We start from the raw sequence: 57,671 nt of genomic DNA on the forward strand, positions 1-57,671 counted from the left end.
ATGCTTCAACACGACTGGCAGGCCTGCCTCACCCACTTCTCCAGACTTCTTCCAGACCAGCAATACAAGACCTGGGTGGTGCCGCTGGTGCCGCTGTCCTTGGACACATCCGAACAGCCTGCACGTTTGTCTTTGGGTGCGCCAAACCGGTTTAAACAAGACTGGGCCCGTGAGAACCTGGTAGAACCCATGCGACTGTGGTGGCAGACCCACCTTGGTCACGGGGTTCAGATCGACATTTCCTTGGTCGAGGACGCAGCCAAAACCGGGGTGGTTGAAGCAAATGCACCGAGCGCGCCGCCACCGGACACTTCAAAGGCAGCGCAACCACCCGCGAAAGATCCAGCGCGGTTAAACCATGACTGGACCTTCGACAATTTTGTTCCAGGAAAAGCGAACCAGTTGGCTCGAGCTGCCGCCCTGCAAGTGTCTGAAAACCCTGGCTCTGGATACAACCCACTGTTTCTATACGGTGGGGTTGGCCTGGGGAAGAGTCACTTAATTCATGCAGTCGGCAACCAGATGTTCAAGCGCAACCCGCAGACACGCATCCGTTACATCCATGCGGAGGCCTACGTCAGCGATGTGGTCCGGGCGTATCAACGCAAATCATTCGATGACATCAAGCTTTACTACCATTCTCTGGATTTGCTTCTCATTGATGACATTCAGTTTTTTGCTGGCAAAACCCGAACCCAGGAAGAGTTTTTCTACACGTTTGAGGCCTTGGTCGCCGCAAAGAAGCAAATCATCATCACCAGCGACACCTATCCCTCTGAACTCAACGGCATCGACACCCGTTTGATCAGCCGATTTGGTTCTGGTCTGACGGTGGCCATCGAACCGCCAGAGCTCGAGATGCGTGTTGCAATTCTGCTCAAAAAAGCTGAGCAAGAAAATTTGGCGTTGTCGGAAGACGAGGCTTTTTTCATCGCTCGGCAGCTCAAATCCAATGTGCGAGAGCTCGAGGGTGCGCTACGGAAGGTCATTGCCTATTGCCACTTCCATCAGGTGTCGCCTTCGCTGGAAGTGGTCAAGGAGGCCCTGCGAGATCTCCTCTCCATTCAGAAGACCTCTGTTTCCATTGAAAACATTCAAAAGGTTGTGGCGGATTATTACAAGATCAAGGTGGCTGACATGTATTCAAAACGTCGGCCAGCCAACATTGCGCATCCCAGGCAAGTGGCGATGTATCTCGCCAAAGAACTCACACAGAAAAGTCTCCCAGACATTGGCGACTCTTTTGGTGGGCGCGACCACACCACCGTGCTGCATGCGGTTCGAAAAATCTCTGAACAACGACAACACAACACAGATTTAAATCGGGCCATCCACATTCTGGAACAACACATCCGTGGATAAGCTTGTTCACAACCCTGTTCAAATCTTGTGGACAACCCACACAAGAGGCTGTGTTCAATTTGTGAACAACATGAATAACTCAGCCTTTAGAAGAAGGTTGTCCCAGCACTTCTTTCGTCTCGCAACGGTTCTGCCAACGCTAGAAAAAACAACTTTCCTATAAACATCAAAGCTTTACAACACTTGTCCCCACACGCTCAAATCACCTACTACTACGACTACTCTTAACAATATGATCCTGATCAAAGCCCAGAGAGACGCACTGCTAAGACCCCTACAGATGGTCACAGGCATTGTTGAACGTCGACACACGCTTCCAATATTGTCCAACGTGTTAATCCGCAAAACCGGCGCGACCGTTGCCTTTGTCGCAACCGACATTGAAATGCAGATCACAACCTTTGGTGAAATTGGTCACGGGCCTGAAGACTTCGCCATCACAGTTTCTGCCAAGAAACTGCTCGATATTCTGAGAGCGCTCCACGCCGATCATGAAGTAACAATCTCTTTTGCAAACCAAAAGCTCTCGATTGCACAAGGCAAATCTAAATTCAGTCTACAAACCTTGGGCGCAGATGAATTCCCCACGGTCACGCCGGCACCGCAATACACCGCACAAACAGTGCTGTCGCAGCAAGACTTCAAGCGTTGTTTGCACTTGGTGCAATTTGCCATGGCCCAACAAGACATTCGGTATTACCTCAATGGCATGCTGCTCGTGCTTTCACCAGAGGCTCTGAAAACCGTTGCAACAGACGGGCATCGGCTGTCTTATCAGGCTGTAAAGATTGATCAAACAGGTTCCATCGAGGTCATCATCCCAAGAAAGGTCATCACTGAACTTCAGAAGATTCTTAATGACACAACGGATTCTGTCGAGATTTCTCTCACCAGCAATCAGGTGCTGTTTAAGTTTGGTCAGATTGAAATATTGTCCAAGCTCATCGAAGGAAAGTTTCCAGACTACGACCGTGTGATTCCCAAAGGGCACACGAAACACATCCCGCTTTCAAGAGAAACGTTTTTACAATCCTTGTCTCGCGTGGCCATCCTCACCACAGACAAATTCAAAGGGGTGCGTTTGTCTCTACAAGACCAGACGCTGCGTCTAACGGCCACCAACGCAGAGCAAGAAGAAGCCGTTGAGGAACTGGATGTTGAATATGAGGGAGAGCTCTTGGAGATTGGATTCAACGTTCAGTATTTGCTCGACGTCTTGTCCGTCCTTAAAGAGGAAAAAGTCATTCTCTCCTTGCAAGACACCAATGCCAGTGCATTGATCACCACGCCAACGGATGAATCCTTCCGTTATGTGGTCATGCCGATGCGAATCTAAGAAAGCAAAAACAGATGTCAGAAATTGATCAGATCAAGGAATACGGCGCATCGTCCATCAAGATGCTCAAAGGCTTGGAGGCCGTTCGCAAACGGCCTGGCATGTACATTGGCGACACCCATGACGGCACCGGTTTGCATCACATGGTCTTTGAGGTGGTGGATAACGCCATCGACGAAGCCTTGGCTGGCCATTGCGACGACATTGTTGTCACGATTCATACAGACAATTCCATCTCTGTCACAGACAACGGCCGAGGCATTCCAACCGATATCCACGAAGACGATGAATTAAAGCGCTCGGCAGCAGAAATCGTGATGACCGAGCTCCACGCAGGCGGCAAGTTCGACCAGAACAGCTATAAGGTTTCAGGCGGTCTGCACGGTGTTGGTGTGTCTGTGGTGAATGCACTTTCAGATTGGTTGCGATTGTCGATCCGTCGCAATGGGCAGTTGCACACCATGGAGTTTCGACGTGGAGAACGTGTTGCGCCCTTGTCGATTCAAGGCACCACCGATCGCCGGGGAACGGAGGTTCATTTTCTGGCCAGTGAAGAAACCTTTGGAAAGGTTGAATTTCATTTTGATATCTTGGCCAAACGTCTTCGTGAACTGAGTTTCCTTAACAATGGCATCAAGATCCGATTGCTGGATCAACGCGAAGGCAAGGAAGAGAACTTTGCGTTTTCGGGTGGCGTTTCAGGTTTTGTGAGCTATATCAATAAAACCAAAACCACATTGCACCCGCATGTCTTCCATGCCATAGGCGCCAAAGAAGGTGTGTCTGTTGAAGTGGCCATGCAATGGAACGACTCTTACAACGAGCAAGTCCTGTGCTTCACCAATAACATTCCCCAACGCGATGGCGGCACCCACCTGACGGGCCTTCGTGCCGCCATGACACGGGTGATCAACAAATACATTCAGGATGAAGACCTGGCTAAGAAGGCCAAGGTCGAAACCACCGGTGACGACATGCGCGAAGGGCTCACCTGTGTGTTGTCGGTGAAGGTTCCAGAGCCGAAATTCTCATCGCAGACCAAAGAGAAATTGGTGTCCAGCGAAGTTCGGCAGCCGGTGGAAGACCTGGTTGGCAAAATGTTGGAAACTTTTTTGTTGGAAAACCCAGTCGACGCGAAATCGATCTGCGGCAAGATTGTTGACGCAGCCCGTGCCCGCGAAGCAGCCCGCAAGGCCCGCGACATGACACGGCGCAAAGGGGTGCTGGATTCCTTTGGCTTGTCAGGAAAGCTGGCCGACTGCCAAGAACGCGACCCAGCGAAGGCAGAGCTTTATTTGGTCGAGGGCGATTCCGCGGGCGGTTCTGCCAAGCAGGGCCGCGACCGCAAATACCAAGCCATTTTGCCGCTAAAAGGCAAAATCTTGAACGTTGAAAAGGCGCGATTCGACAAGCTCATTGCCTCTCAAGAAATTGTCACGCTCATCCAAACCCTGGGCACGGGCATTGGAAAAGAAGAGTATGACCCGAACAAACTGCGCTATCACCGCATCATCATCATGACCGATGCCGACGTCGATGGCAGCCACATTCGCACCCTGTTGCTCACGTTCTTTTATCGGCAAATGCCGGAATTGGTCGAGCGTGGCCACATCTACATTGCACAACCGCCGTTGTACAAGATCAAGGTAGGCAAGGAAGAGCGATACATCAAAGACGACGACGCCATGCAGGCGACCATGATGACGCTTGCGCTGCGTGATGCGAGTCTACTTCTGCCAGAGGGCGCCGCACCCACCGAAGGAAGCCTGGCCGAGTTGGCAGCCCTTTACCTGAAGGCCCGAAGTGTTGTCGATCGCTTGTCCAGAATTTTGGATGAAACGGTGCTCACCGCGGTATTGCATGGTGTGGCGCTTGATTTGTCTTCGAACGAGGCGGCCATTTCAACCAGCCAGCAGCTCACCGATTGGCTTGCGAAGCATCTGCCCGCTGGCGCAGTGACGCCAAAGATTTTTGCTGAATTCAACAATGCGCAAGAGACCTGGTCGATTCGTGTGGAGCGGCATCATCATGGCAACCTGAAGCATTGTGTGATCGACCACGATTTCGTTCACGGCGAAGACCATCGCATCATTGCGTTGGCGAGCCAACGGTTGTCCTCTGCCACCCCGGCCGGCACCAAGGTGCAACGTGGCACGGGTGAACAGGCCAAGCAGCATGAGGTGGCGTCTTTCTCAGAGGCCATGGACTGGCTCATGAAAGAAGCGGAGCGAGGCCTCTCCAAGCAGCGATACAAAGGCCTTGGTGAGATGAATCCCGAGCAGTTGTGGGAGACCACCATGAACAGCGAGACACGCACCCTTCTTCAAGTGAAGATTGAAGACGCCATTACGGCCGACGCAATTTTCACCACGCTCATGGGCGAGGAAGTGGAGCCACGGCGACTGTTCATTGAATCCAATGCCTTGCGTGTGGCCAACCTAGACGTTTAAGACCCAATGACCGAGGCCGCATCCAATCAACTGGTGGTGGCCATTTCCTCTCGAGCCTTGTTTGATTTCGAGGAGGAGAACCGAGTCTTTGAAGAGGGCGACGACCGGGCCTACATGCAGCTGCAGTGGGATCGCCTCAACACCCCGGCGAACCCTGGGGTGGCTTTTGGTCTGGTGCAAAAGCTCATGGCATTTAACACGCCAGAGCAAGCGCGCGTGGAGGTTGTTGTGTTGTCTCGCAACGACCCGGTGTCTGGCCTGAGGGTCTATCACTCCGCCAAGGCTCATGGCCTGGCACTTCAGCGGGGGGTGTTCACGAGAGGAACGGCACCCTATCGGTATCTCAAGCCCTTGGCGGCCCATTTGTTTTTGTCTGCCAATGCACAAGATGTCGAGCAGGCCCTTCAGGCAGGCTTTCCTGCGGCGCATGTCTACCCGCATTCGGCGCGGGCGGGTACGGCACACCCTGATGAAGTGCGAATTGCCTTTGACGGAGATGCAGTGCTGTTTTCCGATGAGGCGGAGCGGGTGTATCAGTCAGAGGGGCTTCACGCATTTGTGGCCCATGAAACACAGCATGCCCAGGCACCGTTGCCGCCCGGGCCCTTCAAGCCATTGCTCGATGCATTGGTTCACCTTCGTAAAGCGTCGGGTGAGCGGCCCATGCGACTGCGCACAGCCTTGGTCACCGCACGATCAGCGCCAGCCCATGAGCGTGCCATTCGCACCCTCATGAACTGGCAGGTCGACATTGATGAGGCCTTCTTTTTGGGTGGCCTCGACAAAGGAAAGTTTTTAAGGGAATTCGAGCCAGACTTCTTCTTCGACGACCAGACCCGACACTGTGAGTCGGCCGCGCTTGCGGGCCCCACCGGCCATGTTCGCTCGGGTGTGACGAACCTTCCACCGGCCTGAATCCTTCAATGCCTAAGCGGTTTTCTTGGCGCGCTTGGGCTTTGCACCCGCCTTGGCTGGCGCACGAGCTTCAAATTCAAAGCCCACCTTGCCTTCAGGCGTCTTCACCAAATAGGCTTTGAAGCGCCGTTTGGTGCGAGATGAGACAAAGCCATCGAGCAGGTCTGTGCGCCCATCTCGAAGTAGCTTTTCCATTTGCTCGGCGGCCACGGTCTGCTGAAGGATCATGACTCCAGACTTAAAGTCACAGGTCTTGTCGGGCCCGGCCGCCTTGCTGCACACATAAGAACTGCCAAAGGCATGCACGGGGCTTGCGCACTTGGGGCATGGCCCCAGGCTAGGCTGGTCACTGAAGTCGACCACCTCTGCAAGTTCATCATCGAGCGACGGACCGAAGTCGAATTCCAACTTGTGCTCATCGGTGAGCTTGAGGCTGGCGGCAAAGGGGCGGCCGATTTTGCTGCGAAAACCATCCAGTGGCCCGAGGTGTTTCTCTTGAATTAATTGCTCCACCTCATGAAGTTCAAAAGTTCGGCCTCCGGGGATTTTGGTGATGGAAAATTCACATTGGCCACAGGCATACCGGCGGTAGTTCTCTTTGATCACGCCCCCACAGTTTGGGCAAGGTGTTTGGAGTGTGGCGTAGTCCCCCGGAATGGTGGTGCTGGTGTGGTTCTTGGCTTGTTCCACCATGTGGCCCGTGAGGGCAGCGATGTCCTGCATGAAGGCCTCACGAGACAACTGGCCTTCTTCAATTTGGCGCAGCTTGAACTCCCATTCCCCGGTCAAGGCCGGCTTGGAGAGGGCCTGAATGTCGAGCCCCCGCAGCAGGGTCATCAGTTGGAAGGCCTTGGCCGTGGGCAAGAGTTCACGCGCCTCTCGAATCAGGTACTTTTCTGACAAAAGGCCTTCGATGATGGCAGCCCGGGTGGCAGGTGTTCCGAGGCCCTTTCCTGCCAAGGCCTCGCGAAGATCGTCGTCATCCACAAGCTTTCCAGCCCCTTCCATGGCCGAGAGCAGGGTGGCCTCGGTGTAACGGGCGGGTGGCTTGGTTTGCAGGGCCTTGAGATCGATGGCCTGGGTCTTTGGGGTGTCCCCAGCCGCAATGGCCACCAGTCGGTCATCGTCCTCGCTGATCTCCTTGCCATAGACCGTGAGCCAACCGGGAGACACCAAGACCTTACCCTCCGTCTTAAAGGCATGACGGTCGATTTGCGTGATGCGGGTGGTGTTGAGGTACTCGGCCGACGGAAAAAAGATGGCCAGGAAGCGACGGCAGACGAGTTCGAAGAGCTTTTGCTCTGGCTCTGAGAGCGACTTTGGCAACTGACCCGTGGGAACAATGGCAAAGTGGTCTGAGACCTTGCTGTTGTCGAAAATGCGCTTGTTGGGGCGAACCCATTTCTGCTTGATGATGGTCTTGGCGGCCTGCGCGGTGGGGCTGTAGTTCGACAAGGCCTCCAAGGTCTGTTGCACCACACCGAGGTAATCCTCTGGAAGGGCCTTGGAATCGGTTCTCGGGTAGGTGAGCACCTTGTGCTTCTCGTAGAGCGCCTGGGCCAGACCCAGGGTGTTCTTGGCGGAAAAACCAAAACGAGCATTGGCCTCACGCTGAAGACTGGTGAGATCAAAGAGTGCGGGGGGGGCCTGGGTGCTGGGCTTGCTCTCTTCAGAGACGCTTCCAGATTTTCCCTTGCAGGCCGCCACAATGGCTGCTGCGTCCGCCTCGTTCCAAAGCCGGTCGGCCCGCGCATCGGGCTCTTGGTCTTGCTTCTGGAAGCTTGGGTTGAACCACTTGCCTGTATAGGAGCCCGCGGCCACAGCGAACTCGGCTTCGACCTCCCAGTAAGACTTCGCCTGAAAACGACGAATCAATTCCTCTCGTTCCACCACCACCGCAAGGGTTGGTGTCTGCACCCGGCCCACCGTGGTGAGAAAAAAGCCCCCTTCCTTGCTGTTGAAGGCCGTCATGGCGCGTGTGCCATTGATGCCCACGAGCCAATCGGCCTCAGACCTGCAGCGGGCAGCATCGGCCAAGGGCATGAGGTCGGTGTCGGCGCGCAAGGATTCAAAGGCCGTGCGGATGGACGCCGGTGTCATCGACTGCAGCCACAGTCGGGAGATGGGCTGCTTGGCCTTGGTGTGCTGAACGATGTAGCGAAAGATGAGCTCACCCTCTCGTCCCGCGTCACAGGCATTCACAAGCGCGGAGACATCCTTGCGCTTGATGAGCCTTGCCAGGGTTTTGAGCTTTTGCTCCGATTTGGGCAGGGGCTGCAGGTCGAAATGCGGCGGAATGACGGGCAGCTGAGCAAAGCTCCATTTCCCGCGCTTCACGTCGTACTGCTCTGGGGCCACAATCTCCAAGAGGTGTCCCACGGCCGACGCAATCACCATGTCATCGCGTTCAAACACATCATCATTTTTTTCGAAGCCTCCCAAGGCGCGGGCGAGGTCGGCGGCAACCGAGGGCTTTTCTGCAATGACAAGGGTCTTGGACAAGGTGTGGACTCACAAAGGTGACGGGCTCTTTTTTAGAATACGCCAGGTCCTGAGAATCGTTGCCATTGGCCCGAGGGGGTTCGAAAGGCCCGGCCTTGCAGCTCCAAGATGAGCAGGCCTGCCTGTGCATCGGCCGCTGAGCGGCCCGATGTCGCGCAGAGCTCGTCAATGCCCTGTGGAGATGCTTTCAAAGATTGCCACAGCGCCGTGGCCCGATCGTCCTCGGTGCCACTCCAGAGGGAGGCCGCTGCCGCAGGTGCTGCAGGGTTCGAACCTTTGGCTTGCCCCGAGGGGCAGACGATGCCCAGGTCGGCGAGCCACTCTTGCGGGCTTCGCACCAGGGCAGCGCCCTGGCGAATGAGCCCCAAGCCGCCGGCCACCAATGGGTCGTGAATGCTGCCAGGCACCACCGCCACATCCACACCCATCTGCAGCCCGTACAAGGCGGTGATCAATGAGCCGCTGCCCTGGGCGGCCTCGATGAGACAGATGCCTCGTGAGAGCCCCGCAATGATTCGGTTGCGCAAGGGGAATTGATAAGGCCGCGGGGGGGTGCCATCGGGATACTCACTGAGCAAAAGGCCGCCTTTGTCGAGGATTTCTTCGGCAAGCAAGCGGTGACGACTGGGGTAGGTCTGATCCAGGCCGTGGGCCAGCACGGCGATGGTGGTGCCACCCACGGAGAGCGCCCCACGATGTGCTGCAGCGTCGATGCCGGTGGCCAGGCCACTGATGACGGGCAGCCCCGTGGCGGCTGCGATGGCGCCAAAGTGATGGGCATCGGCAATGCCCTGTGGGCTGGCCCGACGACTGCCGACGATGGCCAGGCCGGACTGGGACAGGGCATTCAGTTGGCCCAGGTGGAAGAGGTCCTGAAGCGTCGGGCTGATGTCAGCAAGCCGGCGGATGGCATGTTCGTTGAGGAGGTGCTCGAGGGGGCTGTTGTCTGTCATGTCGCATCGACTCAGAAGGCAGGACGATCTAGACTATGGGGCGACCAACCCTTTTGATTCGACCATACGGATGGCTTTGCTCAACATTCTTCATTTCCCAGACCCGCGGCTTCGGACGGTGGCCAAGCCCGTGGCCCAGGTGGACGACCGCATCCGGCAGCTGGCCGCAGACATGGCCGAGACCATGTATGCCGCGCCCGGCATTGGTCTTGCTGCCACGCAGGTCAATGTTCATGAACGTGTGATCGTGGTGGACGTGACCGAAGACCGGTCCGACCTTCGCGTCTTGATCAATCCGGAGTTCGTGTCGCAGAGCGACGAGGCCAAGGTGTATCAGGAAGGCTGCTTGTCCGTGCCCGGCATTTACGACGAAGTGGAGCGGCCCGATCGCATCCGTGTTCGTTGCCTGAACCTGGCGGGCGAGGTTACCGAGTTTGATGCTGATGGCCTCCTGTCGGTCTGCATTCAGCACGAGATGGACCACCTCGAGGGCCGCGTATTTGTGGATTACCTGTCTCGACTCAAGCAGTCGCGTATCCAGACCAAGCTTTTGAAGGCGCAGCGCCACCAAGCAGACACCGTTGACCAGGCCGTTCGCCTCTGATGTGTTGAGGGTGGGCTTTGCAGGCTCGCCCGGCTTTGCCGCCGAGCAGCTCAAGGCATTGTTGGCGCAGCAGGCGGCCTTGGGCATTGAGCTGGTTTGCGTATTCACACAGCCGGACCGACCTGCGGGCCGTGGTTTGGCGATGCAGGCCTGTGCGGTCAAGCAGGTGGCCGAGTCTGCTGGGCTCCCAGTCCACGCGCCGCAGAGCCTTCGCGCGGGGCAGCCTGGGGCCGACGAAGCCTGTGCAGCCGTGGCTGCAGCCCGGCTCGATGTGCTCGTGGTGGTGGCCTACGGCCTGTTGCTGCCCCAGCCTGTGTTGGACCTCCCCAGGTGGGGTTGCATCAATCTGCATGCGTCATTGCTGCCCCGCTGGCGCGGCGCTGCTCCGATTCAACGGGCCCTGGCCGCAGGTGATGCAGAGACTGGAATTTGTGTCATGCAAATGGAGGCGGGGCTCGACACCGGGCCGATCTGGTCGACCCATCGGCTCTCGATTGCGCCGGACGACACGGTGGCCAGCCTTCATGACCGGCTGGCCAGCCTGGGCACCGAGGCCCTGTCTGAATGGTTTCGCATGCGCCTCTTCTTGGCCGGGCCGCCAAGCCCCCAGTCAAACGAGGGCAGCTGCTATGCACCCAAGATCACTGCCCAGGATCGGCCGGCCCAGCTGGCGGAACCTGCCGAGCGGGTGGCCTGTCAGATCCGTTCACTCGATCCGAGCCCAGGATCCACCGTGTCGTGGCAAGGGGTGACCTTAAAATGCGGCGCAGCCCTAGTCGTGGAACGCCATGGTCAGTGGGCCGCGCCAGGCACCATCTTGAAGTTGCCCACACCGACCCAACCTTTTTTGTCGGTGGCCTGTGGAACGGGTGTCGTGGGGCTGGGCTGGTTTCAGCGCCCAGGTGGCAAGCGCCTGTTGGCGCCCGAGTTTTCCAAGGGCGCGGGCTGGGCTGTGGGTGCGTTGTTGGCGGTGGTCTCTTGAAAGGAACGGGACATGTTTAACTGGATGAAGACAGCCATGCTCATGGCGGCGATTGTGGCGCTGTTTGGGGTGGTGGGTGGCGCCCTCGGAGGGCGCTCGGGCATGCTGATTGCGTTGGGTTTCGCGCTTCTCATGAATGTTGGTGCCTACTGGTTTTCCGACAAGCTGGTCTTGAAGATGTACGACGCCAAGGAGGTCGATGCCACCACGGCGCCTGAGTTCTACAACATGGTCGCTGAGCTGGTTCAAAAGGCTGGCATGCCCATGCCCAAGGTGTACATCATTCAAGAAGACGCGCCCAATGCCTTCGCGACGGGCCGTAACCCGGAGAATGCAGCCGTGGCGGCCACCACAGGTCTGCTGCGCCTGTTGAACGCACGAGAGGCGCGTGGGGTGATGGCCCATGAGTTGGTCCATGTGGCCCACCGAGATATTTTGATTTCCACCATTTCGGCCACCATGGCGGGTGCCATCTCCGCCCTGGCGAACTTTGCTGTTTTCTTCGGCGGCCGAGACAGCGAAGGCCGGCCTGTGAATCCGGTGGTGTCCATCCTGGTCATGATTTTGGCCCCGCTTGCCGCGAGCCTCATTCAAATGGCCATCTCACGTGCTCGAGAGTTTGAGGCCGATCGTGGTGGTGCCGAGCTCTCGGGCGATCCCATGGCCCTGGCCAGCGCCCTGTCCAAGATCGATCACATGGCCCGGGGCATTCCATTTGCCGCGGCCCAGGCCCATCCGGAGACGGCGCAAATGATGATCCTCAACCCACTGTCGGGTGGTGGGCTTGCAGGACTGTTTGCCACGCATCCGGCCACCGAGGAGCGCATCGCCCGCCTGCAGCAGATGGCGGGTGGGCTGCGTGCCTGAGGCAGCCGAGAAGCCTTCTCACCGATCGCCGCCCCTCTGGCGGCAGATGCTGCAGGCCGTCGAGGCCATGGTGTTGGGCCTATCGGACCAAGCCCGTCTGGGCGTGTTGGCCCCCCACCTCTCTCCCGCAGTTGAAGACCTTCGCTATGCCGCCTGGCGCGCCTGGGGCCTGACCCAGGTTCGTCTGGCGCGCCTGGTCAAACGCCCCCCCGATCGCAGGCTGGTGGCGCTGCTGGCCGTTGCCTTCTCATGCCTGCAGCGCCAGTATCGAGACCCAGCCGTCGTGGTGGACCAGTCCGTGCGCGCTGCCCGCGAGTTGGGCCGTGAGCCGGCGGCTCGCTTTGTCAATGGATTGCTGCGCCGGGTGCTGGCCGACCCCGAGGCGGCCCAGGCCGACCTCTCCGAGCCCATGGCGCAGTTCAATGTGCCGCCGTGGTGGCACGACCGGCTTGTGTCCGACTGGGGCCTGCCACAGGCCCATGCCATCTTGCGAGCAAGCCAAGCGCGACCGCCACTGTGCCTGCGGCTCATGGCCACCAAAGCGCAGCAGCAGGAGACCCAGGCGCGCATGCGGGCAGCAGGCCTGCAGTTGCATGTCCATCCAGAAGATGCGGCCTGTGTCTGGGTGCATCCGCCACGACCCGTTCAACAAATTCCCGGCTTCGAGCAGGGCCTGTTCCGGGTGCAGGATGCAGCCGCGCAGACGCTGGCCCGGCATCTCGGCCTGACTGACGAATCGAATTGCGCGAGCGAGGTCTGGCTGGATGCGTGTGCGGCCCCTGGGGGGAAGACCTTCCTCATGGCCGAGCAATCGCATCGCACGATCTGGGCCGTGGACCAGTCGGCGGCCCGAATGGCCAGGCTAGAGACCGAACGCATCCGCCTGGCCGACCACCTTCAGGGCGCCATTGAAACCCGCCTCTGGGATTGGACACAGCCCGGTTCTATCCCTGGGCTGCCGACGCAATTCGATGGTGTGGTGCTCGATGCCCCTTGCTCGGCTTCTGGCGTGGTGCGGCATCATCCAGAGATTCCTTGGCGACAGTCGGAGACGGCGCTTGCGGCCTTGGTGGCGCGGCAGGCGACGATTCTCGATAAGCTTTGGCAACTGCTCAAACCGGGGGGCCATTGTTGGCTGATCACATGTTCTGTTTTTCTCGCCGAGGGCGAGGACCAGGCAGCGGCCTTTCAAGCCCGATGGCCACAGGCCCGGCGATGTCCGTCGCCAGGTCATGTGTTTCCAAGTGCCGAGACAACACCGGCCGGGATGGTGGTGGGCCATGACGGTTTTTTCCATGCCTGTTTTGAGAAGCTGGCGTAGTCGGTTGAGGCTGCCCGTGGCCCTTATGGTCATGCATGGGTTGCTGGTTCTTCACGCTGTGCTGCCTGCGGCCTGGGCCACGGAGCCCCCAGGGGCTCCGCCGGGCGCGAACCTTTCGGTGGCCGATGTTCGGGCGCAGATGGACGAAGAGTCGAGCGCCATTGTGCTGAGCGGCCAGGTCAGCGTCTCGCTGAGCCCAGTCTTGGTTCAGGCCATCGAGCGAGGGGTCACACTCTCCTTCTTGTCGGAGTTCAGCCTGGTGCGACCCCGTTGGTGGTGGTGGGACGATGAGCAGCTTCGTGTCACCCGCCAGGCCAGCCTGACTTTTCATCCGGTGTCTCGGCAGTTTCGAGTGAGTGTGGATGGGGCCAAGCCACAGGCCTTCTCCGACCTTACCGAAGCCTTGAAGGCATGCCTGGCGGTGCGCGGGTGGCGGGTGCTTCAGGCGCATCAATGGCCAGAGGGCCTCGAGGGTCGGCTGCGGCTGCAGCTCGATCCCAGCGCCCTGCCCAAGGCCCTCCAAGTGACAGCCATTGCCAGCGAGGACTGGGTCTTGTCATCAGGGCGCGTGAAGGTGGCCCGTCCATGAGCTTGGCCCTTCGGTTGGGCTTGCTGGTGGTGGTCCTGTCGGCAGCGGTCTTCTTGGCCCTGCTGGCCATGGCCTCTGGCCAGGAGAGCCGGCTGGACGACTGGTATGCATGGCTTGTGGGCATGAACCTGGTGTTGTCAGCGGCGATGGCCACCCTGGTGGTCTTGGTGCTGGCCCGAACCTGGCGACGACATCGGCAGAAGGTTTTTGGCTCGAGGCTCATGATTCGGCTTGCGCTGGCCTTCGCGCTCATGGGCATTGTGCCGGTGGGCCTGGTGGCGGTGGTCTCGTCTCAGTTCCTGGCCAAGACCATCGACAGCTGGTTCTCACAGAGTGTGGATGGCGGCCTGGAGTCTGGGGCTGCGCTGGGGCGCGCCACGCTAGAGGCCATACAGGTGGAGGCCATGACACAGGCCAGGCGCCTGGCCTTGGCCTTGGAGGCCCAGCCCGACGATGCCTTGAGTGAGGCGGTCGAGACCCTCACGGATGGCCGCGATGGGCTTGAAGTGCTCGTGCTCAACGCGAAAGGTCGGGTGCTGGCCATTCGCAGTGCCTCGTTGTTTCGGCTGGTGCCGGACATGCCCTCGGCCGAGGCGCTCAACCGTGCCCGTGCAGCCCGCCAGTTCGTGATCATCGAGCCACGGCCGGAGGGCCCGCCCTGGGGCCTGCAGGTTCGTGCCCTGGCCATGTCGGTGCCGGCCAGCCTGGGGGCAGATCAGATTCGGTTTGTGCAATGGCTCGAGCCCGTGCCCGAGCCGCTGGCCCGCAACATTGACGCCCTGAACAAGGGCTACAGCGACTACCGACAGCTTGCACTCGGCAAGGAGGGCATCAGCCGCATCTATGGCGTGACCCTGACGCTCACCCTTCTGCTGGCCATTTTTGCAGCGCTGCTCGCGGCCGCGCTCTTGAGCGCCTGGCTCGCTGGCCCCCTGCGCGCCTTGGAGCGTGCCACCAAGGCGGTGGCCGAGGGCGACTATCCCAAGCTGCGAGATGACGCAGCCAAGCACGAGCTCGGCGACCTCATACGGTCATTCAATGAAATGACCCGGCAGCTGCAAGAGGCCAGAGACCTCGCCATGGCCAATCAGCGCGATCGTGAGGCGGCGGCCTTCTTCTTGGAGCAGGTCTTGTCGCATTTGTCTGCGGGCGTGCTGGTCTTCGATGGCCGCTGGCAGCTCGTTCGGTTCAACCCCGGGGCCGTTCGCATCCTGGGTGCGGGCCTGTCTGAACGCATGGGTGAACCGTTATCGGCCCTGCCCCTGCTCAAGTCCCAGGCCGACACCATCATGAGCGCGCTCGCACAGTCGGCTGAAGACCAACGCCAAATGGACGTGACCCGTGCCGACGGTCAATTGGTCACCCTGCTGACCAGCACCTCTCGGCTGCCCAGCCAAGACCCGGCCCAGTCGGATCAATTCGTGCTGGTCTTCGATGACATCAGTGACCTCATGTCTGCGCAGCGCGCCAAGACCTGGTCGGACATGGCCCGTCGGCTGGCCCATGAGATCAAGAACCCGCTCACCCCCATTCAACTGTCTGCGGAGCGACTGCAGCGCCGACTGCTCGAAAAGCTCTCGCCCGAGGACAAGGAGGTGCTCGACAAGTCGTGCGACACGATTGTTGCGCAGGTGGCAGGCCTCAAGGCCATGGTCGATGAGTTTCGGGACTACGCCCGCCTGCCCATGGCCCGGCCCACGCCGCTTCACTTGGGTCAACTGCTGCGCGAGATCATGCCGCTCTATGCAGCCGATGCCCGAGTGGTCTGCGAGCCCGACCCTTCGCCAGCCACGGTCATGGCCGACCAGGCCCAGATGCGCCAGGTGCTCCACAACCTGGTGCAGAACGCCCAGGACGCTGTGGGGGATGCGACCGATGCGAAGGTGGTGATCCACACAGGCTGGGTGGACACGCCGGAAGGGCCTCGGGCGGTGATTCGAGTCGATGACAATGGCCCCGGCATTCCTGCGGCGCTGGCCGGCCGGCTCTTTGAGCCCTATGTCACGACCAAGCCCAAGGGCAGTGGTCTGGGCCTGGCCATTGTTAAAAAAATCGCCGAGGAGAACCGGGCGATCATCAGCTTAGAGACCCGTCGGGACGAGCATGACGAGCCCATCGGCACCCGAGCACAACTTCAATTTGCAGACCCGGCCATTCAGGCAGAAAATCAAACCCATGGCTGATTTACTCATCGTCGATGACGAGCGCGGCATTCGCGAACTGTTGCTGGAAGTCCTGGAGGACGAGGGGCACACCGTGACCCTGGCGGAGAACGCGGAACAGGCGCGCACCGCCCGTGCACAGGCGCCCTTCGATCTCGTATTGCTCGACATCTGGATGCCCGATACCGATGGTGTCACCCTGCTCAAGGAGTGGTCAGTCCAGGGCCTGCTCTCTCAGCCCGTCATCATGATGTCCGGCCACGCCACCATCGACACGGCGGTGGAGGCCACCCGCATGGGTGCCTTCGACTTTCTTGAAAAGCCCATTGCGCTGGCCAAGCTCCTCAAGGCGGTGTCGGCGGCGCTCGCCAAGGCAGAGTCTCAGCGCGCCTGGAAGGCCGCCGTGGCCCACATTCAAGCGGCCAGTCAGGCGGCCAATGAAGTTCGGCCCGAAGACTTCCCCCAGGAGGCCTCACAAGATTCCATGGAATCTGCCCGCGAGGCGCTGCTGGCCATCGACCTGGATGGCCCCTTGCGTGAGGCCCGAGAGGCCTTTGAACGGGTCTTGCTTCAGTACCAACTCGATTGTGAAGGCGGCAGCATGACCCGACTCGCAGAGCGCTCTGGCCTGGAGCGCACGCACCTGTATCGAAAGATTCGGCAACTGGGCCTGGAGCCCGGCAAGAACGGCCTTAGAAAAGTCGCGTCGTGAAAATTCTTATTCTGGGTGCGGGCCGGGTCGGCGCAGGCCTGGCAGAGATGCTCGTGACCGAGCGCAACGACATCACCGTGGTGGACACCGACCACCAAATTCTCTCGAGCCTTCAAGAGCGGCTGGATTTAAAAACCATCTACGGGTCTGCCACCAGTCTGTCGGTGCTGGAGGCTGCGGGCATTGACGATGCCGACATTCTCATTGCGGTCACGGCCAGCGACGAGGTGAACCTGGTGGCCTGCCAGCTGGCCCATCGTCGCTTCAATGTGCCGCGTCGCATCGCGCGTGTTCGTTCGGCCCAATGGATCTCCAACCCCGACCTTCTCTCCCTCGATGGCTTTGCGGTGGACGTGGCCATCAGCCCCGAGGGCACGGTGACCGATTACCTGCTCAAGCTCATTGAGATCCCCGAGGCGCTGCAGGTGCTGGAGTTCGCTCAGGGCCGTGTCAGCCTGCTGGCGGTGCGCGCGCATTCCGGCAGCCCCCTGGTCTCCCATCCCATTCGTGACATTCGTCGGCACCTGCCATCGGTGGATTCCCGTGTGGTGGCCATCTTTCGAGACGGCAAGGCCATCTTGCCCGATGGGAACACCCTCATCGAGCCCGATGACGAGGTCTTTTTCTTGGCCGCCTCGGAGCACATTCGGGTGGTCACCCACGAACTTCGCGAGATGGACCGTCCGGTCAAGCGGGTGATGATCGTGGGCGGGGGCAATATTGGTCGTCGCCTGGCCGAGGCCATCTGCCACGAGATCACCCCCAAGATCATTGAGGGCAATCTCAAGCGTTGCGAACAACTGGCGCAAGACTTAAACGGCAAGGCCCTGGTGCTGCATGGCGACGCCACCGATGAAGACCTCCTCGATGAAGAGAATGTGGGCAGCGTCGATTTGTTCCTGGCCCTCACCAATGATGACGAGAACAACATCATGTCTTGCCTCTTGGCCAAGCGCCTGGGGGCTCGTCGTGTCCTGGCCCTCATCAACCGCAGGGCCTATGCGGAGCTGATGGAGAGCGGACAGATCGACATCGCGCTCACGCCGTCCCATGCCACCCTGGGTGCGCTTCTCAAATACATTCGCCGTGGTGATGTGGCAGCTGTGCACAGCCTGCGGCGCGGCGCAGCCGAGGCCCTCGAGCTGGTGGCTCATGGCGATGCCAAGACCTCCAAGGTGGTGGGCCGACGGGTCGAGGAGCTGAACCTGCCTGCGGGTGCCCAGGTTGGTGCCATTGTGAGGGGCGAGGGCGAGACCGCAGAGGTGCTCATGGCCCATCACGACCTTGAAATCCAAGGCGAAGACCACCTCATTGTGTTTGTGACCAATCGAAAGACCATTCCCAAGGTCGAGAAGTTGTTCCAGGTCTCAGCAGGCTTTTTCTAAGGAAGGCGCGGTCACGTTGCACACGCCTGGCGTCAATAGCTTTCGGGTCGTCCTCAACATCCTCTCGTTGTTGGTCTTGTTCTTTGGCCTGCTGCTGTTTGTGCCCGCCTTATTCTTGCTGCTGGGCCCCGATGCGGCTGCACTGGATTTTGTAACGGCGGGTGTCATCACGCTGCTGATCGGCAGCACGACCTTCCTGCTCACCCGTGTCAAAAGCCGAGACCTCCGCGCAAGGGATGGCTTTCTGCTCGTGGCCACCACCTGGGTGGTGCTGGCTTCGGTGGCGTCCCTCCCCTTTTACCTGCACCTGCCCATCTCCTACACCCATGCCTTTTTTGAGGCCATTTCTGGCCTGACCACCACGGGGGCCACGGTGCTCACGGGCTTGGACGACATGCCTCGCTCGATTCTCTTCTGGCGCAGCATGCTGCAGTGGCTCGGTGGCATGGGCATTCTGATTCTGGCGGTGGCCATCCTGCCGCTCTTGGGTGTGGGCGGCATGCAGCTCTACAAGGCCGAGATTTCGGGGCCGACCAAGGACAACAAGCTCACCCCACGCATCACGGAGACGGCCAAGGCCCTTTGGGGCATTTATGTGCTGCTGACCTTGCTGTGTTTCTTTTCCTATTGGCTTGCAGGAATGGGTTGGTTCGATGCCCTCATTCACACGGGCACCACGGTGAGCATTGGCGGGCTCTCAAGCCACGATGCCAGCCTGGGCCATTTCAACAGTGCAACCATTGAGGCGGTGGCCATTGTCTTCATGCTGCTCTCGGGCATCAACTTTGCCATGCACTTTTCAGCCTTCCGCCGCATGACCATTGAGCCTTACAAGCGCTGCCCGGAGGCCCGTTATTTCCTCATGACGGTGGGTGGTGGTGTGCTGCTGGTCACCCTGGTGCTCTGGGCCAAAGGCGTTTACCCCAGCTTCTTGGAGACCTTCCGGGTGGCTGCATTCAATGTGGTCTCGATTGCCACCACCACCGGATACGCCACCACCGATTACAGCCTGTGGCCTTACCACCTGGGCTGGCTGCTCATGCTCTTGGCGGCCTTCTCCACGAGTTCAGGCTCCACGGGTGGCGGCATCAAGATGATTCGGCTGGTGGTCATGGTCAAGCTCGCGGGCCGTGAACTGCTGCGCATCGTGCACCCTCGGGCCATTCAGCCCGTCTCGCTCGGCGGTGGCGCGATTGGCCACTCCGTGATCTTCGCCGTGCTCGCCTTCATGCTCTTCTATGGGGCCACGGTCATGGTGGCGAGCTTCTTGTTGCTGCTCACGGGCCTGGATGACATCACGGCGATCAGCGCGGTGTTGGCCTGCATCAACAACCTGGGCCCTGGCCTGGGCAGTGTGGGCCCAGCCGGCAACTTTGCCGGCCTGGAGTCTTTTCAGCTTTGGGTGCTGTCGTTCACCATGCTGCTGGGGCGCCTGGAGCTGCTCACGGTGCTGGTGATTCTGGTGCCGGCCTTCTGGCGAAAGTAGGGTCTTCCCTCACCATGCGCTGGGCCAACCAGGTGATGCCGATCCATCCCGCCAAGGTGCCCAGGGCCCACTGAAAGGCGTGCGCGGGGTACTGCCGCACGCCATCGACCAGAAGCCCCGTCCAGAAGTGATCCAAGATGGCGCCAAAGAGGGGCGGCAGGCCAATGCTGCCGAGCATCACACACAGGTTCACCAGGGCCACGATGGTGGCCGTGCGGTGGCCATGAACGAGGTCCTTGGCCAGCACAAATGACAAGACCATGGAGCCGGCCGTGCCGCCGAGCAGCCAGAGCACCAAGACAGTGAACACCAGGGAATCCATGACCAGGCCTGAGGCCAGTACGGTCATGAGCAGGCCTGTGAGGCCTGTTCCCCAGAGCAGGGGTGTCTGCCGGGTGCGTCGCCGGTCGGAGAGGGTGCCAAAGACAATTGCGCCGGTGGCGAAGAAGACCATCATCATGGAACTCAGGAAGGTGGCCTGGGCGGGGCTCTGGCCAAACTGGGTGGTGAGGTAGGGCACAGCCCAGAGCCAGGCCAGTGCCGCCATGCTGCCGGTCACGCCCATCTGGCCCACGCAGAGCCAGGCAAGGTCGCGCCAGGGCATTTTGTGTGCGCTGTCGTCTGAGGTGGGGCGTGTCGGGTGTTGATGGTTGGCATAGCCCAAGAGGGCTGGTGTGTCCCGCATCTTCCAGGCGATGACGAGGCCGAGCACCAGGGCGAAAAGGCCTGTGGCCATGATCACACTGCGCCAGCCGGCCGCATCCGAGGCCATGCGCAGTGGCAGCCCCGAGGCCACCGCACCCACGGCACCAATGGCCAAGGACACACCGGTGATGGATGCAAACCGCGCGGGCGTGAACCACTGTGAGGCCAGTTTCAGCATGCCCACCCAGGCCACTGCGCCCGAAGCGCCAAGAATGAGTCGGCCCAGGGCGCCCACGCCAGGCCCGTGGGCGCTTGCAAAGACCCAGGTGCCCACCCCACCCAAGAGGCAGGCCACCACGAACACCTTGCGCGTGCCAAAACGATCAATCAGCATGCCACCGGGAAGTTGGAGCAGCGCGTAGGTGACGAAGTAGGCCGAGGACAAACTACCCAGGGCCACGGCGGTGGGCGCGATTTCGCGCGAAAGGTCGAGTGCCAGGGCTGCTGGCGAGACCCGTTGAAAGAAGTCAAAGAGGTAGAAGGCCGCCGCCATGGCCCACATGGCAAAGGCAAGCCGAACCGGCGGCTCAACGGCCTGGGGCGAACTCACTTGGCTGCGAATCGGTAGAGGGCGAGCGTGGCCCGCAGGGTCGGGGCCCAGGCGATGCGACGAATGCCGTGGTCCTGTTCCACACAGTAGGCACGATCGAGAATGGACATGCCCAATTGGTTGAGCAGGTTCTCGAAGTCTCGAATGGTTGCAAAGTGAAGGTTGGGCGTGTCGTACCAGGCATAGGGCAGCCGCTCATTGACGGGCATGTGCCCCCCGAGCAGCGATCGAATGTGACTCCAGTGGCCAAAGTTGGGGATGCTCACGATCACATCGCGGCCCAGCCGAGACATCTCCTGCAGGACATGCTCGGTGCGATGGGTGGCCTGCAGGGCCTGCGAGAGGATCACCACATCGAACTGGCTGCTCGAGAACAGGGTGAGGCCTTGGTCGATGTCGGCCTGGACCACATTCACACCGCGCCGCAGGCATTGACGGACATGATCATGGTCGATCTCGGCCCCATACCCATGGCAGCCTTTTTGGGTCTGCAGCCAGTCGAGCAGGGCACCATCGCCACAGCCAAGGTCGAGCACGCGGGCCCCTTGCGGAACCCACTGAGCAATCTGGGTCAGGTCTCCACGCAAGGGTGTCAGGCGCATGCGATGCCCTCGAAGTAGTCGCGAATGAGGTCGTGGTAGCGCGGGTCTGCCATGAGGAAGGCATCGTGGCCATGCGGGGCATCGATCTCGGCATAGACCAGACGGGCATTGTTCTGCATGAGGGCCGAGGCGATCTCGCGTGAGCGCTCCGGTGGGAAGCGCCAGTCGGTGGTGAACGAGACCACACAGAACATGGCCTTGGCCGGCGCGAGGGCCCTCGAGAGACTGCCGCCGGTGCGTGCGGCGGGGTCGAAGTAGTCGAGGGCCTTGGTGATGCGCAGGTAGGTGTTGGCATCGAAGTACTTCGAGAACTTCTCGCCCTGGTGACGAAGGTAGCTCTCGATCTCGAAGTCGACATCGAAATCGAATCGATAGCCCTGGCCGTGTCGAAGCGCCCGGCCAAACTTCTGGGCCATGTCGTCATCCGAGAGGTAGGTGATGTGGCCAATCATGCGGGCCACCGACAGGCCATGGCGGGGCACCGTTCCATGGGCATGGTAGTGCCCGTTGTGGAACTCGGGGTCTTGCAAGATGGCGCGCCGTGCCACCTCATTGAAGGCAATGTTCTGGGCCGAGAGCCTGGCCGTAGAGGCAATCACCACGGCATGTCGCACCCGGTCGGGGTAGCGGATCGACCACTCCAAGGCCTGCATGCCGCCCAGGCTTCCACCCATGACCGCAGCAAATGCCTCGATGCCCAGACGGTCGGCCAGCAGGGCCTGGGTCTCGACCCAATCCTCGACCGTGACCATGGGGAAGTCGCTTCCGTAGGGCTGGCCCGTGGCGGGGTTGAGGCTGGTCGGGCCGGTCGAGCCAAAGCAGGAGCCCAGGTTGTTGACCCCGATCACGAAGAATCGATTGGTGTCCACGGGCTTGCCGGGGCCGACCATGTTGTCCCACCAGCCGAGATCAGACGGGTCTTGGGGGCGGCTGCCTGCCACGTGGTGGGAGGCGTTCAAGGCATGGCAGATGAGCACCGCATTGGAGCGGTCGGCGTTGAGCGTGCCGTAGGTCTCATAGGCGAGTTCGAAGCCCGAGATGGACTGCCCACTGGCCAGTGTCAGCGGCGAATCAAACCGTGCGAACTGCGCGTCTACAGGGCCAACGGAGGAGGTTCTGTCATGCATGGCCTCGTAATTTGACACACTTTTTTACATTTCCTGGGCCCGTGGCTGCGCAGACTGTCGGCTTTTCAACCGACCCCGTCTGGAGGAGCGCATGTCCGATGCCATTTCCCGCCTGTTGCAGGCACACCATCAACAAATCGCCAAGGATGCCTCGGCACCGATTCGGCTGCCGGCCGTCGACCGTGGGCAAAGCTGGAGCCCGGGTGCACGGCGCTCCTTGCGCCCGGGTGGTGAGGCGGTGATTCGAGTGGAGGTGCGTGACCCGGCTGCTCTCGCCCCGTGGGCCTCGCTCACACCGAGACAGTTCGAGGTGCTGCAGCACTTGGTGGAGGGCAGCCCGACCAAGGTGATCTGCCGGGCCTTGGACATGTCCGAGGGCACGGCCAAGGTTCACATCACGGCCATTCTGCGGGCTTTGAATGTTCGCAACCGCTCAGAGGCTGTGCTTGCAGCGCTGCGGGCAGGATGGATTCAGACCGTGCCGCCGCTGGCCAAGACGGCCGACCCGCAGTGAGGCTAGAGGGCTTCGAGGCCGGCCCGAATGCGCTTGGCATCGGGCAGCTTGAGCAGTCGGGCCACCGGCTTGCTGAGGTCTTGTGCCCTTGCCCGCAGCACCTCTTGCTTGACCCGCAGCAGCTCCACCGGGTGCATGGAAAAGGTGCGCAGGCCCAGGCCGAGCAGCAGCTTGCAGAGCTGAGGCTCGCCCGCCATTTCCCCGCACAAGGAGATGGGTGTGCTGGCCTTGTCGCAGGCGCGAATGACATCGCGAATGAGCCGCAGCACCGCCGGGTGAAGCGGCTCATACAGATGGGCCACCTCGCTGTCGGTGCGGTCGATGGCCAGGGTGTATTGAATGAGGTCGTTCGTGCCCAGTGAGGCGAAATCGATGTGGGCCAGCATGCTGTCGATGGCAATGGCCGCCGAAGGCACTTCGATCATCGCGCCCACCAAGACCCGCTTGTCGTAGGCCTGGCCTTTGGCATCGAGCTGCTGCATGGCCGTTTGAATCATGCGGCGGGCCAGAATCATTTCGCCAGGGCCGCTGACCAGCGGGATCATGATCCGAACAGGGCCATGGGCCGAGGCCCTCAGGATTGCGCGCAGTTGGGTGAGGAAGAGGTCCGGCTCGGCCAGGCACAGCCGTATGGCCCGCAGGGCCAGCGCCGGGTTGGCCGGTGTGGCCCGCCCGGCCGCCAGGGCCGCCACGGTCTTGTCGGCACCGGAGTCGAGGGTGCGGATGGTGATGGGGCGGCCCGCCATCAGGTTCACCACCTTGCAGTAGGCCTCGGTCTGCTCCTCCTCGGTGGGGGCCGCCGTTCGGTTCATGAAGAGAAACTCGCTGCGAAAGAGCCCCACGCCATCGCAGCCGGCTTCCAGTGCGGCACCGGCATCCTCGGGCAAATCCAGGTTGGCCTGCAGCAGCACCCGTTGGCCATCGAGTGTCTTGGCCTCAATCGACCGAAGCCGCTTGAGCCGCTCGAGCACCAGCTGCTGGCCTGCCTGCTGGTCGGCATAGTGGGCGCGCAGGTCGGCATCGAGGCTGCCCATGACCACACCCATGGCGGCATCCAAGACCATCTCCTCGCCCTGAGACACCAGGCCATGCAGGCTGCCCAGGCCCACCACGGCCGGCAGGCCCAGGCTTCGGGCGAGAATGGCCGTGTGGGAGGTGGGACTGCCCGAGTCGGTGGCAAAGCCCGCAAACTGGTGCTGGCGCAGCAGCAGCATGTCTGCTGGTGCAATGTCACGGGCCACTAGAATCCAGGGCAGTGCCTCTTCAGGCGCCCCACCCTGCTGGGCCAAGGCGGCCGAGAGGTCGGCCACACCCTGCATGGATTTCAGAATGCGCTCAACGAGCTGCTGCACGTCCGCCTTGCGCTCTTTCAGGTAGGGGTCGTCGATGGCATCGAACTGGTTGGCCACCTCCTCGAACTGACGGATCAGGGCCCACTCGGCATTGCACTGCTCGGCGCGGATCAGCGCAATGGTTTCATCGATGAGCACCGGGTCTTGCAGCACGATGGCCTGCAGGTCGAGGAAGGCACGAACCTCTGCGGCTGGTTCCCCCTTCAAGGCGGTGCGAAGGTCTTCGAACTCTTGGGCAATGCCACCCACCGCCGCCTGAAACCGCAAGACCTCGGGCTCCACCTGTGCGGCCGTGAGGCTGCGCCGGGGCAGGTCGAGCGAGGCGGGAGCGAGCACCCAGGCCCGCCCAATGGCGAGCTTGTCGCCCACGCCAATGCCAGAGACAGACCAGGCCATGGGCTATTGGTCCTCGCCGAATCGGTTGGCGATGAGTTCCTGCAGCGTGGCCAAGGCCTCGTCCTCCTGCTCGCCATCGACCTCAATCTCGATCTCGGTGCCGGGGCCAGCGGCGAGCATGGTCACGCCGAGCACGCTCTTGGCATTGACCCGTTTGGTGCCCCTGCGCAGCCAGACTTCACAGGGAAAGCGCGTGGCCGTCTGAGAGAGTTTGGATGAGGCCCTGAGGTGCAGGCCCAGGGCGTTGATGATGGTGGCCTTCTCGATTTTCATGGGGTCATCTCACAAGGCCTCGAGCCGGCAGCCACAGTCGGCCTGGCTCTCCAGGAGGTGGGCGGCCAAGGCCGCGGGGGGCAGGTGCTTGTAGGTCAGGGCCTTGAGCAGGAGGGGCAGGCTCACACCGGCCACGCCGGCCGCATCGGCCCCGCCGGCTGCATCCGGAGCCGGCGAAGAAAGCCAAAGGCTGGCCCCATTGGAGGGCGTGGCGCCGTGCAGGTCGGTGAGCAGCAGCACCGCCTTGGGCGTGCCGGCTTCTTGCCAGGCGGCCTGGATGCGCTCGCAGACATGTTCCTTGCGTTCTTCGCTCAGGACATCGATGGCGATGACATCGGCCAGGTGCTGATGAAACCCGTGGCAGGCCACGGCGTGCAGGGCAGAGGCCAGCGGCGCATGGCAGACCAGAATGATCTGCGTGGGCATGGCGGGGTTTTCCGACGCAGCGCTGGCTTGGCTCACAGCAGGCCCTCCAAGCGGGTGATGAAATGCTCGGCCACATCAAAGCCCGTTTGCTGGGTGATCTCTTGAAAGCCCGTGGGGCTGGTGACATTGATCTCGGTGAGGTGGGCACCGATGACATCGAGACCCACCAGAAAGAGTCCCCGTGCGGCCAAGGTGGGGCCGAGGTCTGCGGCAATGGCATGGTCCTGCTCGGTGAGCGGCTGGGCGCGGGCCCGACCACCGGCGGCCAGATTGCCGCGCGACGCACCGGCCGGGGGAATGCGGGCCAGGGCATGGGGCACGGGCTCGCCATCGATGAGCAGGATGCGCTTGTCGCCCTCCACAATCTCCGGCAGGTGCCGTTGCGCCATGATGGCGCGCTCGCCCAGGTTCGTGAGCAGCTCGAGGATGACCGGCAGGTTGGGGTCGGCCGCCTCGGTCACGAAAATCCCGGACCCACCCATGGCATCGAGTGGCTTGTAGACCACCTTGGGGTGTTCCTGCGCGAAGGCGCGCAGCTGCGCAATGTCGGCACTGACCAGTCCCGGTGGCCCCCACCGTGTGAACTCAAGGGCCGAGAGCTTCTCCCCGTGGTCGCGCAGGGCCTGCGGACGATTCACCACGCGCACGCCCATGCGCTCAAAGACCTCGAGCAGCTGGGTGGCCACGAGGTAATTCACGTCGAACGGGGGGTCCTTTCGCATGAGGATGAGGTCGATGTCCTCGGGCTCCAGGCTGGCCTCTTGAAGTGCGGACCACCAGGGCTCGGCAGAGGAACTGCTGGTCACGTTGGCCTTGATGGTGATGGCGGTGGCCGTGATGCTGGGCTGCGCAGTGGGCCCGTTGGCCCGGCAACGGAGTTGGTCTGCTGTGGCGGCCCAGAGGGTGTGGCCCCGTTGTTGGGCCGCCCGCATCATGGCGAAGGTGGAGTCCTTCTCGAGCTTAAAGCCCGCCAAGGGGTCGGTGATGAAGAGCAGGCGGGCCATGGCTTGGGAACAGGGGGCGCCCGGAGGCGTCAGCTCGGGTTCTGTGCTGCGGGGTGGGTGGCTTCGAGCTCACGTGAGGCCGCGAGCAATGCAAGCCGAGAGATCACCCCGTAGAGATACAGGCGGTTGGGCATGGCGTCGGGCTCTTCATGCGGCAGTGGCTGCTGGCAGCCGCTGACAAACGGCAGGGGCACGAACTTGGCACCCGGGGCATTGAGGTTTTGGTCGGGCCCTCGGGTGGCATGCACCCGATAGAAGCCGCCCACCACGTACTTGTCGATCATGTAGACCACGGGCTCGGCCACCGACTCGCCTTCGGGCTCTCGCACGGTCTCAAAGGAGTGGACACCCTCTTGCACCAGCACGTCGGAGACGCTCTGGCCTTCCTTGATGACTGACATCTTGTTGCGCTGCTTGCGGTTGAGCCTGAGGATCTCTGAGGGATCCTTGATGGTCATGATGCCCATGCCGTAGGTGCCTGCATCGGCCTTCACCACCACATAAGGGGTCTGGCCAATGCCGTGCTCTTGGTACTTCAGGCGGATTTGGTCGAGCACCTGCGAGACCTTCTCGGCCAGGCACTCCAGGCCAATGCCCGTCTGAAAGTTCACGCCCTGGCAATGGTCGAAGTAGGGGTCGATGAGCCAGGGGTCGATCTGAAGGCGGGATGCAAACTCCTGGGCCACGGTGCGGTAGGCCGCAAAGTGCTGCGACTTGCGGCGCGAGGCCCAGCCGGCATGCAGAGGAGGGAAGACACGTTGGCCCTGCAGGCCTTGCAAGATGCTGGGCACGCCGGCCGACAGGTCGTTGTTGAGCAGGATGAGGCAGGGGTCAAAGCCCGCGAGCCCGAGGCGCTCGCCCGTTCGAACCAGGGGTTCGAGCACGATCTGGTGCGGCTCGCCCTGGGCGTGGTCCACCGCGATGGGCGTGGGCTCGGTGATCTCCGGCAGCAGGCTTCCAATGCGAACCTCCAGGCCGGCCTGGCGAAGAATGTCGGTGAGCCGGGCCACGTTGCTCAGGTAGAAGGTGTTGCGCGTGTGGTTCTCTGGGATGAGCAGCACCCGCCGAATGTCGGGGCAGTGGTGCTCAATGGAGGACATCATCGCCTGCACGGCCACCGGCCGGGCCGAGGCCGAGAGGTTGTTAAAGCCGCCGGGGAACAGGTTGGTGTCGACAGGGGCGAGCTTGAAGCAGGCATTGCGAAGATCGACCGAGCCGTAGAAGGGTGGCTGATGGCTGCGCCACTGCGCCCGAAACCAGTGCTCAATCTCGAGGCTCTGCGTGAGCACACGGCGCTCCAGCGCAAGCAGGGGCCCGCACAGGCTGGGCTGAAGGTCTGGGGTGATCACGTTCGACATGGCCGGACATTGTAGCCTTCGGCCATGAAAAAGCCTGCGATCCGTCAGGGCATCGCAGGCTGGAAAGTGGCCGGGGGACTGGCCACGAGGAGAATGAAGCAGTTACATGTAGTACGCCTTCTCACCGTGAGAGCTCACATCGAGGCCCTCACGCTCTTCCTCTTCCGAGACCCGCAGGCCCATGACCAGCTTGACGATGAAGAGGGCGACGATGGAGACCACCCCAGAGAGGATTACCGTGGTGATGACTGCCTCGGTCTGAATGGCAACCTGGGCGCCAATCGAGTACTCGCCGACCTTGTCTGCCACATAGTCAAACACCCCAGTGCCTCCGAGTGAGGGCGCGGCAAAGACACCCGTGAGGATGGCGCCGATGATTCCACCAATGCCGTGGATGCCAAAGACATCGAGCGAGTCGTCAGCCTTGAGCAGTTTCTTCAGACCCGTCACACCCCAGAGGCAGACGAATCCTGCGACCAGACCGATCACCAATGCACCGGTAATCCCCACAAAACCAGCCGCAGGGGTGATGGCGACCAGACCAGCGACCGCGCCCGAGGCAGCACCGAGCATGGAGGGCTTGTCACGGAAGATCGACTCGCCCAGGGTCCAGGCCACGATGGCAGCAGCGGTCGCAAAGAGCGTGTTTGTCACGGCCAGGGCTGCCACACCCGTTGCCTCAAGGTTCGAGCCGGCGTTGAAGCCAAACCAGCCCACCCAGAGCATGGCCGCACCAACCATGGTCATCACGAGGTTGTGCGGGGGCATGGGCTCTTTACCGTAACCAACTCGCTTGCCCACCATGTAGGCAGCCACGAGACCTGCGATACCTGCATTGATGTGAACCACCGTGCCGCCAGCGAAGTCGAGCGCCCCTTTGGCCCAGAGGGCACCAGCGGCCGCAACAACCGCTTCAAACGACTTGGGGTCGCCGACCTTGATTGCATCCGGGCCATCCCAGTACCAGACCATGTGGGCGGTGGGAATGTAAGCAAATGTGAACCAGATCACCAAAAAGAGCAGCACGGCACTGAACTTGATGCGCTCGGCCACCGAGCCGACAATCAACGCACAGGTAATCGCAGCGAAGGTGCCTTGGAATGCCACGAACATGAGCTCGGGGATGACCACGCCCCGACTGAAGGTTGCTGCAACCGATTCGGCCGTGATCCCTGCCAGAAAGGCTTTGTCGAAGCCGCCGAAGAAGGGGCTCCCGCCTGTGAAGGCAAGTGAATAACCGTAAATGGCCCAAAGTACGAAAATCAGTGATGCGCCGACCATGACCTGCATCAGCACCGAAAGCATGTTCTTGGCGCGAACCAGACCACCATAAAAGAGTGCAAGGCCCGGCACAATCATTGAGAGGACCAAGACGGTGGAAAGCATCATGAATGCGGTGTCACCCTTGTTGGGTACTGGTGGGGGTGGGGGTGCTGCGACGGCTGGGGCGTCTGCGGCGAAGGCAACCGTTGCCATGCCCACCGCACCAGCCACGGCCAGCGCAGGGCGGGCCAGGGAGGAGAGAGAAATTTTCATTGGAGCCTCGTTTCGTATGGAGTCAGATCAGAGCGCGTCTTTGCCGGTCTCGCCGGTGCGGATGCGAATCACGGATTCGAGTGAGGTGACGAAGATTTTTCCGTCACCGATCTTGCCCGTGCGGGCCGCTGTTTCAATGGCCTCGATGGCGCGTTCCGCCAGTTCGGTGGCCACGGCCACCTCGAGCTTCACCTTTGGCAGGAAGTCGACGACATATTCGGCGCCACGGTAGAGCTCGGTGTGACCCTTTTGACGGCCAAAGCCCTTGACCTCGGTCACGGTGATGCCCTGCACGCCGATGGCCGAGAGGGCTTCCCGGACTTCATCGAGCTTGAAGGGCTTGATGACTGCAGTGATGAGTTTCATAAGCATCCTCGTTGGTTAAGAATGGGCCGCAGGGATCCGCGGCCCGGGGGTTTGGGTTAGAAGGATTTGGAGAGGGAGAGGACAACACCGCTCTTTCGGACGTCTTTGACAGCCCCTGAGGCCGCTGTTTTCGCAGCTCTCGCTAAATCACCCGAGTTATCGACATAGTCCAGCGCAAGACCGAAACCGTTGAGTTCAGTGGTAACTCCGATTTTGAAATCCGTTCCGGAATCTGCCGTATTTCCCTCGCCGTTTGCATAGCCGGCATGCGCGTAAACCGACGTGGTGTCGTTCAGTGGGAGAGTAAGAGTGAGATCTGAGTAGAGGTGTCCCTTAGAGTCTGTGACGCCAAAGTATTTGGTGGTGGCATATGAATTTTTGAAGCTCAATGGACCGTAGCCAACGCTGAAATAGATTTCGTTCGTGTGAGGCTTTGAACCAGTTCCTGTGAAGTCGGTGTAGTAGTAGTAAAGATCGCCGATGTCAAAATCCAACCCCATGCTTGAGAAGGTGTACCCAACGAACAAATTCGTCTCAATGTCTCTGTCGGTGTAAAGGGAATGGTTCAGGCTAGAGCCCCACACGCCGCCATAAAGACCGCTTGCATGGTTAACATTTATCCCAGCTTGTAGTGCGGGGTTGAGATTTGATTCAGAGCTGCCCCGGAATCGATAGTCGCTGGTGAAAGTTACTGAGCCCGAAATTTCAAAATCCGGCGCGGGTGCCTTCGGATCAGCAGCCAAGGCGGTGGTGGCGGCACCAGAGGTCAGCGCAGCCAGGGTGACAGCAAGCAGTGTTTTTTTCATTTTGTGTGGCTCCAAGTGGGTTTTAACGTGGAACTGTTTAGCGAAAGCCGTGCCACCCTGGAAACCCCTTAAATGACCCGAAAACGCCCCAAAATCGTGAGGTTTCCGAGTGTTTGCGCCCTCGCCCCGCACTTCATTGGTGCGACATTGGTGCATCGTCGTGCTTGCGCACCAGGCCGGTGCGAGTGGGAACAGGCGCCGAACGGTGGTCTTGAGCGGGTGGGCCGTGCTACCGTTTGAGCCATGACCAAGTTCTCCATGCCTCCCCTGCCCCCCGTCTTTGCAGAGTTGCAGCAGAAGGTCACCGACCTCATGGCCCAGGGTGCAGAGGGCCCGAAGGCGGAGGCTGAGAAGCACCTGCGCACGGCCTTGGCCGCGGCGATTGATCGGTTGGACTTGGTGAGCCGCGAAGACTTCGACCAGCAGCAGGCCGTGCTCGAGCGCGCATCGGCCAAGCTCGCCGAGTTGGAGGCCCGATTGGCGGCCTTCGAGTCGGCTGGCCGCGCCACGTCGCCCTCTGCGCCCCCCGCGTCACCCCCCACCACCAACTGACTTAACACTTGCTTGGCAGTGGTCATCGGCTGCCCGGCCAATGACCAAGCGTCTGGTGGCCAATCGAGCGGGGGCCTTGCCAGACTCGCCCCATGTCGATTGCCACTGTGGCCAGCCGGAGCCTGTCCGGCCTCACGACCTCCCCCGTTCGCGTGGAGGTGGACCTCTCCCCCGGCCTGCCCAACCTGATCATCGTGGGTCTGCCCAGCACCGCCGTGCGGGAGGCACGAGAGCGGGTGCGGGCCGCCATTCAGAACGCGGGCTTCTCCTTTCCGAGCGCACGCCGCGTGACGGTCAACCTTGCGCCGGCAGACCTGCCCAAAGATTCCGGCCGGTTCGACCTCGCCATTGCCCTGGGCATTCTGGCGGCCGAGGGCCAGATTCCTCCCGATGCCTTGCAAGGCCGCGCATTTGCAGGCGAGCTCTCGCTCTCGGGAGACCTGCTGCCGATTCGGGCGGGCTTTGTCTTTGGCCTCTCAGCCCTGGCGGAGCCGGGCTTGCGTCAGCTCGTGCTCCCTGCAGCCAATGCCCGCGAACTCGCCCGCCTGGAGGCAGGGGATCGAATTGTTGTGGCCGCGCACCTCGCCGAAGTCGTTGCGGCCTTGAAGGGCGAAGGCGATTGGCAGTCGGTGCCGATGCTGCCCGCACATGCTGCCGGGGCGTCCGCGCGGCCGGCCGAGGACGCACCGCTTGCCTGGGAGGACATCCAAGGCCAGGCGGAGGCCAAACGTGCAGCGCTTGTGGCTGCAGCCGGTGGCCATCGGTTGCTGCTGGTGGGCCCGCCCGGTGTGGGCAAGTCCATGGTGGCCCAGCGCATGCCCAGCCTGCTGCCGCCCTTGTCTGCCCAGGCCGCTTGCACGGTGGCCGCCTTGCAGAGCCTGCAGCAGGGCACGCCCGTGGAGGCCTTGGCGGATTGGGGCCGCCCGCCGTATCGGGCGCCCCACCACAGCATTTCCATGGCCGCGCTCATTGGGGGTGGCCAGCCCATTCGGCCCGGTGAGTTGTCTTTGGCCCATGGCGGGGTGCTCTTCTTGGATGAGCTGCCGGAGTTCAATCGGGCTGCGCTCGAGGCCCTGCGTGAACCCCTGGAGACTGGCGAGGTGCGTGTGGCCCGTGTGCACGACCGGCAGGTGCTGCCTGCGGCGCCCTTGCTGGTGGCCGCCATGAACCCCTGCCCCTGCGGCTTTTATGGCGCCAATCACCTCACCCGCCACTGTGCCTGCAGCCCGGATCAGGTGGCCCGGTATCGGGGTCGGCTCTCAGGCCCCCTGCTCGACCGCTTCGACCTGGCTGTGCAACTCGCCTGGCCAAGCGCGACGAGGGCCCGTGCCGAGGCCCAGGCCTATGCCCAGGCCAGTGGACATGCGCCCCCCAGCGCCGAGGATGTGGCGCGCGCCCATGCCCGGGCCATGGATCGGCAGGGCTGCCTGAATGCGGCCCTGCCGGTGGGAGACCTTCGCCTGCATGCGCCGCTGCAGGACACGGCCCAGCGGCTTTTGGCCCAATCGGCCGAGCACCTGGGCTGGAGCCTGCGGGTGCAGCATCGCCTCACCCGGGTGGCCCGAACCGTGGCCGATTTGGCCGACCTGCCCGATGGCGCGCCGCTGGGGGTCTCGGAGGTGGCCGCGGCCATCAGCCTGCGGCGTGCGCTCGATCCTCCGGCGGCCCTGCGCGCCGGATGAGCCAGAACAACGCGGCCACCTGACCCAGCACCCACACGCCCACACCCGCCCGCATGGCCTGCGGCCCCAGCAACCCCCAAGCCTCAAAGCCATCGATCAACAGGCCCACTCCCCACTGCACCAGGAATGCTCCCAGGAAGATTAAGAAGTTGAAGCTCGTGGTGGCCCGGCCCGAGAGCTGGTCTGGGAAGGACTGTGCAAAGCGGGTGTAGCTGAGCGTGGTGGTGCCACCCGCCAGAAAGACGAGCATCCAGCCAAGCCATGGGTGTGGCCAGGCGCCCAGCACGGCCAGGGCACTCATGCTGGCCATGGCCAGCAAGCCCATGCGCATGAGGCCCTCCAGGCTCCAGCCCCAGTCGGCCGCGCGGCTGGCCAGCCAGGCCGTGAGCAAATGACTGCCCATGACCGTGGCGGTGATGATGAAAATGCCCAGGGCCGCATCCGCAGGCGACTGCCCTTCGACCACACGGAACCAAGGCCCCATCCACAGTCCGTGCATGGCCAAAAGCCCGCCGTAGGTGATGAGACCAAAGGGCATGAGCCGCCGAAACTCTGGGTGGGTCATGACCGTGACCAGGCCCGCGCGGGCATCGGCCCAGAGCCGCGCAGTGGGCTGCTCGGGCGCAGGCACCGGGGGCAGGCCAAAAACAATCGCGGCCCAGGCCAGGCCAAAGCAGATCGAGAGCAGCCAGAAGATCTCGCGCCAGCTCAGCCAGCCCAGGGCCCACTCCACGGGCAGCGTGGCGCACAGGGCACCGAAGGAGCCAATGACCAGCATGGTGGAGGCCAGGGGTGCCTGCAATGACATGGGCAGGGCAAGCCGATAGGCCTTGTAAGAGGCCATGAGACAGGCTGACACGCCCATGCCAATGAGGGCGCGGCCCAGCCACAAGAGCCAGAAGGACTCCGCCAGCGCGCTCAGCATGCAGCCCAGCCATGCGAGCAGCAGGAGGCTGCCCTCCACCCGGCGTGGTCCGTAGCGATCGAGGAGCAGCCCGACGGGCAGCTGCATGGCGGCAAAGGCCACCAGGTAGGCGCTGGTCAGCAGCCCCAAGGCGCCGGCCGAGAGGCCAAGCTCCTCCACGAACGCCGGCGAGAGCACCGCATTGATGGTGCGCAGGGCATAGGAGAGGGCATAGGCCAGGCCAAACGGCCAGACGAGTGCCGCAATCGACCAAGTGCTGGGCCGTGCCTGCATGAATGCGCTCGGGGGCTACTGCGCGGGCACGCGAAGGCTGTCGAAGAACTGCTCGATGGCCTCCTGGTTGCGCTCAGACTGTGGCCCAGCCACCAGCGCCTCGACCACCACGCCGGCCTGCACGACGGTGGTCATCTCCAGGAAGGCGGGCATCGGCGGCTGGTTGGCCTCCACGGGCATCTCGCCCGTGGCCCGAAAGCGCGGGCCCTTGACGCTGGCATCGTCCACCGTGGCGCGAAGGTTGCGCAGCATCGCCGCCTCCAAGGCCTTGCGCATGCCCTCCAGCAAGGCGGCAGATGCGGGCTTTCCAGACAAGCCCAGTGGCTGGGCCACGCCCATGGTGAACCGGGTCTCACCGACCTTGGCGGCATGCAGGCGCAGTGAAATGAGTTGTTCGCTGCCATCGGGCAGGGTGAGGCTCACTTGGCGGGTGACCTCTACGGGCTTGCCTGGTAGCGTGACCGACCAGCGACCCTCGGGGTCTCTCACCATGCGCCAGTCGTGGGTGGGCGAGCAGCCGGTGAGCCAGACAATGCCCGCCAGCAGGAGCGGCCATCCGAGCCGAGAGACAATGGACATCTGCACCTGCATCTGTGTAACCCCCAAGAGCGAAGGAGTGTAGCCCAGTGATCCGATTCATGAGCAAGGCCGCGGCATCATTTGTGATGACCGAGGAGGTGGCCCAGCAGGTCTTTAAGGCGCTGGGTGAGGATGGCCACGTGCCGGGGATCTGGGTGGTCGATCGCCTGCCCGAGGTGATTGCGGCAGCGCAGTCTGCGAAGGCGCAGGCCAAGCAGCAGGATGCCCAGACCGAGGCGCAGTTGGAGGCGGGCTTGGAGGCCTTGCAGTCCAAAGGGGCCCTGCCCGATGCGGCCCTTGGTGCCAGGCTCGTGGGGCTGTCTCGCCGGCTTGTGCCTGTCTTGGAGATGCTCGAGCGCGCACGCGTGGCGGGTGAACCGGTGGTCTGGGAGCGGAACTAGCCCAGCACAGTGGCCAGGCGAGACCGGGCGTCTCGGTCGGAGACCTTGGCGCGTTGGGCATAGTCGGCCAACTGGTCTTCGCCAATCGGGCCCAGGTTGAAGTACTGGGACTCTGGCCGCCAAAAGTAAAAGCCACTCACGGCCGAGGCCGGCAGCATGGCCAGGTTCTCGGTCAGTGACATCTGGATGTCTTTTGCCTGCAGGACTTCAAAGAGCGCAGCCTTCACGCTGTGATCTGGGCATGCGGGGTACCCCGGGGCCGGCCGAATGCCTTGGTAGCGCTCGGCGATGAGGTCTTCGTTGGAGAGGCCTTCCTCGGGCTGGTAGGCCCAGAACTCGGTGCGCACCCGTTGGTGCAGGCGCTCTGCGAAGGCCTCGGCGAGTCGGTCGGCCAGGGCCTTGACCAGAATGGCGTTGTAGTCGTCGCCCTTGGCCTCGTAGTCGGCAGCCAAGGCATCGGCACCATGCACGCCCACGGCAAAGCATCCGATGTAGTCCGGCACCTGGGCCTCGGTGGGGGCCACGTAGTCGGCCAGGCATTTGTTGTACTCGCCGCTGGGCTTTTCTGTTTGTTGCCGCAGGCCATGCCAGGTCAGCACCGGGGTGGAGAGGGATTCATCGGCGTAGATGGTGATGTCTTCTGGGCCCGTGCGCCGTGCGGGCAACAGGGCCAGGACACCATTGGCCGTGAGCCGGCGGCCATCGATGAGCTTGGCCAGCATGGCCTTGCCATCGGCATAGACCTGTCGGGCCTGCTCGCCCACCACGGCATCTTCCAGAATGGCGGGGTAGGGGCCGGCGAGGTCCCAGGTCTGGAAGAACGGTGTCCAGTCGATGGTGGCCACGAGCTCTTCGAGCGGATACGACTTCAGCACACGACGGCCCATGGCCTTGGGCACGGGGGCGGCCGTGAACTCGATGGTGGGCGCATGGGCGCGCGCCTGGTCGAGCGTGAGCATCTTGGCTGCGGCCTTGGCGGCATGGCGCTCGCGCAGCTTGGCGTAGTCACGGATCACCTCGCCCAGGTAGGCGCCCTTCTGGGCTGAATCGCTGGTGAGCGCCTGCGCCACGGGCACAGACCGTGAGGCATCGGGCACCCAGATGACGGGGCCCGAGTAGTGCGGGGCAATCTTCACGGCGGTGTGGATGCGTGACGTGGTGGCCCCACCGATCAGCAGTGGAATCTGTTTGCAGCGGCACCATTCATCCCGCTCCATCTCGCGGGCCACATGAGACATCTCCTCGAGCGAGGGGGTGATGAGGCCCGACAGGCCGATGAGGTCTGCGTTGTGCTCCTTGGCGGCCTGCAGAATTTGTTGGGCGGGCACCATGACCCCGAGGTTGACGATCTCGAAGTTGTTGCACTGGAGGACCACCGACACAATGTTCTTGCCAATGTCGTGCACGTCGCCTTTGACGGTGGCAAGAATCATCTTGCCCTTGGCCTGCGAGGTGCCACTGGCGGCCTGTTCGGCCTCAATGAAGGGCACGAGGTGGGCCACGGCCGCCTTCATGACCCGGGCAGACTTCACCACCTGGGGCAGGAACATCTTGCCCTCTGCGAAGAGATCGCCCACCACATTCATGCCGCCCATGAGAGGCCCTTCGATGACCTCGATGGGCCGGCCACCACGGGCTTCCACGGCCGCTCGAACGGCCTCGGTGTCTTCCACAATGAACTCTGTGAGGCCATGCACCAGGGCATGCTCGAGCCGTTTCTCGACCGGCAGCTCGCGCCAGGCGAGCTTCTCCTCGTCGCGTTTGGCACCGCCCTTGAGTTGCTCGGCAAACTGAATCATGCGCTCGGTGGCGTCGGGCCGGCGGGCCAGCACGATGTCCTCGACGTGCTCGCGCAATTCTGGGGAGAGGTCTTCGTAGACGCCGAGCTGGCCGGCATTGACGATCCCCATGGTCATGCCCGCGCGCACCGCGTGGTAGAGGAAGACGGTGTGAATGGCCTCGCGTGCGGGGTCGTTTCCGCGGAACGAGAAGCTCACATTGGAGACGCCGCCCGAGACCTTTGCATGGGGCAGGTTCTCGCGAATCCACTGGGTGGCCTCGATGAAGTCGATGGCATAGCGGTCGTGTTCTTCAATGCCCGTGGCAATGGCGAAGATGTTGGGGTCAAAGATGATGTCTTCGGGGGGAAAGCCCACCGTGTCGGTGAGCAGGCTGTAGGCCCGCGAGCAGATGGTCTGTCGGCGGGCCAGCGTGTCGGCCTGACCTTGTTCATCGAAGGCCATGACAATCACGGCAGCACCGTACTTGCGGCACAGCCGGGCCTGCCGAACGAACTCGGCCTCGCCCTCTTTCATGGAAATGGAGTTGACGATGGCCTTGCCCTGAACGCATTTCAGGCCAGCCTCAATCACGCTCCATTTGGAGGAGTCGATCATCACGGGCACGCGGGAGATGTCCGGCTCCGAGGCAATCAGGTTGAGGAAGCGGGTCATGGCGGCCTGGGAGTCGAGCATGGCCTCGTCCATGTTCACGTCGATCACCTGGGCGCCGTTCTCCACCTGCTGCCGGGCCACGTCCACGGCCTTCTCAAAATCACCCGAGAGAATCAGCCGCGCGAACTGCTTGGAGCCGGTGACATTGGTTCGCTCGCCCACATTCACGAAAAACGAGGTCTCGTCGATGTTGCAAGGCTCCAGGCCAGAGAGCCGCAGCTTCGGCGCGACCTTGGGCACGGTGCGCGGCGTGTAGGCCGAGACGGCCTTTGCAATGGCTGCGATGTGCTCTGGCGTGGTGCCGCAGCAGCCCCCCACCACGTTCACCCATCCTGCATCGGCGAACTCTTTGAGGAAGCCCGACGTGATGGGCGGTGTTTCATCAAAGCCCGTGGGCGCCATGGGATTGGGCAGGCCGGCATTCGGATAGATGCAGATGGGCACATCTGCGAGCTTGGAGAGCTCCTCGACATAGGGCCGCATGAGGGCGGCTCCGAGTGCACAGTTCAGGCCAATGGTGATGGGCCGCGCATGACGAACGCTGTTCCAGAAGGCTTCCACGGTCTGGCCCGAGAGGATGCGGCCAGAGGCGTCTGTCACGGTGCCCGAGATCATCACGGGGATGCGTTCACCGCGGGCCTCGAAGAGGCTCTCGATGGCAAAAATGGCGGCCTTGGCATTGAGGGTGTCGAAGATGGTCTCAATGAGCAGAAGGTCCACGCCGGCCTCGATGAGTGCCTGGGCCTGCTCACCATAGGAGGCGGCGAGCTCATCAAAGCTCGTGTTGCGCGCGCCCGGGTCGTTGACATCGGGCGAGATGGAGGCGGTGCGGGGCGTGGGCCCCAGGGCCCCAGCCACAAAGCGGGGGTGGTCTGGCGTGCTGAATCGGTCGCGGGCGCGACAGGCCAGCTCGGCCGAGGCGATGTTCATCTGGCGGGCCAGGCCTTCGAGGTGGTAGTCGGCCTGGGCCACCTGGGTCGCGCCAAAGGTGTTGGTCTCGATGATGTCGGCCCCGGCCGCGAGGTAGGCTTCGTGGATGCCCTGAATGATCTGGGGCTGGGTGAGGCTCAGCAGCTCATTGTTGCCCTTGACATCGATGCCGGCGTCGGTGGCCGCAGCCAGTGCCTGCGCAGCGTCTCCCGTGAGGGCCACGGCGGCATTGCCCTCGAGCCCCCGATAGGCCTCTTCGCTCAGGCGATGCTGCTGGATCATCGTGCCCATGGCGCCATCGATGATGAGAATGCGCTGGGCGAGTGCAGCCCTCAGCCGCGCAAAGGCGGCCGACTCCTGAAGCACGGGTGCGGAAGGGGTGTGGTCGGCGGGGGTCAAGCCCGCGATTATAGGCGCTCCAGCCAGTGCGAGAGCCCGTCTGCGTTGAGCCGAAGGTCGAGAGCCAACACCTCGCCAAGGGATTTCTCATCGAGGGTGACACCCATGGCTCGGGCCTGGCCGCCAATGAGCTGGTGGAGGTCGGCCTCAATGGCCTTGGCGCGACCCTCGCCATGGTCTCGTCGGGCCAACGCAATGGCGGTGTACTGGTCCACCTGTTTGAGCAGCTGCGCCCCCGCGGCCTGGACATCCCTCACCTGGGAGTAGTGGGTCAGGTAGACGGCGGGCGGCTTTGCGGCCATGACCCTCGAAATCGAGGCCTTCAATGGCTCGGGCTCGAACTGGGTGGGCGGGCAGGTGACAAAAATGAAGGAGCCATTGGGTGTGTCGAGCTCGCGGTAGGAGATGCCAAAGGTGTCTCCAGTGAAGATGCCGCCCGTTTGTGTGTCCTGGATGAACACGTGGTGACGGGCGTGGCCCGGGGCATCCCAGAAGACCAGCTCTCGGCCGGCCAGAGAAATGCTGGCCCCTTCGGGGGTGGTGATGATGCGGTCTTCTGCCACTGGCGAGAGGGGCCCGTATTCGCGAAGGGCCATCTCTTCCCCATAGACCGCACAGACGGCTGACCAGAGCTGGCTTGGGTCGAGCATGTGGCGAAGGCCACGTGGGTGCACGGTGAGCTTGGCCTTCGGGCAGGCCGCCATGAGGGCGCCTGCACCGCCTGCGTGGTCGAGGTGAACATGGGTGAGCACGATGAAATCCACGCAGTCTGGGGAGAGCCCCAGTGTGTTCAAGGCGGCCAGGGTGCGGGGCACCGAGCGCTCAGTGGACGTGTCGATGATGGCCACGCGCCCTTTCTCGACGAGCAGGTGTACGGCATCGAGCTCGTCGCGCAGGTAGCCCGAGTCGACGGCATGGATGCCATGGCCAAAGTCGCGCAGGCCAGTGGCCCGCAATGGGTAGTCGTCATGGTGGTGAATGCGCATGTGAAAACTCCCTTTTAAGAAGAATGGGTTTCAGAGAGGATGGACTCGGCCGCGCGCGCGGCAATGAGCATGACCGGTGTGTTGGTGTTGCCGGAGGTGATCAGTGGCATGGCCGAGGCATCCACCACCCGAAGGCCCGCCACGCCGCGCAGCCGGCAGTCGGAGTCGAGCACCGTGCGCGGGTCGTCGGCATGACCCTGGGCGCTGATGCGACCCATGGTGCAGGTGCCCACCGGATGAAAGATGGTGGTGCCGAGTTCGCGGGCCGCCTGCGCGAGCTGCGCCTCGGTGGTTCGGTCTGGGCCTGGCAGGAATTCCTCTGGCGCATGGGCGGCCAGGGCTGGTGAGGCCATGATGGCGCGGGTCTGCTCGAGGCCTCGGATGCTGGCCTGCAGGTCCTCCTCGGTGGAGAGGTAGCGGCAGTCGATCTTGGGCGCGGCCAATGGGTCGGGCTGCGTGATGGCCACCACCCCTCGCGAGCTCGGCCGCAGGTAACAGACCGAGGGCGTGATGGCATCGAAGGGATGCAGGGGCTGGCCAAAGGCTGGCAGCGACAGCGGCTGCACATGCCACTCGAGGTCTGCGCTCTCCACACCTGGATGGCTCTTGCCAAAGGCGCCGAGCGTCGAGGGTGGCATGGTCATGGGCCCACGCCGAAACAACAGGTAGTCGAGGCCCATCTTGGCGCGCCCCCAGGGGCTGCGATAAAGGCCGTTGACCGTGGTGGCATGGCGAACCTTGTAGACCGTTCGAATCTGCAGGTGGTCTTGCAGGTTCTCGCCCACCCCAGGGAGGTCGGCCACGATGGGGATCTGATGCGATCGCAGCAGCCCGGCCGGGCCAATGCCCGAGACCTGCAGCAGCTGTGGCGAGCCAATGGCACCGGCCGAGAGGATCACCTCCTTGCGCGCCGCAACCGAGACCTTGTCGCCGTTGTGCAGCACGGTGACCCCGCAGGCACGTTGGCGCGCCCCGGTCCAGGCACCTGCGGAGGCGGGGGCCTGATCCAGGCTGCAGAACTGCAGGCCCAGGGCCTGGGCGTGGGTCCAGATGGTGAGGTTGGGTCGATGGGCGATGGGATGCAGGAAGGCATCGGCCATCGACCAGCGGCGTCCTCTGCGCTGGGTCACATGGAAATAAGCGCTGCCGAAGTTGTCGCCCCGGTTGAACTCGGCAATGGCGGGGATGCCCTGCTCTTGGGCGGCGCGCTGCCAGGCCTCCAGGATGGGCCAACGCACCCGCGGCGATTCCACACGCATTTCCCCGCCCTGCCCGTGCCAGGGATTGGCGCCTTCGAAGTAATCCTCGAGCGACATGAGCGTGGCGAGGGTCTGGCCCGAGCTTGCCGTGCCCCAGGCCCATCGGTCATCACCTGTGGCCGCCTGCCAGCGGGCGTAATCACTGGCCTGCCCGCGCATGTAGATCATGGCGTTGATGGAGGAGCAACCTCCAATCACACGGCCGCGGGCATAGTGAATGCTGCGGCCATCCAGGCCTGGGTCTGGTTCGGTCTTGAAGCACCAGTCGGTTCGTGGGTTGGCAATGGTGAAGAGATAGCCGACCGGCACCTTGATCCAGAACCAGTCGTCGGGCCCGCCCGCCTCGAGCAGGAGCACCCGGTGGGCGGGGTTGGCGGAGAGACGATTGGCCAGGAGGCAGCCCGCGCTGCCGGCGCCCACGATGACGTAGTCGAAGCTGGTCTGCTGCGCCGGGCCAGTCATGTAGGACGGCTCATGCAGGGCTCCTTGCGTTGGATGCAAATCGAATGGCCTCGGGATAGGGAAAGACGTCGTCGAGCAGGCCCTGCCGAATGCGGTGCTGCTGCTCCGACCAGAAGGAGGCCTGCAGCAGGTCTGCGTGATGCCTCATGAATGCCCCCCGAAGCTTGGGCAGGCCGAGCAAGAAGCGACCGAACTCTTCGGGGAATACGTCATTGGGGCCCACCGTGTACCAGGGCTCACTGGCCATCTCGTCCTCGGGGGTTCGGGGCTCGGGAATGGTTCTGAAGTTGCACTCCGTGAGGTACTGGATCTCGTCGTAGTCGTAGAACACCACACGCCCTTGGCGTGTGAGGCCGAAGTTCTTGTAGAGCATGTCGCCCGGAAAGATATTCGCAGCCACGAGCTGCCGTATGGCGTCTCCGTACTCCTTGATGGCATGGTCGATCTGCGCATCGGTGGCCTGCTCGAGGTGCAGGTTGAGTGGCACCATGCGCCGCTCAATATAGACATGCTTGATGATGACGCGATCGTCCTGAAACTCGATCATGCTGCGCGCCTGCTCCAGAATTTCATCGATCAAGGCCTGGTCGAAACGCGCGCGAGGGAAGTCCACATTGGAATACTCCCAGGTGTCGGCCATGCGGCCCACCCGATCGTGAAGTTTCACGAGTTGGTACTTGGACATGATGTGCTCTCGGCTGACATCCTTTAAGCGTTTGTCCTTGATGATTTTGAAGACATACGGAAACGAGGGCAGGGTGAAGACCAGCATGACCAGGCCCTTGATGCCCTCGGCGAGCTGGAAGCGGTCGCTCGAATGTTTGAGGTGGTGCAGCAGGTCTCTGTAGAACAGGGTCTTGCCCTGCTTCTGAAGGCCCAGCATGGTGTAGAGCTCGCTCTTGGGCTTGTTGGGCATGATGCTGCCCAGGAACTGGACATAGGCCGAGGGCACCTCCATGTCCACCATGAAGTAGGCCCGCGAGAACGAAAAGAGCAAGGAGATCTGTTCGCGGTCGAGCAGGATGGTGTCGATGCGAAGCAGGCCTTGATCCGATCGCAGAATGGGCACCACAAAGCCAAAGGGCTCGCCATCGTTGATGATGCGACCAATCAGGTAGGCCCCCTTGTTGCGAAAGAACAGGCCGCGAAGCAGGTGAACCTGAAGGTCTGATGCGGCCTTAAATGGCCGAGGCATCTGCTGGCAGATGGCCGCCAGCACCAGCCGCAGGTCGCGATCAATGTTCTCCCAAGGGCTGGCCATGCCGATGTCCACGGCCATGTCCACGAGGGCCTGGCGGATGCCGCGGGCCCGCGGATAGTAGACCCGATAGGACGGCGGGTCGGAGTCGAGGTAGTCGGTGGCCACGGCCGGCCGCACAAAGAGGGTCTCGTTTCGGAAGTACTCGCGGTCGAGGAGTCGCGTGGTCACGGAGTTGAAAAAGGTCTCGGCGAGTTCAGGCTGCTTGTGGTTGGTCAGCAGCATGATGGTGGCCTTCTTGACCTCGGGCCAGACACCCTTGGACTGAAGTTCTTCCTCAAAGAGGGTCTCCAGGTGCTTGCAGGCCTCTTCGACCCGTTGGTCGTAGAAGGCAATCCGCTCACGTGCAAGCCGACGAATGGCCTGGTAGCTGCCCGATTCAAAACAGGTCTTGGCCTGTTGGGCGTTGTAACGAAAGAGGCCGTAGTGCCGATCAAAGCCCTCCAACAAGACGCGGGCGATGGCCAGGGCAGACATGGCTAGCCGTGCAGCGTGAAGCCCTGGGTCACGCGAGAGCGGTCACGGGCCACGCTAAAGAGCAGGCCCATGCCAACCCCCAGTGTGACCATGGCGGTGCCGCCGTAGGACAGGAAGGGCAGTGGCACGCCCACCACGGGCAGGATGCCGGTGACCATGCCCAGGTTCACAAATGCATAGGTGAAGATGATGAGTGAGATGCTGGCCGCGAGCAGGCGCCCGAAAAGCGTGGGTGCGCCAAGCGAGATCCACAGGCCTCGAAGCACCACACCCAGGTAGAGGGCGAGCAGGAGGATGGCGCCCAGAAAACCAAACTCCTCAGCAAAGCCAGAGAAGACAAAGTCGGTGGCCCGTTCAGGAATGAATTCCAGCTGGGTCTGGGTGCCCTGCATCCAGCCCTTGCCGAAGATGCCGCCGGAGCCCACGGCAATCACCGACTGAATGATGTGAAAGCCTTTGCCCAAGGGGTCTCGCATGGGGTCGAGCAGGGTGCAGACACGCTGACGCTGGTACTCACGAAGGCCTGGCCAGTCCACCCCGGGCCCACAGGCCGTGTCGCCAAGGGCCACCAGCAGAATGATCCCGCCCACCACCACCACGGCAGCCACCAGCAGGAGTCGCCAGGCAATCCCGCTCAGGTAGAGGACGAAGAAGCCCGAGGCGCCCACCAGAATGGCCGTGCCCAGGTCGGGCTGCTTGAGAATGAGGGCCACTGGAACGACCAGCAGCAGCACCGGCAAGATCCAGTCGCGCCAGCCCTTGAGGCCCTCGCGCTGGTGCACCAGGGAGGCGAGCATGAGTGGCATGGCGATCTTCATGAGCTCGGAGGGCTGGATTCGGGTGATGCCAATGTTGAGCCAGCGTGTGGCGCCCTTGCTGGTCTCGCCCACGAATTCCACGGCGAGCAGCAGCACCACGCCCAACAGGTACAGGGGCACGGCGGCCTTCTGAAACTGCATGGCCGGAACCTGGGCGAGCACCACCATGAGCGTCATGGACAACAACAGGTTTCGAACATGGCCCATGAACCGCTCGGGGTCGTCATGGCTGGCGCTGTAGACCGCAAAAAGGCTCACCACAAAAATGCCGACCATGGTCCAGAAGAGGGGCTGGTCGAGTCGATCGAACCGCTGCTTGAGCCAGAAGGTGACGGCCCGCCAGCCTGTCTGGGCCTTGCGACGCTCGATGCTGTTCATGGCTGGGCCACGCCAGGGTTGAGCGCCACGGTGGATTGCCCGTGGGCCTGTGTGCTCACCAGCGGCTTGATGGGTGCGGGTGTCGTGGGGGCAGGCGCGGTGGGTGTTGCTGGTGAGGGCTGCGACCGCGTGACGAGCAAGAAGTCGAGCACCTTTCGTGCAATCGGTGCGGCTGCTGCCGCACCGAAGCCACCGTTCTCAACCACCACCGCCAGGGCCACCTTTGGGGCGTCGGCGGGTGCGAAGGCCACGTAGAGCGAGTGGTCCCGCAGCCGCTCGGCCACACGGCTCTCGATGTACTTCTCATCCTGTTTCACACTGAAGACCTGCGAGGTGCCTGTCTTGCCGGCAACCTGGTAGGGCGTGCCGGCCATGACCCGTGCCGAGGTGCCGGAGGCATTCACCTCGACCATGGCCTCGGTTACAAAAGCAATCCATTCCGGATCCAGTGCGAGGGTGGAGTCGACCACCGCGGACAGGGGGATGTACGAGCCATCGTCGGCCTCGATGGCGCGCACCAAACGCGGCTGCATGAGCTTGCCGCCATTGGCAATGGCCGCGGTAGCGCGGGCCAACTGCAGCATGGTGAAGGCGTTGTAGCCCTGGCCGATGCCAATCGAGGGCGTTTCACCCGTGAGCCAGGCCACGCCAAAACGCTTCATCTTCCAGTCGCTCGAGGGCAGGATGCCGGCCACCTCGCCCTCCATGTCGATGCCTGTTCGTTGGCCAAACCCAAAGGGCGCGATGTACTTGTAGATGCCATCCACGCCCATGTCCATGGCGAGTTTGTAGTAGTAGGTGTCGCTTGAGACGACGATGGATTTCTTAAGGTCGACCCGACCATGCCCCTCGGGCCGGGAGTCTCGGAACTTGTGGCTGCCGAGCATGAAGTAGCCCGGGTCTTGGATGGTGTCGCTGGGCTTTCGCTCCCCCGAGGCCAGTGCGGCCAGGGCCATGAACGGCTTGTAGGTGGAGCCGGGCGGATAAATGCCGCGAAGGGCCCTATTGAGCATGGGCTTGTCGAGCGAGGCATTGAGGCTCTCCCAGAGCTCGGGATCGACGCCATCCACGAAGGCATTGGGGTCGAAGTTGGGCTTGGAGACAAAGGCGAGGATCTCTCCGGTGTTGGGCTCCATGGCCACCAGGGCACCCCGGCGATTGCCAAAGGCGGCCTCCACGAGTTGCTGCAGGCCGAAGTCCACGGCCAGCTGAATGTTGCGGCCGGGCACGGCGGGCTTGACGCCGAGCTCTCGGATGATACGACCGCTGGAGGCGATCTCGATTTGCAGAAAGCCGATGTCGCCCTTGAGGATCTTCTCGTAGCTCTTCTCGATGCCCAGCTTGCCAATGTGCGAGACGCCCGCGTACAAGGCGGCCTCTTGTTCCCGCTCGAGCCGTTCTTGATCAAAGCGAGAGACCCGGCCGATGTGGCCCAGCAGATGAGACGACGACTCGCCATACGGGTAGCCGCGAATGGGGCGCCGCTCGATGCGCACGCCGGGCAGCTCCTCGATGCGAACGGCCACGCGGGCCACCTGGTCATCGGTGAGCTTGGTCTTGAAGGCGATGGGGTCGAACTTGCGGGCGCTGGCCAGGTCGCGCTTGAAGCGACGAATGTCTGCGGGCGTGAGGTTGAGCAGGGGTGTGAGCTTTTCGATGAGCGGGTCGACATCGCCCTTGATGCCTGGCTCCAACTCCACCGAGAAGCCTGCATCATTTCGCGCCAGCACCTCGCCGTAGCGGTCGAGAATGAGCCCTCGGGGGGCCTGCATGGGCAGCAGGGCAATTCGATTGTTCTCGGCCTTGATGGCGTAGTCCTGGTGCTGCCAGACCTGCAGGGTGGCGAATCGAAGGCCCAGCAGCCCAATGCAGATGGCCACCACAATGGCCGCAACGGTCACCCGTTTTCGAAAGTCGGAGGTGGACCGCGTTTCAGTGACCATGTCAGAGCGAGGTCTTTGGTGCCTTCACAGGCCGGCGGCCCGGCCTGCGTTTGAGAATGATGAGCAGAACACGGTGGGCGATCAGCCAGCCCAGGGTGTTGGCAATCGACTGCACGACCAGCCAGCCGGTGAGCGGGGTGCCCTCCGCAAGCCAACGAATGAGTGCGCCAGCCAGCAGGCAGACCATGAAGAGCCCAATGATGTGCATGGACTGCCCTGCCACGCCAAAGCCCATGAGCCGTCGGTGCAGCGACACGGCCCCATAGGTGAGCAGCGAGTAGATCAGGGCATGCTCGCCCAAGAGCACGCCGCTGTGGGCATCCATGACGAGGCCGAGCACCCAGGCGAGCCCCAGGCCCATCTTGCGCGGCGCCTGGGCCGCCCAGAAGACCAACAAGGCGGCCACGGCGTCTGGCAGCGGCAGGTGCGGTGGCCAGGGCAGCAGGTTGAAGGCCACGGCCACCAGAAAGCTGTAGAGAATCAGTTGGAGCGATGGCTCCCGGGCCAGGGTCTCGCCGCGATTCATGGCTGATTGGCCTTGGGAGGGGCAGCGGCAGCTGCGGGCTTGGCCGGCGGATTCGGCGTCGGTGCGGCGGCCACGGCGGGGCTGTCCTGCAGCACCAGCACTTGCTGCTGCAGGGCCGCCGATGCAATCGGCTTGGCCAGAATGAGCGGGAATGATGAGGCCTCTCGTTCCATCACGGAGATGATCACTCCCACGGGCAGCCCTGGGGGATACACGCCGTCCAAGCCCGAGGTCTGCACGGTGTCGCCCACGGAGATGTCCGCAGCCAGGTTCACGTGGCGCAGCTCGAAGGAGTCCTCTCCAGGAACGCCCTGGGTCAGGGCCCGCACGCCCACCCGAGGCAGGTAGACCGGGACCTGCAGCTGCTTGTCGGAGAGCAGCCGAACCTCGGCGCTCATGGGAAAGACGCGGCTCACTTGGCCAATCACGCCCTGGCTGCTCAGCACGGGCGAGCCCTTCGTGATGCCGTGCTCGAGCCCGCGGTTGATGACCACGAGGTCGTGCAACGGGGAGGGTCGTGCAGAGCGAATCTCGGCCACGATGCTCGGGCGGTTCAGTGGCTTTGCGAGGCCCATGAGCGTTCGCAGGTTGTCGTTCTCTGCCCTCAACTGCTCCATGGCCAGCAGGGTTTGTGCCTGCTCGATTTCCTTTTGTTCCATCTGGCCCACGCGCTCGCGCAGGCTACGGATGCTGGTCATGTGCTCGACCGATGAGATGGCCGCATCTCGCGGAAGCATGAGGAGTTCGCTGATGGGATAGAGCACGGCATTGATGCCCTGTCGCAGCGGCTGGGCAAAGCCCAACTGAAAGTCGAGCTGCATGAGTACGGCGGCGGCCGCCACAGCGACGATGAGTCGGATGCGGGCCGACAGGCCCTGGTGAAAGAGTGGCGGCGGTGTCTGAGAGAGGGCCAAGATCCGGTCGTGGCGGGGTCTACTCGGTGGAAAGAACAGCACTCAGTTCATCGATTCGCTCGATGGCCTCACCACAGCCACGCACCACGCAGGCCAGCGGATCCTCGGCCACATAGACCGGCAGGCCAGTCTCTTCGGCAAAGAGTCGGTCGAGGTCGTGGAGCAACGCACCACCGCCGGTGATGACGATGCCGCGCTCGGCAATGTCGGCCGCCAATTCGGGCGGCGTGTTCTCCAGGGCATTCTTGATGGCCACCACGATCTGGCTGATGGGGTCGGTCAGGGCCTCGAGGATTTCGTTGCTCGAGACCATGAAGCTGCGGGGAATGCCCTCGCTGAGGTTGCGGCCACGCACTTCCATTTCACTGGCACTGCTGCCAGGGAAGGCAGAGCCAATCTCTTTCTTGATGGCCTCGGCGGTCTGGTCGCCGATCAGCATGCCGTAGTTGCGGCGAATGTAATTGACGATGGCCTCATCGAACTTGTCGCCACCCACGCGAATGGAACTGGAGTAGACGAGGCCGCCCAAGGAGACCACGCCGATCTCGCTGGTGCCCCCACCGATGTCGACCACCATGGAGCCGCGGGGTTCAGAGATGGGCAGGCCTGCGCCGATGGCTGCCGCCATGGGCTCTTCAATGAGGTAGACCTGGCTGGCACCGGCTGAGAGGCCGGACTCGCGAATGGCCCGGCGCTCCACCTGTGTGGAGCCACAGGGCACACAGATGATGACCCGCGGGCTCGGTGAAAAGAGCTTCTTGGGGTGCACCATCTTGATGAACATCTTGAGCATCTGCTCGGTGACGGTGAAGTCGGCAATCACGCCATCCTTCATGGGCCGAACCGCCTCGATGCTGCCTGGCACCTTGCCCAGCATTTGCTTGGCCTTGGTGCCAACGGCCTCGATGGTCTTCTTGCCGCCGGGCCCGCCCTCGTATCGGATGGCCACCACCGATGGTTCATTGAGGACAATGCCTTTGCCGCGCGCATAGATCAGGGTGTTGGCAGTGCCGAGGTCGATGGCCAAATCTTGGGCGAAGAAACCGCGTAACGAACCGAGCATGTGGGGATCCGGGTGAGTCAGTCAGAGAATGAGGATAATCAAAGGTTTAATTATCCACATTTCTACCGTGACCCTCACGCCAGACGCACTCGACAAGCTTGCCAGGCTCTCTAAATTGGCCCTGGACCCAGACAAGGCTGAGGCCCTTCGAGCCTCGTTGTCCGACATTGTCGGCTGGGTCGGTCAGCTGCAGTCGGCGCCGGTGGGCGATCTGGCGCCAATGGCCCATCCGCACGACCTGCCCCTACGCCTGCGCGACGACCAGGCGGCATCGCTGCCGGAACGTGACCGCCTGCTGGCCAATGCGCCGCAGTCAGCAGAGGGCCTTTTTCTGGTGCCTCGGGTGGTGGAGTGAGCATGGACCTTCTCCATGCCGACCTCGCCAGCCTGCGCAGGGCCCTGGACTCGGGCATGGTCAGTGCCGTGGAACTCGCCCAGGACCATCTCGACGCCATTGCGGCAGACGCCAAGGCGAGCCCCAGCCTGGGCGCGGTCTTGGCCATGGACCCCGAGGTCACCGAGGCCCAGGCCAGGGCGGCCCAGGCGCGCATCGACCAAGGCGAGCGCAGCCCCCTGCTGGGCATTCCTGTGCTTCACAAAGATGTCTTTGTCACCACCGACTGGCCCACCACGGCAGCCTCAAAGATGCTCGAGGGCTATCGCAGCCCATTCGATGCAGAGGTGGTCACGCGCCTGGCCAAGGCGGGCATGGTCGGCCTGGGCAAGGCCAATTGCGATGAGTTCGCCATGGGTTCGGCCACCCAACACAGTGCCTACGGGCCTTGCAGAAATCCGTGGGACCGTGACCGCATCCCGGGCGGCTCATCCGGTGGCTCTGCGGCTGCAGTGGCCGCTGGCCTGGCCCCGGCGGCCACGGGCACCGACACTGGGGGCTCGGTGCGTCAGCCGGCGGCCATGTGTGGCATCACCGGCCTCAAGCCCACCTACGGTCGCATCTCACGCTGGGGCATGATCGCCTACGCCTCAAGCTTGGATCAGGCTGGCCCCATGGCGCACACCGCCTTGGACTGCGGCTGGATGCTCAACGCCATGGCGGGGTTCGATTCCAAAGACGCCACCAGCTTGGAGCGGCCCGCTGAAGACTTCACCCGGCTGGTGGGTGCGCTGGTGGCCGATGCGCCAGCAGCCCAGCCCCTTCAAGGCCTGCGGATCGGGCTGCCCACAGAATTTTTTGGAGCGGGGCTGCAGCCTGCCATTGGAAGTGCCATCGAGGCGGCTCTGGACGTGCTCAGGGGCCTTGGTGCCGTGACGGTGCCGGTGTCCCTGCCGCGCACCGAGCTCTCGATTCCCACGTATTACGTGATCGCACCGGCCGAGGCCTCGAGCAATTTGTCGCGCTTCGATGGCGTGCGGTACGGCCATCGTGCTGAGCATCCCAAGGACCTCGAAGACCTCTATCGACGAAGCCGCACCGAGGGTTTTGGGGATGAGGTGCAGCGACGCATTCTGGTGGGCACCTTCGTGCTCTCCCATGGCTACTACGATGCCTATTACCTTCAGGCCCAGCGGGTGCGACGGCTGATTGCCCAAGACTTCGACCAGGCCTTCGAAACCTGCGACCTCATTTTGGGCCCCGTCTCGCCCAAGCTGGCCTGGCGGATGGACGAAATGGACGCCCAAGACCCGCTCTCCGAATTTCTCGCCGACATCTACACCCTGGGTGCGAGCCTCGCCGGCCTGCCCGGCATGTCCCTGCCCTGTGGTTTCGGTGATGCCCAGGGCAGCAGCCTGCCGGTGGGCATGCAGCTCATCGGCCCGCGCTTTGAGGAGGCCCGGCTCATTGCCGTGGGAGATGCCTTCCAGCGGGCCACCGACTGGCACCTTCGGCATCCAGCAGCAGGAGCAGTGGCATGACCTGGGAAGTGGTGATTGGTCTGGAAACCCATGTGCAGTTAAAGACGCAGTCGAAAATTTTTTCGCCGGCGTCCACGGCCTTCGGGGCACAGCCCAACGCCCAGGCGCATCCCGTGGACCTTGCCCTGCCTGGGGTGCTGCCCGTGATGAACCGCGCAGCCGTCGCTGCTGCCATTCGATTCGGCCTGGCGGTCGAGGCCACGATTGCCCCTGTCTCCGTCTTTGCACGAAAGCATTATTTTTATCCAGACCTTCCCAAGGCTTATCAGATCAGCCAGTTCGAGATTCCGGTGGTCCAGGGGGGTGCGGTGCACATTGTTCTGCCAGATGGCACGACCCGTGCGATTGCGCTCACCCGTGCGCACCTGGAAGAGGACGCGGGCAAATCGATCCACGAGGGCTTTGAGGGCCTGCCCACGGGCTGCTCGGGCATCGACCTCAACCGGGCGGGCACACCCTTGCTCGAGATTGTCAGTGAGCCGGTGATGCGCTCGGCCGCCGAGGCCGCTGCCTATGCAAGGACCCTCCATGGGCTGGTGACCTGGATTGGCATTTGTGATGGCAACCTCCAGGAGGGCTCCTTCCGGGTCGATGCCAACGTGTCGGTGCGTCAGAAGGGCGACACCACCCTGGGCACCCGCTGCGAGATCAAGAACCTCAACTCATTTCGTTTCTTGGAGCGTGCCATCCAGGTGGAGGCCGCGCGGCAGGTGGCGCTCATCGAGGACGGTGGCACGGTGGTGCAGCAGACGCGGCTCTTTGACCCCGACCGGGATGAGACACGGGCCATGCGCTCGAAAGAAGATGCCCAGGACTACCGCTACTTCCCAGACCCCGACCTCCCGCCCTTGCACATTGCGAGCGCCTGGATCGATGCGGTGCGAGCCGAGATGCCCACCCTGCCTCAGGCCCTGCGCGACCAATGGGTGAGCAGCCTGGGCCTCTCTGAGGCCGATGCCGCCATGATGGCGGCCAGCCGAGCCACGGCCGACTTCTTCTCGGCGGGGCTGGCGGCCTGGCGGGCCCATGGGGGCGCCACGGCTGCACGCGCCAAGGCGCTGGCCAATTGGGTGATGGGTGAGGTGGCCACTGCGCTCAATCGTGAGGAGCGCGACATGTCACAGGCACCGATGACGGCAGACCAGCTCGTGGGCCTGCTGCTCCGGATCGAGGATGGCACGCTCTCCAACAAGATTGCCCGCGAGGTCTTCGCCGACCTGTGGTCGGGCGTTTTTGCCACGGCCGATGCAGCCATTGCAGCCAAGGGCCTGCAGCAAATTCAAGACACGGGCCTCATTGAAGGGCTGGTGGACACGGTACTGGCGGCCAACCCGAAGATGGTCGAGGAGTTCAAGGGCGGCAAGGACAAGGCCTTGAATGCCCTGGTGGGTCAGGTGATGAAGCAGTCGCAGGGCAAGGCCAACCCGCAGATGGTCACCGACCTCATGCGGGCTCGGATCGGTCTGCCCGGTCAATGATGGCGCGCAGCCGCCAGACCAGCCACAACCCCGGGAGCGCTGCAGCAAAGCTGCCCAGGAAGAAGGGCGGCCAGCCGTAATCGGTGGCCGCCACGCCTGCCACCGGCCCCACCCAGACCCGGCCAATGGAGGCGAGTGCGGACAAGAGCGCAAACTGAGTGGCGGTGAAGCGGATGTCGCACAAGGCCATGAGCAGGGCGACAAAGGCGGCCGTGCCCATGCCGCCAGCGAGGTTCTCCAGCAGGATCACCAGGGTCATGCTGGTCAGACTGGCTGGGTGAATCGAGAGCCACCAGAAGCCCAGGTTGGTGATGGCCTGGCCCATGCCGAAGATCAGCAACGCCCGCCACAGGCCGAGTCGAGCGAGCAGCCAGCCGCCCGCGAGTCCGCCCACGAGGGTGGCCAGAAGGCCCATGCCCTTGTTCACGGCACCCACCTCGGCCGCACTAAAGCCCATGCCACGAATCAAAAATGCCGTGGAGAGGCTGCCTGCAAAGGCATCGCCCAGCTTGTAGAGAATGATGCCGGCCAGCAGCCACCAGGCGCCGCCGCGTGAGAAAAACTCCCGAAAGGGCTCCACAACGGCATCCCGCAGGCTGGTCGGCGGCCGGGCCGTGCTGGGCTCCGGGGCGAACAAGGCCACCACGGCCATGAGCGCGCAGATGCCGGCCATGACGCGATACGTGCCCCCAAAGCCGAGGTAGAGGTCTGCGAGCATGAGGGCCAGTCCGCCGGAGGTGAGCATGGCCAGTCGGTAGCCAATGACCGACCATGCGGCCCCGAGGCCGCGGTCTTCGGGCTGCAGGGATTCCGCGCGCCAGGCATCAAAAACAATGTCGAAGCTCGCCGACAACACCACCAACAAGAAGGCCAGGCTGGCCAGTCGCCAGAGGCCCTCGGCCGACTGCACATCCTGGCTGGTCGACATGAGCAGAAGCACGCCGGCCATGCCCAACTGCAGGCTCACAAGCCAGCCCTTGCGACGACCTCGGGCGGCGCCGCCAAGTGAGAATCGGTCCATCAGTGGGGCCCAGCCGAACTTATAGGTGTAGGGCAGGCCCAAGACCGTGAGCCAGCCCAACGTCTTGAGGTCGACGCCTTCGACGGTCAGCCAGGCCTGCAGGGTGCCGCTCGAGAGGGCCAGTGGCAGGCCGCTGGCAAAGCCCATGATGAGGGTCATCATGAGCAGCGCACGCGTGGGCGGGCGGCGGGTTACTGGGTCCATCGGGGCTCGCGGATCCGGTATTGTTGATGTCGTTTGGAGGCACACATGACACGGAGTATGAAGCCAACCCTTCGATGGATGACCTTGGTCGTGGGCCTGGGCCTGCTGTCGGGCTGTGTCACCACGGGCGGGGGCTCGTCGCTGGCCGGGCCGGGTGACGGTGTGGCCGTGGGAGAGGCCTCACAGCTGCGCAAGCTGGTGCCAGCCGCACAACTGGAGCGATCGGCGGCGCAGCAGTTCGAGGCCATGAAGAAAAAAGCACAGGAGAAGAAAGCCCTCCTGCCGGCAAGCGACCCTTCCGTGGTGCGACTCAATCAAATTGCCCAGCGGCTCAAGCCCTTCGCAAACCAATGGAACCCAGATGCAGCCCGTTGGACCTGGGAGGTGGCCGTTTTTCAGAGCGACCAGATCAATGCCTTTTGCATGCCCGGGGGCAAGATTGGTTTCTACACGGGCATTCTGACCAAGCTCAAGCTCACCGATGATGAGGCGGCCATGGTCATGGGCCATGAGATGGCCCATGCGCTTCGGGAGCACAGCCGCGACCGCCTGGCCAAGGCACAGCTCACCGACATGGGCGCCAGTGTGCTGTCGGCCATGCTTGGATTTGGTGAGGCTGGCCGTCAGGCCATGGGCTTTGGCACGCAGCTCATTGGCATGAAGTTCTCGCGGGACGACGAGACCGATGCAGACCTGGTGGGCCTGGACATTGCGGCCCGGGCTGGCTACGACCCTCGGACGGCCATCTCGCTGTGGCGCAAGATGCAGGCGGCCAACAAGGGCGCGCCACCCGAGTGGTTCTCGACCCACCCCGCGGGCAGCACCCGGATCGATGACATTTCCCGAAACCTGCCGAGGGTCTTGCCGCTCTATGCCAAGGCCATGGGTAAAACCTTGGACAGCCTTCCGCCCGATCCCAGCCTACGGTGAGGGCAGGTCGTAGTCGACCACCAGGGGCGCATGGTCGGAGAAGCGTGCATCGGTGAAGACCCAGGCCGCCTTGGCGCGGGCGGCCAGGCCCGGCGAGGCTACCTGGTAGTCGATTCGCCAGCCCACGTTCTTTGCCCGGGCCTGCCCCCGGTTGGACCACCAGGTGTAGCCCTCTCCTGTGGCCTCGGGATGCAGGTGCCGATAGACGTCCACCCAGCCCATCGGGCCAAACACGTCGGATAGCCAGGCTCGCTCCTCTGGCAAGAAGCCGGAGTTCTTGAGGTTGCCCTTCCAGTTTTTAAGATCACGCTCGGTGTGGGCAATGTTCCAGTCGCCGCAGATGAGGTATTCGCGGCCACTGGTGCGGTGGTCGTCCATCCAGGCGGCCATGATGGGCGCGAAGGCCTTCATGAAACGGAACTTGGAGGCCTGACGATCCTCGCTGGCCGAGCCCGATGGCGCATACAGGCTCACGACTGTGAGGCCAGGCCAATGGGCCGCAAGCAGTCGGCCCTCGTCGTCGAACTCCGTCACGCCGAAGCCCACCTGCAGGGATGCCCCGGCCGGGCCGTAGAGGCCCACGCCGGAGTAACCCTTCTTCTGTGCACAGGCGAACTGTCCTTGAAGGCCGGTGGCCAGGCACTGGTGCTGGGGCTGGAGGTCGTCGTGCTGGGCCTTGAGCTCCTGCAGGCAGACCAAGTCGGGCGCCTGCTGGGCCAGCCAGTCGAGGGCACCCTTGTCGGTCGCAGAACGGATGCCGTTGGCATTGAGACTGATCACACGCATGTTGTGTATTCTCGCCGAACATGAGCAGCACAGCCGACAGCATTCAACAACGGTTTCTGCGGTTTGCCCTGGCCCAGGGCGTGCTGCGGTTTGGCACCTTCACGACCAAGGCTGGTCGCGCCTCACCTTACTTCTTCAACGCGGGCCTTTTTCATCATGGCGCTGCCCTGGCGGCCTTGGCCGACTTCTATGCCGAGGCCTTTCTCTTGGCCCAGGCCGAGGGCCGTCTACAGGCCGACCGGCTCTTCGGGCCGGCCTACAAGGGCATCACGCTGGCCTCGAGCATGGCCATGGCCCTGGCGGCACGGGGCCACGACATCGGCTTTGCCTTCAACCGCAAGGAGGCCAAGGACCACGGCGAGGGAGGCCTGCTGGTGGGTGCAGACCTTCGAGGTCATCGGGTGCTGATCATCGATGATGTGATCTCTGCGGGCACTTCCGTGGGTGAGTCGGTTCGTTTGTTGAGTGATGCAGGGGCCACGCCGGCGGGGGTGCTGATTGCGCTAGACCGTATGGAGCGCGGCGGCACGGCCGACCAACCCACGGCGCGGTCTGCCGTGCAAGAGGTCGCCCACCAGCATGGCCTGCCGGTTGTGGCGATTGCGAATCTGTCGGACCTGCTGGCCCTACTCGCCGCCAGTGATGCGCCCGAACTCGCAGCCCATCGGGCAGCTGTGGAGGCGTATCGGGCACGCTGGGGCGTGGCCTAGCCTCCTGGCCCTCAGTCATTCCACCGTCACGCTCTTGGCGAGGTTGCGGGGCTTGTCGACATCATGGCCTCGGGCCAAGGCCACGTGATAGGCGAGCAACTGCAGGGGCACGACATGCAGAATGGGCGACAGCAGGCCGGCATGGTCGCCCAAGGTGATCACCGAGACGCCGTCGGAGGGCTGCATGCCCGCATGCTGGTCTGCCACCACATAGAGTCGTCCGCCGCGGGCCCGCACCTCTTCCAGGTTGCTCTTGAGCTTCTCCAAGAGCTGGTCGTTTGGGGCCACGGCCACCACTGGCATGTCGGCATCCACCAGGGCCAAGGGACCATGCTTGAGTTCCCCGGCTGCGTAGGCCTCTGCGTGGATGTAACTGATCTCTTTGAGCTTGAGTGCACCCTCCATGGCAATGGGGGCATGGATGCCGCGTCCGAGAAACAGCGCATGCGACTTGTTCGTAAATTCGAGGGCCCAGGCCTTGAACTGGTCTTCTGCAGAGAGCACTGCGGCCAGTGCCGCCGGAAGGTGCCGCAGGGCGGTCAGGTGCTGGGCCTCGTCGTCTGCGGTCAGTCGGCCCTGCGCCTTGGCCAGGCAGAGCGTGAGCAGAAACAGTGCAGCCAGTTGCGTGGTGAAGGCCTTGGTGGAGGCCACACCAATCTCAGGGCCTGCACGCGTGAGGAATCGAAGTTTGGCCGCACGAATCAGAGAAGACTCCGGCACGTTGCAGATCGCCAGTGTGTCCGTGAGCCCCTGGGCCTGGGCGTGGGCCAGGGCCGCCAGGGTGTCGGCGGTCTCGCCGGATTGAGAGATGGTGATCACCAGGGTGTTGGGCTGGGCCACGCTGTCGCGGTAGCGGTACTCGCTGGCGATCTCCACCGTGCAGGGCAGGCGCGCCACCGACTCTAGCCAGTATCGGGCCACCAGGCCCGCGTGCAGGCTGGTGCCACAGGCCAGAATCAGCACATGGCGGCATTGCGCAAACACGGTGTCGGCCTGGCTGCCAAAGAGCGCGGGTGAGAGGCTTGTGGCCCCGGTGACCATCTCCAGGGTGGCGGCGACCGCACCCGGCTGCTCGGCCATTTCCTTTTGCATGTAGTGCTGATACGGCCCCAGGCTGACATCGTCGAGGCTGAGGCTCGACTGCACCACGGGGCGTGTCACCGGTTGGCCGTCTCGGTCTTCCACCTGATAAGACACCTGGCCAGCGGGGGTGGGTCGATGAAAGGCCACGAGGTCGCCGTCTTCGAGGTAGACCAAGGACTGGGTGACCTGCAGGAGGGCAGAGGCATCGGATGCGATGTAGGCCCCGTCTGGCTGCCGGCCCACGCCAATGAGCAATGGGGCGCCCAGCCGGGTGGCCACCAGGCGGCCGGGGTCTTGGCTGCTGATGGCCGCCAGGGCATAGGCGCCCTTGAGCCGCTGGCAGACGGCCCGCAGGGCCGCGGCCAGGTCGTTGGACTGGCGCCGGGCCTGGTGCAGCAGGTGCACCACCACCTCGGTGTCTGTTTGGGACTCAAAGGTGTAGCCGGCCGATTCGAGTTCGGCCCGAAGGCCCTGGTGGTTCTCGATGATGCCGTTGTGAACCAGGCAGATCTCGAGCCCGTGGCCGCTGGAGAGGTGGGGGTGGGCGTTGTCCTGTGTGACCGCCCCGTGGGTGGCCCAGCGGGTGTGGGCAATGCCGATGTCTGCCGAGAGGCCCTTGGCCGCGGCGGCGAGCTCTGCCACCCGGCCGACCGCGCGAACGCGCG

49 protein-coding genes (1 of these 49 running past the window's edge) are annotated in these 57,671 nt (G+C 62.8%); 22 read left to right on the top strand and 27 right to left on the bottom strand.

Annotation, left to right across the window (positions count from 1 at the left end; genetic code table 11):
* From dnaA to AC8GDA_RS00020, 4 genes are all read left to right on the top strand, one after another.
* Nucleotides 1-1,362 carry a chromosomal replication initiator protein DnaA gene (gene dnaA / locus AC8GDA_RS00005; protein WP_506556283.1) on the top strand — a complete coding sequence of 454 codons (1,362 nt, stop codon included), beginning with the start codon at nt 1-3 and terminating at the stop codon, nt 1,360-1,362.
* A 232-nt stretch (nt 1,363-1,594) separates the two neighbouring features.
* Complete coding sequence (gene dnaN, locus AC8GDA_RS00010) at nt 1,595-2,698, top strand: DNA polymerase III subunit beta (protein ID WP_506556284.1); 1,104 nt, start codon at nt 1,595-1,597, stop codon at nt 2,696-2,698.
* 14 nt (nt 2,699-2,712) lie between these two features.
* Nucleotides 2,713-5,148 (top strand): DNA topoisomerase (ATP-hydrolyzing) subunit B, encoded by a 2,436-nt coding sequence (gene gyrB / locus AC8GDA_RS00015; protein WP_506556285.1) that lies wholly within the window; start codon nt 2,713-2,715, stop codon nt 5,146-5,148.
* 6 nt (nt 5,149-5,154) lie between these two features.
* Nucleotides 5,155-6,063 (top strand): 5'-nucleotidase, encoded by a 909-nt coding sequence (locus AC8GDA_RS00020; protein ID WP_506556286.1) that lies wholly within the window; start codon nt 5,155-5,157, stop codon nt 6,061-6,063.
* 12 nt (nt 6,064-6,075) lie between these two features.
* Here the strand turns inward: AC8GDA_RS00020 and AC8GDA_RS00025 are convergent, their stop codons facing one another.
* Nucleotides 6,076-8,565, bottom strand: a complete 2,490-nt coding sequence (locus AC8GDA_RS00025) for a DNA topoisomerase III (RefSeq protein ID WP_506556287.1) — start codon at nt 8,563-8,565, stop codon at nt 6,076-6,078.
* A 32-nt stretch (nt 8,566-8,597) separates the two neighbouring features.
* On the bottom strand, nt 8,598-9,518 hold the full coding sequence (gene dprA, locus AC8GDA_RS00030) for a DNA-processing protein DprA (RefSeq protein WP_506556288.1): 921 nt from the start codon (nt 9,516-9,518) through the stop codon (nt 8,598-8,600).
* A gap of 70 nt (nt 9,519-9,588) precedes the next feature.
* On the opposite strand from dprA, the gene def reads away from it, so the two are divergent.
* From def to AC8GDA_RS00075, 9 genes are read left to right on the top strand one after another with little or no spacing between them, the layout of a single operon-like run.
* Entirely contained in the window at nt 9,589-10,122 is a 534-nt protein-coding gene (gene def / locus AC8GDA_RS00035; RefSeq protein ID WP_506556289.1) for a peptide deformylase, read from the top strand.
* The gene (gene fmt / locus AC8GDA_RS00040) at nt 10,100-11,104 is read left to right on the top strand and encodes a methionyl-tRNA formyltransferase (protein WP_506556290.1); all 1,005 of its coding nucleotides are present in this window, start codon (nt 10,100-10,102) and stop codon (nt 11,102-11,104) included. Before def ends, fmt begins: the two co-directional genes overlap by 23 nt.
* Before the next feature lie 12 nt (nt 11,105-11,116).
* Nucleotides 11,117-11,971: a zinc metalloprotease HtpX gene (htpX, locus tag AC8GDA_RS00045; RefSeq protein WP_506556291.1), complete on the top strand. Its 855-nt coding sequence runs from the start codon at nt 11,117-11,119 to the stop codon at nt 11,969-11,971.
* Nucleotides 11,964-13,292, top strand: coding sequence for an RsmB/NOP family class I SAM-dependent RNA methyltransferase (locus AC8GDA_RS00050; protein WP_506556292.1), 1,329 nt, complete (start codon nt 11,964-11,966; stop codon nt 13,290-13,292). The genes htpX and AC8GDA_RS00050 overlap by 8 nt, the downstream gene beginning before the upstream one ends.
* Before the next feature lie 25 nt (nt 13,293-13,317).
* Nucleotides 13,318-13,881 (top strand): DUF4390 domain-containing protein, encoded by a 564-nt coding sequence (locus tag AC8GDA_RS00055; protein WP_506557238.1) that lies wholly within the window; start codon nt 13,318-13,320, stop codon nt 13,879-13,881.
* Nucleotides 13,878-16,064, top strand: coding sequence for a sensor histidine kinase NtrY-like (locus AC8GDA_RS00060; protein ID WP_506556293.1), 2,187 nt, complete (start codon nt 13,878-13,880; stop codon nt 16,062-16,064). The genes AC8GDA_RS00055 and AC8GDA_RS00060 overlap by 4 nt, the downstream gene beginning before the upstream one ends.
* Nucleotides 16,057-16,755 carry a response regulator gene (locus AC8GDA_RS00065; protein ID WP_506556294.1) on the top strand — a complete coding sequence of 233 codons (699 nt, stop codon included), beginning with the start codon at nt 16,057-16,059 and terminating at the stop codon, nt 16,753-16,755. Before AC8GDA_RS00060 ends, AC8GDA_RS00065 begins: the two co-directional genes overlap by 8 nt.
* Nucleotides 16,752-18,140, top strand: coding sequence for a Trk system potassium transporter TrkA (gene trkA, locus AC8GDA_RS00070; RefSeq protein WP_506556295.1), 1,389 nt, complete (start codon nt 16,752-16,754; stop codon nt 18,138-18,140). The genes AC8GDA_RS00065 and trkA overlap by 4 nt, the downstream gene beginning before the upstream one ends.
* Nucleotides 18,141-18,156: 16 nt before the next feature.
* Nucleotides 18,157-19,626 (top strand): TrkH family potassium uptake protein, encoded by a 1,470-nt coding sequence (locus tag AC8GDA_RS00075; protein WP_506556296.1) that lies wholly within the window; start codon nt 18,157-18,159, stop codon nt 19,624-19,626.
* On the opposite strand, the gene AC8GDA_RS00080 is transcribed toward AC8GDA_RS00075, so the two are convergent.
* The 3 genes from AC8GDA_RS00080 to metX are packed head-to-tail and all read right to left on the bottom strand — an operon-like array spanning nt 19,583 to nt 22,610.
* A complete protein-coding gene (locus AC8GDA_RS00080; protein ID WP_506556297.1) occupies nt 19,583-20,881 on the bottom strand; it encodes an MFS transporter in 1,299 nt (432 codons plus the stop codon). The genes AC8GDA_RS00075 and AC8GDA_RS00080 overlap by 44 nt on opposite strands.
* Nucleotides 20,878-21,483 (bottom strand): methionine biosynthesis protein MetW, encoded by a 606-nt coding sequence (gene metW / locus AC8GDA_RS00085; protein ID WP_506556298.1) that lies wholly within the window; start codon nt 21,481-21,483, stop codon nt 20,878-20,880. The genes AC8GDA_RS00080 and metW overlap by 4 nt, the downstream gene beginning before the upstream one ends.
* Complete coding sequence (gene metX / locus AC8GDA_RS00090; RefSeq protein WP_506556299.1) at nt 21,474-22,610, bottom strand: homoserine O-succinyltransferase MetX; 1,137 nt, start codon at nt 22,608-22,610, stop codon at nt 21,474-21,476. The genes metW and metX overlap by 10 nt, the downstream gene beginning before the upstream one ends.
* Before the next feature lie 91 nt (nt 22,611-22,701).
* Here metX and AC8GDA_RS00095 point away from each other — a divergent pair, with 91 nt between their 5' ends.
* Nucleotides 22,702-23,124, top strand: a complete 423-nt coding sequence (locus AC8GDA_RS00095; RefSeq protein ID WP_506556300.1) for a response regulator transcription factor — start codon at nt 22,702-22,704, stop codon at nt 23,122-23,124.
* Between the two features lie 2 nt (nt 23,125-23,126).
* Here the strand turns inward: AC8GDA_RS00095 and ptsP are convergent, their stop codons facing one another.
* The 8 genes from ptsP to AC8GDA_RS00135 form a co-directional block, all read right to left on the bottom strand.
* On the bottom strand, nt 23,127-24,872 hold the full coding sequence (ptsP, locus tag AC8GDA_RS00100) for a phosphoenolpyruvate--protein phosphotransferase (RefSeq protein ID WP_506556301.1): 1,746 nt from the start codon (nt 24,870-24,872) through the stop codon (nt 23,127-23,129).
* A 3-nt stretch (nt 24,873-24,875) separates the two neighbouring features.
* Complete coding sequence (locus tag AC8GDA_RS00105; protein WP_506556302.1) at nt 24,876-25,145, bottom strand: HPr family phosphocarrier protein; 270 nt, start codon at nt 25,143-25,145, stop codon at nt 24,876-24,878.
* 9 nt (nt 25,146-25,154) lie between these two features.
* On the bottom strand, nt 25,155-25,607 hold the full coding sequence (locus tag AC8GDA_RS00110) for a PTS sugar transporter subunit IIA (protein WP_506556303.1): 453 nt from the start codon (nt 25,605-25,607) through the stop codon (nt 25,155-25,157).
* The gene (gene gshB, locus AC8GDA_RS00115; protein ID WP_506556304.1) at nt 25,604-26,575 is read right to left on the bottom strand and encodes a glutathione synthase; all 972 of its coding nucleotides are present in this window, start codon (nt 26,573-26,575) and stop codon (nt 25,604-25,606) included. Before gshB ends, AC8GDA_RS00110 begins: the two co-directional genes overlap by 4 nt.
* A gap of 29 nt (nt 26,576-26,604) precedes the next feature.
* A complete protein-coding gene (gene gshA / locus AC8GDA_RS00120) occupies nt 26,605-27,921 on the bottom strand; it encodes a glutamate--cysteine ligase (RefSeq protein ID WP_506557239.1) in 1,317 nt (438 codons plus the stop codon).
* Between the two features lie 114 nt (nt 27,922-28,035).
* Nucleotides 28,036-29,469, bottom strand: a complete 1,434-nt coding sequence (locus AC8GDA_RS00125) for an ammonium transporter (protein ID WP_506556305.1) — start codon at nt 29,467-29,469, stop codon at nt 28,036-28,038.
* 27 nt (nt 29,470-29,496) lie between these two features.
* The gene (locus AC8GDA_RS00130) at nt 29,497-29,835 is read right to left on the bottom strand and encodes a P-II family nitrogen regulator (protein ID WP_506556306.1); all 339 of its coding nucleotides are present in this window, start codon (nt 29,833-29,835) and stop codon (nt 29,497-29,499) included.
* Nucleotides 29,836-29,891: 56 nt separating this feature from the next.
* Complete coding sequence (locus tag AC8GDA_RS00135; protein WP_506556307.1) at nt 29,892-30,641, bottom strand: TorF family putative porin; 750 nt, start codon at nt 30,639-30,641, stop codon at nt 29,892-29,894.
* A 243-nt stretch (nt 30,642-30,884) separates the two neighbouring features.
* Between AC8GDA_RS00135 and AC8GDA_RS00140 the strand changes: the two genes are divergently transcribed.
* Both AC8GDA_RS00140 and AC8GDA_RS00145 read left to right on the top strand, forming a co-directional pair.
* Nucleotides 30,885-31,193, top strand: a complete 309-nt coding sequence (locus tag AC8GDA_RS00140; RefSeq protein ID WP_506556308.1) for an accessory factor UbiK family protein — start codon at nt 30,885-30,887, stop codon at nt 31,191-31,193.
* Between the two features lie 92 nt (nt 31,194-31,285).
* Nucleotides 31,286-32,875 carry a YifB family Mg chelatase-like AAA ATPase gene (locus AC8GDA_RS00145; protein WP_506556309.1) on the top strand — a complete coding sequence of 530 codons (1,590 nt, stop codon included), beginning with the start codon at nt 31,286-31,288 and terminating at the stop codon, nt 32,873-32,875.
* Here AC8GDA_RS00145 and AC8GDA_RS00150 read toward each other — a convergent pair.
* Both AC8GDA_RS00150 and AC8GDA_RS00155 read right to left on the bottom strand, forming a co-directional pair.
* Entirely contained in the window at nt 32,826-34,073 is a 1,248-nt protein-coding gene (locus tag AC8GDA_RS00150; RefSeq protein ID WP_506556310.1) for an MFS transporter, read from the bottom strand. The genes AC8GDA_RS00145 and AC8GDA_RS00150 overlap by 50 nt on opposite strands.
* A gap of 15 nt (nt 34,074-34,088) precedes the next feature.
* Nucleotides 34,089-34,652 (bottom strand): hypothetical protein, encoded by a 564-nt coding sequence (locus AC8GDA_RS00155; protein ID WP_506556311.1) that lies wholly within the window; start codon nt 34,650-34,652, stop codon nt 34,089-34,091.
* A gap of 47 nt (nt 34,653-34,699) precedes the next feature.
* Between AC8GDA_RS00155 and AC8GDA_RS00160 the strand changes: the two genes are divergently transcribed.
* Entirely contained in the window at nt 34,700-35,053 is a 354-nt protein-coding gene (locus AC8GDA_RS00160) for a DUF1840 family protein (protein WP_506556312.1), read from the top strand.
* Here AC8GDA_RS00160 and metH read toward each other — a convergent pair.
* Genes metH through AC8GDA_RS00205 form a run of 9 tightly spaced genes read right to left on the bottom strand, consistent with a single transcriptional unit; the run spans nt 35,050 to nt 48,919 of the window.
* Nucleotides 35,050-38,802 carry a methionine synthase gene (metH, locus tag AC8GDA_RS00165; RefSeq protein ID WP_506557240.1) on the bottom strand — a complete coding sequence of 1,251 codons (3,753 nt, stop codon included), beginning with the start codon at nt 38,800-38,802 and terminating at the stop codon, nt 35,050-35,052. The genes AC8GDA_RS00160 and metH overlap by 4 nt on opposite strands.
* A gap of 41 nt (nt 38,803-38,843) precedes the next feature.
* Nucleotides 38,844-39,821: an MBL fold metallo-hydrolase gene (locus AC8GDA_RS00170; protein ID WP_506556313.1), complete on the bottom strand. Its 978-nt coding sequence runs from the start codon at nt 39,819-39,821 to the stop codon at nt 38,844-38,846.
* A gap of 14 nt (nt 39,822-39,835) precedes the next feature.
* Nucleotides 39,836-41,542, bottom strand: coding sequence for a GMC family oxidoreductase (locus tag AC8GDA_RS00175; protein WP_506556314.1), 1,707 nt, complete (start codon nt 41,540-41,542; stop codon nt 39,836-39,838).
* Between the two features lie 10 nt (nt 41,543-41,552).
* Nucleotides 41,553-43,277, bottom strand: coding sequence for a bifunctional isocitrate dehydrogenase kinase/phosphatase (aceK, locus tag AC8GDA_RS00180; protein WP_506556315.1), 1,725 nt, complete (start codon nt 43,275-43,277; stop codon nt 41,553-41,555).
* 2 nt (nt 43,278-43,279) lie between these two features.
* Nucleotides 43,280-44,473, bottom strand: a complete 1,194-nt coding sequence (rodA, locus tag AC8GDA_RS00185; RefSeq protein ID WP_506556316.1) for a rod shape-determining protein RodA — start codon at nt 44,471-44,473, stop codon at nt 43,280-43,282.
* Nucleotides 44,470-46,416, bottom strand: coding sequence for a penicillin-binding protein 2 (mrdA, locus tag AC8GDA_RS00190; RefSeq protein WP_506556317.1), 1,947 nt, complete (start codon nt 46,414-46,416; stop codon nt 44,470-44,472). The genes rodA and mrdA overlap by 4 nt, the downstream gene beginning before the upstream one ends.
* A 1-nt stretch (nt 46,417) precedes the next feature.
* Nucleotides 46,418-46,942 carry a rod shape-determining protein MreD gene (mreD, locus tag AC8GDA_RS00195; protein ID WP_506556318.1) on the bottom strand — a complete coding sequence of 175 codons (525 nt, stop codon included), beginning with the start codon at nt 46,940-46,942 and terminating at the stop codon, nt 46,418-46,420.
* On the bottom strand, nt 46,939-47,856 hold the full coding sequence (mreC, locus tag AC8GDA_RS00200) for a rod shape-determining protein MreC (protein ID WP_506556319.1): 918 nt from the start codon (nt 47,854-47,856) through the stop codon (nt 46,939-46,941). Before mreC ends, mreD begins: the two co-directional genes overlap by 4 nt.
* 19 nt (nt 47,857-47,875) lie before the next feature.
* Nucleotides 47,876-48,919, bottom strand: a complete 1,044-nt coding sequence (locus AC8GDA_RS00205; protein WP_506556320.1) for a rod shape-determining protein — start codon at nt 48,917-48,919, stop codon at nt 47,876-47,878.
* Between the two features lie 67 nt (nt 48,920-48,986).
* Between AC8GDA_RS00205 and gatC the strand changes: the two genes are divergently transcribed.
* Genes gatC through gatB form a run of 3 tightly spaced genes read left to right on the top strand, consistent with a single transcriptional unit; the run spans nt 48,987 to nt 52,272 of the window.
* On the top strand, nt 48,987-49,274 hold the full coding sequence (gene gatC, locus AC8GDA_RS00210; protein ID WP_506556321.1) for an Asp-tRNA(Asn)/Glu-tRNA(Gln) amidotransferase subunit GatC: 288 nt from the start codon (nt 48,987-48,989) through the stop codon (nt 49,272-49,274).
* 2 nt (nt 49,275-49,276) lie between these two features.
* Nucleotides 49,277-50,794, top strand: coding sequence for an Asp-tRNA(Asn)/Glu-tRNA(Gln) amidotransferase subunit GatA (gene gatA / locus AC8GDA_RS00215; RefSeq protein ID WP_506556322.1), 1,518 nt, complete (start codon nt 49,277-49,279; stop codon nt 50,792-50,794).
* On the top strand, nt 50,791-52,272 hold the full coding sequence (gene gatB, locus AC8GDA_RS00220) for an Asp-tRNA(Asn)/Glu-tRNA(Gln) amidotransferase subunit GatB (RefSeq protein ID WP_506556323.1): 1,482 nt from the start codon (nt 50,791-50,793) through the stop codon (nt 52,270-52,272). Before gatA ends, gatB begins: the two co-directional genes overlap by 4 nt.
* On the opposite strand, the gene AC8GDA_RS00225 is transcribed toward gatB, so the two are convergent.
* Nucleotides 52,238-53,497, bottom strand: coding sequence for an AmpG family muropeptide MFS transporter (locus AC8GDA_RS00225; RefSeq protein ID WP_506556324.1), 1,260 nt, complete (start codon nt 53,495-53,497; stop codon nt 52,238-52,240). The genes gatB and AC8GDA_RS00225 overlap by 35 nt on opposite strands.
* 45 nt (nt 53,498-53,542) lie before the next feature.
* On the opposite strand from AC8GDA_RS00225, the gene AC8GDA_RS00230 reads away from it, so the two are divergent.
* Nucleotides 53,543-54,427 (top strand): M48 family metallopeptidase, encoded by an 885-nt coding sequence (locus AC8GDA_RS00230; RefSeq protein ID WP_506556325.1) that lies wholly within the window; start codon nt 53,543-53,545, stop codon nt 54,425-54,427.
* Here AC8GDA_RS00230 and AC8GDA_RS00235 read toward each other — a convergent pair.
* Nucleotides 54,419-55,213: an exodeoxyribonuclease III gene (locus AC8GDA_RS00235; RefSeq protein WP_506556326.1), complete on the bottom strand. Its 795-nt coding sequence runs from the start codon at nt 55,211-55,213 to the stop codon at nt 54,419-54,421. The genes AC8GDA_RS00230 and AC8GDA_RS00235 overlap by 9 nt on opposite strands.
* A gap of 20 nt (nt 55,214-55,233) precedes the next feature.
* On the opposite strand from AC8GDA_RS00235, the gene pyrE reads away from it, so the two are divergent.
* Nucleotides 55,234-55,923 carry an orotate phosphoribosyltransferase gene (gene pyrE / locus AC8GDA_RS00240; RefSeq protein ID WP_506556327.1) on the top strand — a complete coding sequence of 230 codons (690 nt, stop codon included), beginning with the start codon at nt 55,234-55,236 and terminating at the stop codon, nt 55,921-55,923.
* Between the two features lie 15 nt (nt 55,924-55,938).
* On the opposite strand, the gene glmS is transcribed toward pyrE, so the two are convergent.
* On the bottom strand, nt 55,939-57,671 hold the 3' portion of the coding sequence (gene glmS / locus AC8GDA_RS00245) for a glutamine--fructose-6-phosphate transaminase (isomerizing) (protein ID WP_506556328.1). 127 nt of this gene lie beyond the right edge of the window; only the last 1,733 of its 1,860 coding nucleotides appear in the window; the start codon falls outside the window, past its right edge; its stop codon occupies nt 55,939-55,941.

The organism is Hahnella aquatica (SeqCode) (genome assembly GCF_965194505.1).
GTDB lineage: Bacteria > Pseudomonadota > Gammaproteobacteria > Burkholderiales > Burkholderiaceae_A > Hahnella > Hahnella aquatica.

Bases quoted from the DNA above. Each gene is read 5' to 3' on its own strand.
- AC8GDA_RS00205 (WP_506556320.1), bottom strand. From the start codon at position 48,919: ATGCTCGGTTCGTTACGCGGTTTCTTCGCCCAAGATTTGGCCATCGAC.
- AC8GDA_RS00235 (WP_506556326.1), bottom strand. From the start codon at position 55,213: ATGCGTGTGATCAGTCTCAATGCCAACGGCATCCGTTCTGCGACCGAC.
- AC8GDA_RS00170 (WP_506556313.1), bottom strand. From the start codon at position 39,821: ATGCGCATTCACCACCATGACGACTACCCATTGCGGGCCACTGGCCTG.
- gshB (WP_506556304.1), bottom strand. From the start codon at position 26,575: ATGGCCCGCCTGCTCTTCATCACCGACCCCTTGGCGGGCTTTAAGCTC.
- AC8GDA_RS00065 (WP_506556294.1), top strand. From the start codon at position 16,057: ATGGCTGATTTACTCATCGTCGATGACGAGCGCGGCATTCGCGAACTG.
- AC8GDA_RS00140 (WP_506556308.1), top strand. From the start codon at position 30,885: ATGACCAAGTTCTCCATGCCTCCCCTGCCCCCCGTCTTTGCAGAGTTG.
- AC8GDA_RS00125 (WP_506556305.1), bottom strand. From the start codon at position 29,469: ATGAAAATTTCTCTCTCCTCCCTGGCCCGCCCTGCGCTGGCCGTGGCT.
- AC8GDA_RS00155 (WP_506556311.1), bottom strand. From the start codon at position 34,652: ATGTCCATTGTCTCTCGGCTCGGATGGCCGCTCCTGCTGGCGGGCATT.
- dnaN (WP_506556284.1), top strand. From the start codon at position 1,595: ATGATCCTGATCAAAGCCCAGAGAGACGCACTGCTAAGACCCCTACAG.
- AC8GDA_RS00230 (WP_506556325.1), top strand. From the start codon at position 53,543: ATGACACGGAGTATGAAGCCAACCCTTCGATGGATGACCTTGGTCGTG.
- gatA (WP_506556322.1), top strand. From the start codon at position 49,277: ATGGACCTTCTCCATGCCGACCTCGCCAGCCTGCGCAGGGCCCTGGAC.
- AC8GDA_RS00135 (WP_506556307.1), bottom strand. From the start codon at position 30,641: ATGAAAAAAACACTGCTTGCTGTCACCCTGGCTGCGCTGACCTCTGGT.
- rodA (WP_506556316.1), bottom strand. From the start codon at position 44,473: ATGAACAGCATCGAGCGTCGCAAGGCCCAGACAGGCTGGCGGGCCGTC.
- htpX (WP_506556291.1), top strand. From the start codon at position 11,117: ATGTTTAACTGGATGAAGACAGCCATGCTCATGGCGGCGATTGTGGCG.
- pyrE (WP_506556327.1), top strand. From the start codon at position 55,234: ATGAGCAGCACAGCCGACAGCATTCAACAACGGTTTCTGCGGTTTGCC.
- AC8GDA_RS00105 (WP_506556302.1), bottom strand. From the start codon at position 25,145: ATGAAAATCGAGAAGGCCACCATCATCAACGCCCTGGGCCTGCACCTC.
- AC8GDA_RS00020 (WP_506556286.1), top strand. From the start codon at position 5,155: ATGACCGAGGCCGCATCCAATCAACTGGTGGTGGCCATTTCCTCTCGA.
- AC8GDA_RS00150 (WP_506556310.1), bottom strand. From the start codon at position 34,073: ATGCAGGCACGGCCCAGCACTTGGTCGATTGCGGCACTCGTCTGGCCG.
- dprA (WP_506556288.1), bottom strand. From the start codon at position 9,518: ATGACAGACAACAGCCCCCTCGAGCACCTCCTCAACGAACATGCCATC.
- aceK (WP_506556315.1), bottom strand. From the start codon at position 43,277: ATGTCTGCCCTGGCCATCGCCCGCGTCTTGTTGGAGGGCTTTGATCGG.
- AC8GDA_RS00055 (WP_506557238.1), top strand. From the start codon at position 13,318: ATGGTCATGCATGGGTTGCTGGTTCTTCACGCTGTGCTGCCTGCGGCC.
- gyrB (WP_506556285.1), top strand. From the start codon at position 2,713: ATGTCAGAAATTGATCAGATCAAGGAATACGGCGCATCGTCCATCAAG.
- def (WP_506556289.1), top strand. From the start codon at position 9,589: ATGGCTTTGCTCAACATTCTTCATTTCCCAGACCCGCGGCTTCGGACG.
- AC8GDA_RS00130 (WP_506556306.1), bottom strand. From the start codon at position 29,835: ATGAAACTCATCACTGCAGTCATCAAGCCCTTCAAGCTCGATGAAGTC.
- mrdA (WP_506556317.1), bottom strand. From the start codon at position 46,416: ATGGTCACTGAAACGCGGTCCACCTCCGACTTTCGAAAACGGGTGACC.
- metX (WP_506556299.1), bottom strand. From the start codon at position 22,610: ATGCATGACAGAACCTCCTCCGTTGGCCCTGTAGACGCGCAGTTCGCA.
- gatB (WP_506556323.1), top strand. From the start codon at position 50,791: ATGACCTGGGAAGTGGTGATTGGTCTGGAAACCCATGTGCAGTTAAAG.
- AC8GDA_RS00095 (WP_506556300.1), top strand. From the start codon at position 22,702: ATGTCCGATGCCATTTCCCGCCTGTTGCAGGCACACCATCAACAAATC.
- AC8GDA_RS00060 (WP_506556293.1), top strand. From the start codon at position 13,878: ATGAGCTTGGCCCTTCGGTTGGGCTTGCTGGTGGTGGTCCTGTCGGCA.
- AC8GDA_RS00145 (WP_506556309.1), top strand. From the start codon at position 31,286: ATGTCGATTGCCACTGTGGCCAGCCGGAGCCTGTCCGGCCTCACGACC.
- metW (WP_506556298.1), bottom strand. From the start codon at position 21,483: ATGCGCCTGACACCCTTGCGTGGAGACCTGACCCAGATTGCTCAGTGG.
- dnaA (WP_506556283.1), top strand. From the start codon at position 1: ATGCTTCAACACGACTGGCAGGCCTGCCTCACCCACTTCTCCAGACTT.
- AC8GDA_RS00175 (WP_506556314.1), bottom strand. From the start codon at position 41,542: ATGACTGGCCCGGCGCAGCAGACCAGCTTCGACTACGTCATCGTGGGC.
- mreD (WP_506556318.1), bottom strand. From the start codon at position 46,942: ATGAATCGCGGCGAGACCCTGGCCCGGGAGCCATCGCTCCAACTGATT.
- AC8GDA_RS00225 (WP_506556324.1), bottom strand. From the start codon at position 53,497: ATGGACCCAGTAACCCGCCGCCCGCCCACGCGTGCGCTGCTCATGATG.
- ptsP (WP_506556301.1), bottom strand. From the start codon at position 24,872: ATGGCCTGGTCTGTCTCTGGCATTGGCGTGGGCGACAAGCTCGCCATT.